General features: G+C 39.9%; 34 protein-coding genes and 3 pseudogenes (1 of these 37 cut by a window edge). 13 read left to right on the plus strand and 24 right to left on the minus strand.

Annotated elements, in window-relative coordinates:
- The 12 genes and pseudogenes from HWQ40_RS24130 to HWQ40_RS24185 form a co-directional block, all read right to left on the minus strand.
- Window positions 1–1,639, minus strand: partial view of a non-ribosomal peptide synthetase gene (locus tag HWQ40_RS24130; protein WP_292782799.1) — the 5' end (the start) only. It extends 5,087 nt beyond the left edge of the window; the window shows 1,639 of its 6,726 coding nt (coding positions 1–1,639); it begins with the start codon at window positions 1,637–1,639; its stop codon lies beyond the left edge, outside the window.
- A 38-nt stretch (window positions 1,640–1,677) separates the two neighbouring features.
- A complete protein-coding gene (locus HWQ40_RS24135) occupies window positions 1,678–2,748 on the minus strand; it encodes an HAD family hydrolase (protein WP_292782801.1) in 1,071 nt (356 codons plus the stop codon).
- A complete protein-coding gene (locus tag HWQ40_RS24140) occupies window positions 2,745–3,941 on the minus strand; it encodes an acyl-CoA dehydrogenase family protein (protein WP_292782803.1) in 1,197 nt (398 codons plus the stop codon). Before HWQ40_RS24140 ends, HWQ40_RS24135 begins: the two co-directional genes overlap by 4 nt.
- Window positions 3,942–3,986: 45 nt before the next feature.
- A complete protein-coding gene (locus HWQ40_RS24145) occupies window positions 3,987–4,238 on the minus strand; it encodes an acyl carrier protein (RefSeq protein WP_292782806.1) in 252 nt (83 codons plus the stop codon).
- A gap of 57 nt (window positions 4,239–4,295) precedes the next feature.
- Window positions 4,296–5,159 carry a 3-hydroxyacyl-CoA dehydrogenase NAD-binding domain-containing protein gene (locus HWQ40_RS24150; RefSeq protein ID WP_292782809.1) on the minus strand — a complete coding sequence of 288 codons (864 nt, stop codon included), beginning with the start codon at window positions 5,157–5,159 and terminating at the stop codon, window positions 4,296–4,298.
- A 156-nt stretch (window positions 5,160–5,315) separates the two neighbouring features.
- Complete coding sequence (locus HWQ40_RS24155; RefSeq protein ID WP_292782811.1) at window positions 5,316–7,316, minus strand: carbamoyltransferase C-terminal domain-containing protein; 2,001 nt, start codon at window positions 7,314–7,316, stop codon at window positions 5,316–5,318.
- 201 nt (window positions 7,317–7,517) lie between these two features.
- Window positions 7,518–13,421 (minus strand): type I polyketide synthase, encoded by a 5,904-nt coding sequence (locus HWQ40_RS24160; protein ID WP_292782812.1) that lies wholly within the window; start codon window positions 13,419–13,421, stop codon window positions 7,518–7,520.
- Complete coding sequence (locus HWQ40_RS24165; protein ID WP_292782882.1) at window positions 13,418–16,015, minus strand: zinc-binding dehydrogenase; 2,598 nt, start codon at window positions 16,013–16,015, stop codon at window positions 13,418–13,420. The genes HWQ40_RS24160 and HWQ40_RS24165 overlap by 4 nt, the downstream gene beginning before the upstream one ends.
- Window positions 16,010–20,080, minus strand: a pseudogene (locus tag HWQ40_RS24170) (type I polyketide synthase); the annotation flags it as partial. The gene HWQ40_RS24165 and the pseudogene HWQ40_RS24170, both read right to left, overlap by 6 nt.
- A 243-nt stretch (window positions 20,081–20,323) precedes the next feature.
- On the minus strand, window positions 20,324–21,421 hold the full coding sequence (locus HWQ40_RS24175) for a cupin-like domain-containing protein (protein WP_292782816.1): 1,098 nt from the start codon (window positions 21,419–21,421) through the stop codon (window positions 20,324–20,326).
- A 145-nt stretch (window positions 21,422–21,566) separates the two neighbouring features.
- Window positions 21,567–22,574 (minus strand): cupin-like domain-containing protein, encoded by a 1,008-nt coding sequence (locus HWQ40_RS24180; protein WP_292782819.1) that lies wholly within the window; start codon window positions 22,572–22,574, stop codon window positions 21,567–21,569.
- 24 nt (window positions 22,575–22,598) lie between these two features.
- Entirely contained in the window at window positions 22,599–28,046 is a 5,448-nt protein-coding gene (locus HWQ40_RS24185) for a non-ribosomal peptide synthetase (RefSeq protein ID WP_292782822.1), read from the minus strand.
- 853 nt (window positions 28,047–28,899) lie between these two features.
- Between HWQ40_RS24185 and HWQ40_RS24190 the strand changes: the two genes are divergently transcribed.
- The 7 genes and pseudogenes from HWQ40_RS24190 to HWQ40_RS24220 all read left to right on the plus strand — a co-directional run bounded on the left by HWQ40_RS24190 (window position 28,900) and on the right by HWQ40_RS24220 (window position 33,793).
- A complete protein-coding gene (locus HWQ40_RS24190; protein ID WP_292782825.1) occupies window positions 28,900–29,271 on the plus strand; it encodes a helix-turn-helix domain-containing protein in 372 nt (123 codons plus the stop codon).
- Window positions 29,272–29,486: 215 nt separating this feature from the next.
- Window positions 29,487–29,954 (plus strand): annotated as a pseudogene (locus HWQ40_RS24195) (AMIN domain-containing protein); the annotation flags it as partial.
- 308 nt (window positions 29,955–30,262) lie between these two features.
- Entirely contained in the window at window positions 30,263–31,369 is a 1,107-nt protein-coding gene (locus tag HWQ40_RS24200; RefSeq protein WP_292782828.1) for a PepSY domain-containing protein, read from the plus strand.
- An 89-nt stretch (window positions 31,370–31,458) separates the two neighbouring features.
- Window positions 31,459–31,794: a hypothetical protein gene (locus HWQ40_RS24205; protein WP_292782831.1), complete on the plus strand. Its 336-nt coding sequence runs from the start codon at window positions 31,459–31,461 to the stop codon at window positions 31,792–31,794.
- A 15-nt stretch (window positions 31,795–31,809) separates the two neighbouring features.
- On the plus strand, window positions 31,810–32,136 hold the full coding sequence (locus tag HWQ40_RS24210) for an MbtH domain protein (RefSeq protein WP_292782834.1): 327 nt from the start codon (window positions 31,810–31,812) through the stop codon (window positions 32,134–32,136).
- Between the two features lie 316 nt (window positions 32,137–32,452).
- Entirely contained in the window at window positions 32,453–32,680 is a 228-nt protein-coding gene (locus tag HWQ40_RS24215; RefSeq protein ID WP_196523452.1) for an MbtH family protein, read from the plus strand.
- A 294-nt stretch (window positions 32,681–32,974) separates the two neighbouring features.
- Window positions 32,975–33,793 carry a thioesterase II family protein gene (locus HWQ40_RS24220; RefSeq protein WP_292782839.1) on the plus strand — a complete coding sequence of 273 codons (819 nt, stop codon included), beginning with the start codon at window positions 32,975–32,977 and terminating at the stop codon, window positions 33,791–33,793.
- A gap of 915 nt (window positions 33,794–34,708) precedes the next feature.
- On the opposite strand, the gene HWQ40_RS24225 is transcribed toward HWQ40_RS24220, so the two are convergent.
- The 3 genes from HWQ40_RS24225 to HWQ40_RS24235 form a co-directional block, all read right to left on the minus strand.
- Window positions 34,709–35,044, minus strand: a complete 336-nt coding sequence (locus tag HWQ40_RS24225; protein WP_292782842.1) for a hypothetical protein — start codon at window positions 35,042–35,044, stop codon at window positions 34,709–34,711.
- Between the two features lie 48 nt (window positions 35,045–35,092).
- Window positions 35,093–35,761 carry a hypothetical protein gene (locus HWQ40_RS24230; protein ID WP_292782844.1) on the minus strand — a complete coding sequence of 223 codons (669 nt, stop codon included), beginning with the start codon at window positions 35,759–35,761 and terminating at the stop codon, window positions 35,093–35,095.
- A 273-nt stretch (window positions 35,762–36,034) separates the two neighbouring features.
- Window positions 36,035–36,343 carry a hypothetical protein gene (locus tag HWQ40_RS24235; RefSeq protein WP_292782846.1) on the minus strand — a complete coding sequence of 103 codons (309 nt, stop codon included), beginning with the start codon at window positions 36,341–36,343 and terminating at the stop codon, window positions 36,035–36,037.
- A gap of 163 nt (window positions 36,344–36,506) precedes the next feature.
- Here HWQ40_RS24235 and HWQ40_RS24240 point away from each other — a divergent pair, with 163 nt between their 5' ends.
- The 5 genes from HWQ40_RS24240 to HWQ40_RS24260 all read left to right on the plus strand — a co-directional run bounded on the left by HWQ40_RS24240 (window position 36,507) and on the right by HWQ40_RS24260 (window position 40,997).
- A complete protein-coding gene (locus HWQ40_RS24240) occupies window positions 36,507–37,034 on the plus strand; it encodes a hypothetical protein (RefSeq protein WP_292782848.1) in 528 nt (175 codons plus the stop codon).
- A gap of 245 nt (window positions 37,035–37,279) precedes the next feature.
- Entirely contained in the window at window positions 37,280–37,834 is a 555-nt protein-coding gene (locus HWQ40_RS24245) for a hypothetical protein (protein WP_292782851.1), read from the plus strand.
- A gap of 171 nt (window positions 37,835–38,005) precedes the next feature.
- Window positions 38,006–39,784 (plus strand): bifunctional 3'-5' exonuclease/DNA polymerase, encoded by a 1,779-nt coding sequence (locus tag HWQ40_RS24250; protein ID WP_292782854.1) that lies wholly within the window; start codon window positions 38,006–38,008, stop codon window positions 39,782–39,784.
- Between the two features lie 371 nt (window positions 39,785–40,155).
- The gene (locus HWQ40_RS24255; RefSeq protein ID WP_069069453.1) at window positions 40,156–40,458 is read left to right on the plus strand and encodes a hypothetical protein; all 303 of its coding nucleotides are present in this window, start codon (window positions 40,156–40,158) and stop codon (window positions 40,456–40,458) included.
- Window positions 40,459–40,736: 278 nt separating this feature from the next.
- Window positions 40,737–40,997: a hypothetical protein gene (locus HWQ40_RS24260; RefSeq protein ID WP_292782857.1), complete on the plus strand. Its 261-nt coding sequence runs from the start codon at window positions 40,737–40,739 to the stop codon at window positions 40,995–40,997.
- A 322-nt stretch (window positions 40,998–41,319) separates the two neighbouring features.
- On the opposite strand, the gene HWQ40_RS24265 is transcribed toward HWQ40_RS24260, so the two are convergent.
- The 8 genes from HWQ40_RS24265 to HWQ40_RS24300 all read right to left on the minus strand — a co-directional run bounded on the left by HWQ40_RS24265 (window position 41,320) and on the right by HWQ40_RS24300 (window position 45,416).
- Window positions 41,320–41,769: a hypothetical protein gene (locus tag HWQ40_RS24265; RefSeq protein ID WP_292782885.1), complete on the minus strand. Its 450-nt coding sequence runs from the start codon at window positions 41,767–41,769 to the stop codon at window positions 41,320–41,322.
- A complete protein-coding gene (locus tag HWQ40_RS24270; RefSeq protein ID WP_292782859.1) occupies window positions 41,672–42,640 on the minus strand; it encodes a DEAD/DEAH box helicase in 969 nt (322 codons plus the stop codon). The genes HWQ40_RS24265 and HWQ40_RS24270 overlap by 98 nt, the downstream gene beginning before the upstream one ends.
- Window positions 42,641–42,649: 9 nt before the next feature.
- Window positions 42,650–43,330 carry a phospholipase D-like domain-containing protein gene (locus HWQ40_RS24275; RefSeq protein WP_292782861.1) on the minus strand — a complete coding sequence of 227 codons (681 nt, stop codon included), beginning with the start codon at window positions 43,328–43,330 and terminating at the stop codon, window positions 42,650–42,652.
- Complete coding sequence (locus HWQ40_RS24280) at window positions 43,327–43,722, minus strand: type II toxin-antitoxin system VapC family toxin (RefSeq protein WP_292782864.1); 396 nt, start codon at window positions 43,720–43,722, stop codon at window positions 43,327–43,329. The genes HWQ40_RS24275 and HWQ40_RS24280 overlap by 4 nt, the downstream gene beginning before the upstream one ends.
- Window positions 43,722–44,009, minus strand: coding sequence for a hypothetical protein (locus HWQ40_RS24285; protein ID WP_292782867.1), 288 nt, complete (start codon window positions 44,007–44,009; stop codon window positions 43,722–43,724). Before HWQ40_RS24285 ends, HWQ40_RS24280 begins: the two co-directional genes overlap by 1 nt.
- Before the next feature lie 266 nt (window positions 44,010–44,275).
- The gene (locus HWQ40_RS24290; RefSeq protein WP_292782870.1) at window positions 44,276–44,428 is read right to left on the minus strand and encodes a hypothetical protein; all 153 of its coding nucleotides are present in this window, start codon (window positions 44,426–44,428) and stop codon (window positions 44,276–44,278) included.
- Window positions 44,429–44,484: 56 nt separating this feature from the next.
- Window positions 44,485–44,685 (minus strand): hypothetical protein, encoded by a 201-nt coding sequence (locus HWQ40_RS24295; protein WP_292782873.1) that lies wholly within the window; start codon window positions 44,683–44,685, stop codon window positions 44,485–44,487.
- Window positions 44,686–44,846: 161 nt separating this feature from the next.
- On the minus strand, window positions 44,847–45,416 hold the full coding sequence (locus HWQ40_RS24300) for a hypothetical protein (RefSeq protein WP_292782875.1): 570 nt from the start codon (window positions 45,414–45,416) through the stop codon (window positions 44,847–44,849).
- A 381-nt stretch (window positions 45,417–45,797) separates the two neighbouring features.
- Here HWQ40_RS24300 and HWQ40_RS24305 point away from each other — a divergent pair, with 381 nt between their 5' ends.
- Complete coding sequence (locus HWQ40_RS24305) at window positions 45,798–48,269, plus strand: hypothetical protein (RefSeq protein WP_292782877.1); 2,472 nt, start codon at window positions 45,798–45,800, stop codon at window positions 48,267–48,269.
- 140 nt (window positions 48,270–48,409) lie between these two features.
- Here HWQ40_RS24305 and HWQ40_RS24310 read toward each other — a convergent pair.
- Window positions 48,410–48,853 (minus strand): annotated as a pseudogene (locus HWQ40_RS24310) (transposase); the annotation flags it as partial.
- Between the last annotated feature and the right edge of the window lie 53 nt (window positions 48,854–48,906).

Raw genomic sequence — 48,906 nt, forward strand, 5'->3', positions numbered from 1 at the left:
TCAGATAGTGCGCTAGCTGATTTGCTCTAGCATTCAGTTCGTAGTAGGTTAGTTGTTTATCCTCAAATACTACTGCTACTGCATCAGGCGTGCGTTCTACTTGCGCTTCAAACAACTGATGAATACATTGTTGTTGAGGATATTCAACCTGAGTGTTATTCCACTCCACTAGCTGCTGATGTAAGTCATCTGCCGTTAATAGTGGTAAGTCAGATAATCTTGCTTGTGGATTTGCAACAATCCCTTCTAGCAAAGTACAAAAATGCTCTACTATCCGAGTAATAGTTTCAGCATCAAACAAGTCGATGTCGTATTCTAAGCAGCCCCTCAACTCTGGCTCTGCATTCACTATGTGCAGAGTTAAATCAAATTTGGCAGTCTGACCGTGCGTCGGGAGCCAATTTAGAGTCAAACCAGGTAGTGTCAGTTCCTTTTGAGTATCTTCCTGCCAGGCAAACATTACCTGAAACAAAGGCATATGACTGAGATTTCTATCTGGCTGAAGTTCTTCCACTAATTGCTCGAAAGGTATATCTGCATGAGCGTATGCACCCACACACACCTCGCGTACTCTATTCAACAATTCTAAAAAACTTGGATTATCAGAAAGATAAGTCCGCAGCACAAGGGTATTGACAAAAAAACCAATCAGCCCTTGAATCTCACTTTGGTTGCGGTTAGCAATTGGAGAGCCAACACAGATGTCTTCTTGCCCTGTGTAACGGTACAGTAAAGCTTGCAATGCTCCCAGTAGCGTCATAAACAGGGTTACCCCTTCTTGATTGCTCAGGGATCTGAGCATATTGGTTAGGCTTGCTGATAGCTCAAAAGAAGCAATTGCGCCTCGAAAGCTTTGGACTGGTGTCCGTGGGCGATCTGTGGGCAAAGCCAAGGTTGAAGTGCCTGCCAATTGTTGCTTCCAATAAGAAAGTTGCGTCTTTTGTAATTCGCCTTGTAGCCACTGACGCTGCCAAATAGCAAAGTCTGCGTATTGAATAGAGATATCAGGGAGAGGAGATATTTTGCTGGTGGAAAAGGCTTCATAGAGTACTGCTAATTCACGGATTAACACTCCTATAGACCAACCATCAACGGCAATGTGGTGAATCGTGAACAGCAGCAAGTATTCTTCGACACCTCTTTGTAGCAGCATGACTCGCAGCAACGGGCCAGTCACTAAATCAAAAGGTTTTTGAGCTATCTCTGTTGTTAGCCGCTCGACTTGTGTATGTCTTTCAGCTTCTGGCATCGAGAGCAAGTTCACCAGTGGCAGGGTCACAGTTACAGTAGGATGAATAACCTGAATTGCTTGTTCCTCAACCATCTCAAAAGTAGTACGTAACGCTTCATGGCGTCGCACAATCTCGTTGAGACTTCGCTCTAACGCATCCACGTTAAGCGCACCTACCAGCTGTACACATGCTAGTTCACTGTAGTAAGGATTATCGGGATCTAACTGTTGGAGAAACCACAGCCGTTGTTGGGCAAAGGATAGGGGAGCAGGACTTATTTGAGAACGTTTTGGAATAATCTCTACTTGAGAGTCAACTTCACCCCGCAATCGCTTTTTGAGAAGCTCCTGTTGACTGAGTGAAAGCTTTGATCGTCGTTTTAAAATTTCATCTTTTGTTATATCCATAATCTCCCCTGTCAAACTACGATAACTAGCAATGCTTTTTAATCTATAACTTGGACCTTGACATACTCAGGGATAGACTGTATTTGGGTTAGATCATTTTCTAAAATCTGCAAATCTCCATTTTTTTGAATTTCTTGAAAACCTGCAAACTTATAAGATATATACATCATTCGATTCCGATTATTTGAAACAAACTCAGCCCGCAAACGAACATTATTGTTCTTAGCCAATGTCATAATATGATTTAGCATAATTGTGCCGACACCTCTGGACATAACCCGACAAGACATCAGCAAAAGCTTCAGAGTCCACACAACCTCTGCACATTCCACAAGAGCTAGCCCAATTTTTCCATAACTGCCATATTTATCTTCTAAACTAGCAATCAGTATTTTATGCTGATCGGATTGTCGAAAATTATTCAGTTCGTTATATGAATATGTATAACCAGTTGTATTTAATTGATTAGTTCTTAATGTTAACTCTTCGGCTCTTTGTAAATCATCTTCTTGAGCATCAGAGATAGTAAAAGTCATATTAAGTGTAGCTAAAAACTCGTTTTGAGTACCAATAAATTCTTTTTCATAATTATTTCTTTCAATATCACTAATATACATTAGTCTTCTCAGTTTTGAATCCTCTGTAATAAAATGAGGATTCATTTCTGGTTTATTTAAGAAATGCGTCAGATCAGTTGCATTAATACAAAGGACTTCCGCAAGTGAAAATTTGACTTCTTCAAGTTCAAATAACTGGTCATCGATAAAAGCAAATGCATCGATGCCAAGATTGAGAAATTTAGCAATCTCTTGAATAGAACTCGATTTAGAGTTCCAATTTATTTGAGGATAGAGAAAATATTCGTGCAACCCAAATTCCTGGAGCTGCTCCATTGCTCTGGCATAGTCATTTTTACTGGCAACAGACTGCAAAATACCTCGGACATCTAATGCTTTGATAATATCGACTACCTCGTTTCGCAGGTAAACACAGTCATCCTCTAATAAAATACCATCCCAAAGCGTGTTATCTAAATCCCAAACTACACATTTGATAGCTTTTTTCTCTATTTGTTGATCGTTTGAAATTTCAGTGTTTGTGCTAATCATATTCTCACATCATTGCCAGTAAGTTTTGAGAATTGATGGTGAGTGAAAGCAGGTTTTGATATATACTCCTGATAACCGTAATCAGCGATGGCAATCTGTTGTATTTGTGTGCTTCCTTCAATGATTTCCATGATTTTTGCATCTCGCAAATATCTAGCAACTGAATATTCATTAGTACAACCATTAGCCCCATGAATTTGTACGGCATTATTTGCCACTTGAGTTGCTGTTGTAGATGCAAAATATTTGGCAATCGAAGTCTCTGTTATAGAATTCGGATCGCCAACTTCTTTGAGATAGCCAGCTTGATAGCACAGTAATCTTGCTGCTTTGACATTGACTATCATCTCGGTAATCATTTGCCGAATTAATTGGTGTTCTTTCAAATAAACACCGAACTGCTTTCGTTCGCTCGTGTACTGAATGCAGGCTTCTAGACAAGCTTGAGCAATACCTACAGAACCCCATGCCACACTATATCTTCCATAATCTAATGCAGAAGAAGCTATATAAGAGAAACCAAAACCCAATCTGCCTACCAGATTCTCTTGAGGAATTCGACAATCTTGAAAGTTTAATTGAGCGAGCATTGAAGCCCGAACACCCAATATCCCCGAAATAGGTTGTATTGAAAGTCCTGGACTATTTTTTTCAACTAAAAAAGCAGAGGGTTTTCCTGAACATTGGGCAAATACCAAAAAGACATCTGCAATTTGTCCGTAGGTAATCCATTTTTTCTGTCCATTCAAAACATAAGAGTCACCAGAAAGTGTTGCTGTGCTTTCTATACTTTTAGCATCGCTACCTACGTTAGGTTCACTTAAGGCGAAAGCAGCTATAACTTTACCAGATGCTAATTTTGGCAGCCAATACTCTTTTTGATACTTATTACCCCATCGACAAAGAGCAGAAGCAACCATGCTATGAACTGTGAGCAAACTCCGTAAAGAAGAACATCCTCGTCCAATTTCTTCATTCAGAAGACCATAGGTGATCATATCCATACTTTTGCCACCAAATTCTTCGGGTATTACAGCACCCAAATATCCTTGGTGAGCAAACTTTTCTATAAGTTTTGGGGAAGTACACTCTTCTTGGTCGGAGGAATTTGCGTGAGGTACAACTTCTTTGTTGACGAAACCTCTAAATTTAGATGTATCATCTTTTTGTTGAGATGTAAACTCAATTTTCATGATGATTACTTGGTTGTTGAAAATAGGTTTGAATTTTATATTTGTTCATTTTTCTACAACGAAAGCTGTCTTGCGTTCAACTAAACGAGTCATAGAATTTATAGTTCTGAAGTTATCAAGCTCCAGGTCTTCATTGTCAATATTAATTTGAAATGCTTGTTCGATAAATAAGACGAGTTGCATAGCAAACATGGAATTGACAAAACCAAGTGCAAAAATATCTTCATCTGACTGCAAATCATGATTGCGGAAAAATCGGGACAAAAAATCTAGAATTTTTGCTTGTATTTCTGACATATTTTCAATTCACCTTGATTTTAGGTATGGCTAGAGAGTTTGTTTTAATATCCAATTTCAAATTGCTCCATTGTAAGTATAAAAACCTTGCCCACTCTTGCGACCATACAACCCAGCATCCACCATCTTTTTCAGCAATTGACAAGGTCTGTATTTGCTGTCGTTGAAACTTTCATACAAAACTTCGATGGAAAAAAGAATCGTATCCAATCCAATTAAGTCAGCAGTTTCTAGGGGTCCCATTTTATGACCGAAACAGGTTTTGAAAATTCTATCCACTTCTTCCACTGAAGCAACTTGGTCTTGTAGCAAGAAAATTGCTTCATTAATTGTCAACATGAGAACTCGGTTAGAAACAAAACCTGGCGAATCATTGACAAGGATGCTTTCCTTACCCATCTGAGCCAGTAATTCTTTAGCTGTTGAGATTGTTTCATCGGATGTGTGATACCCACGAATCATTTCAACCATCGGCTTCATTGGAACCGGGTTCATGAAATGCATACCAATCACTTTATCAGCACGCTTAGTTAATGAACCAATGCGAGTAATGGGAATAGCAGATGTATTAGCCGCAAATATAGCTTTATCTTGGCAAATTGCATCAAGCTGTGCGTATACCCCCTTTTTAATATCCCACTTTTCGGTGACATTTTCAATCACAAATTCTGCATCTTCAAGAAATTTATAGTTTGGAGAAAACTTAATTCGCTGCAGAATATTGTCAGGACTCTCTGCTTTCTCATTTTTCTGGAAAAACCCTTGGAAACGCACATTATTCCTGATTTCCTGTTTTGCTTTATCCAGAATCTCTTCGGAAATATCTACTATAATCACTTGATGACCAGTTTGAGCGAGGTTTTGTGCAACCCCAACACCCATAACCCCAGATCCAACTACACCTACTACTTGAATATTCATGATTAAAACTGACTAATCTCTGCTACGTTCAAGACACAATACAGTTAAACACGTTTACACGCTCCTGAAAAGGAATACCATTTTTTCTTTAAGAGTAGACGTTAGGGTAAAGGCATCTTATCCGACCAGTACCTTGACTACAGGGGTGGCGATTGCTTATGGTTGCAACAAAATTAAACGCTGCGACCATAATTCTATAAGCTCATTAACAATTCCTTGCGCTTTTCCTTCTTCAGTCTCGCCATTTTCCTGGAGGAGATCCCCCACAGTCTTCTCACTGTTTGCCAACGTCAAAACACGAAAGACTTCGGCTGACACTCCTATTTGAAACTTTGTATCGTAGCTATTCCCAATATAAAAGAGATTGTCGAACTTGCTGTCTAGACAAACTTTTTTAACCTGATGCAACGAAATATATCGGGGAAGTGAAAGTTTAAGAGATAGATGATTCTGCCAAGATACCTCCTTTTTCTTAATCAAATACTCTCCCACAACAAGGTAGTCTAGTCCCGTAGTTAAAAAACAAACTACTGCATCTTCAATAGAATCTACAATTGGTTCAACATTGTTGTTGAACGACGTGTTAAGCAAAATCGGAACGCCTGTCAACTTTTTAAACCAGTGAATCAAGTCCCAATATTTTTCATTTGTTTTGCGTGATACAGTTTGTACTCTTGCTGTTCCATCAACATGAGTCACTGCCCCCAAAAGATTGCGTTTCTCTTTTCTAACGTTAACCACAAATATCATGAAGGGGAGTTGTTTTTGATTAGACGGAACCTCAAAAAATTCATCAACATCCTCTTCTAAAACCGACGGGGCAAACGGTCTATATCCTTCCCGCTTTTTGATCATTTTGTTGATACGAGCTTTATTTTCATCAGGTCGAGGATCTGCAAGAATACTTCGGTTCCCTAAAGCCCTAGGTCCAAATTCCGAGCGATCTTGAACCCATCCCACAACGTAACCACTTGCCAGTAACTTTGCCGTCTGTTCAGAAACATTTATCAATTTATCAAAGCTAATAAAATCTTGCCATTGCATCAATTGGTTTAAAACAGAGGGAGAACCTCCGATATTTGTTCCCCAGTAAACATGCTCAAGCTGAGAAGACTTCTTAGCCATTGGATTGGCATTATAGTACGCATATAAAGCTGCGCCTAACGCGCAACCACCATCGTGAGCCGCAGGCTGAACAAATACATTTTCAAACATTCCAGAGCGTAAGATTTTTCCGTTAAGAGTACAATTATGAGCCACTCCCCCAGCCATACAAAGGTTTTTCTGTTTGGTTTCCTGTTTATAGTATTGAAGAACATGAAAAACTATAATTTCTAAGGTTTCCTGGAGTGATGCAGCAATATCTTTATGAATTTGGGTGAAGGGTTCCCCTTTCCTGCGCGGTATTCCTAAATCAAAGAGGGAAATTATTTCATCTTGATGAATAACATAATCTCCATTGGGAAGTAATGTATAAAGTGTTTGGAAGACATTTCTATATCTTTTCGGATTTCCATAAGGAGCTAGTCCCATCACTTTGTATTCATCGAACATGGTGTAACCTAAAAAACCTATTACGTTCTCATAAAAATTACCAAGAGATTTCGATTCAGGAATGCCGGCTATTTGCTTAAGTCTTGTGCCCTCACCCTCAAAAACCATACCAGAAATACCCTCTCCCATTCCGTCAAATGTGGTAACAAGACTACTTTCATAACCAGAAAGTGCCAGTGCGCTCATTGCATGTGTATAATGATGAGTAACAAAGCAGAATTTATCTGGATTTATTTCAGAGTTTAATTCTCTGCGAAAAAGCTGCTGAAAAAAGATTGTCGGGTCAATTATTGGTACCGAGACATTGGTATTATCGAAAAAAAGTAGTTTAAGCATTATCTCCAGGTATTCCTTTGATGCGTAATAGGCAATTAGGTCTACTTCCTCCAGTTGTATGCCACTGCTTTTCAAGCATAAACGCAATGATTCACCGGGAAACTTGTTTGTATGCTTTATTCGATTGAGCCTTTCTTCCTCGATTGCAAAAATAACTTCTCCATCCTCAACTAAAACAATTGCTGAGTCGTGAACTGCTCCTAACGTACGCTCATATAGATTCTCATGAATAAGCTCTGGTCCCCCAGAAAATCCTAAAACTAGCATTTTTACACCTCAGTATTCTCTAGCTGTTGATAAACGGTAGAAATATTTGTTACAGTAATTCTATTTGATTTGTGAGATGTTGCGTCAGGATTGTCTTTGGTCATTTGTCATTAGTCCTTTGTGATTACAAATGACCAAGGACAAAGCACAAAAGACGAGCCTCACAAGTCTTCTTACAACTCATTTAGAATTGCTATAGTTTTACAATTGCATGTCGGCGGTTGTATTCTTTTCCCAAGTTGCATTAACTTCGTCTTCAGATAATTGTTCTAACTCTTCTATGAGAATTTCTTCAATAACCAAAGCTAACTCAGCTACAGTAGGTGTTTCAAAGAGAGAACGAACAGGTAGTTCTACCTGAAAATTTTTGCGAACCTGGGAAATAAGTACAGTTCCCGTTAGAGAGTCCCCACCTAATGCAAAGAAGTTGTCATGAATACCGATTGGCTCAATACCTAGTAACTCTTGAAAAGTATCAGCAAGCTTGCGTTCTACATCATTACTAGGAGCAACATAGGCATTCTTTAAATTCGGTCTCGAGTGACGAGAAGATAAATTGTCTTTTTTGGCAGCAGTTTTTTCTTGTCTTGACTCCAGCTTAATCCATTGGTCAATTCTGGATTGTAAATTACCAGTCGAGACAACTATTTGATGATATTGACTCCACAAAAGAATACGTTCAAAGGCATTGGTACCTTCTTGCGGTTCAATGGCAAATTCTGCCAAACTTGTACCAGCAGGTATTTGTTGATTGTCTGTTCCAAATTGCCATGCATCCCAGTTGACGCTCATCCAAGGAACAGGATTTGTTTGATTATGCTGGTAAGCAAAAGCGTCCACTAAAAGACTCGCTGCTGAGTAGCCAACAGAGCCTAATCCTCCTAAAACAGAGGTTAACGAAGACATCAATAGACAAAAATCAAGCTTCTGCGACTGCAAAACCTCTTCCAAGACTAACAGTCCCTGCACTTTTGCTTGAAATTGCTGCTCAGACTCCGTATAGTCTATCTCTACAATAGGAGTAAATAACTTCTCTACAGGTATTTTAGCTGTGTGGAATACCCCATTGAGTTGACCAAACTGCTTTTGTGCTTGAACAATCGCATTTTGCATCTGTTCTAAATTTACCACATCGGCGCTCTTGATTAAAACTTCTGCGCCCAGCTTTTCCACCAGTTCCTGCACTTTCCGAATCTTGCGGCTGATGTTATCTTGCTCATCGTGAATTACCAGCCACTCTTCCCACTCCTCTCGGTTGGGAAAATCTTCACGCTCCAAAAGCAGCAGTTTTGCCTGTACTGTTTTTGCTAGATGTTCGGCTACCACCAGTCCTATGTCTTCAAGTCCACCAGTTATCAGGTAAACTCCTTTTTCCCTTAACCTTGGTGTCTTGGGGACGCTTGCATCCAATTGGACAGACTCAAAAGTTTGCACCCAGCGTTCCAAACCACGGTAAGCAATCACTGACTCAGAGGAATGGGCTTTGAGTTCCGTTAGCAATTGCTCTACAAATTTCTCTTCTTGCCAACTTTCTGGTGAGGGAATAGTAACATCAATGCTACGACATTTAATATTTGAATATTCTTGTGGGATGACCTTAACAAGTCCAAGTAGTGTTGCTTTTTCAGGGCAGAGATTTTCAACTCCAGTTACTGCTTGCATATTATTGGAGATAACTGTAATTTGTAACTCATCAGTGAAATTCTGTTTTCCCAGCGCCTTTGCTAAAAACAGCAAAGTTTGGAATCCTTGTGTTTGGACTGTATCAAAGTCTGCAAGTCCTGACTGTGTTACATTCCACAGATGAATAATTCTTTTTGGTGTTAAGTCTTGGGTGCGAAATTCTTTGAGTAGGGTATTGTAATCATCCTGTTCTTGAGGCGCTATTGTATATGCAGACTTGCCCAGATGCTTCTCTGAAGATTCGCTTTTGCTGCCAAATTGCTCCCCAACTCTAACGGTAATCACATCATGACCTTCAAGTTCGAGTCGCTTTACGATTTGAGCGCCTAACCCATACTCATCGACAAATATTAACCAGCATTCTGCTTGTTTGACCTGACCATTTAACTGTGGTGGTAGCGAACGTTTCCATGAAGGGATGTAGAACCAGTCAGCAATGTTGGGCTTTTTGCCAAATGAAACTTCATGCGTCTTGTCTGCTTCTTGTTCATGAAGTAATGCTGTAAATGCGAATGGTACTTTTGGCGTTGCTGGCGTAGTCGCTTGAGCTACAATCACATGTTCTCTAAAAGGTGCAAATTCTGAGAAAGCTGCCACCTGCACAAAACCATGAGATTTGAGTTCTGCTTGCCACTGTTTTTCAGATATAAAAGGATTACCCATGTTGCGTCCTGATTCTGAATCTTCTATCGGATTCATAATCAGGGCGTCAATAACCTCCGTTTCCAATCTCGCTTGAGTTGTCTCCCAAAGTAGCAGTAAGCCGCCAGGAGCAAGTAAAGAGCGAACATGTTCCAGAGTTTGTCCAATGTTTCGAGCTACATGCAATACCTTAAAAGCTACGATCACATCAAAACTGTGTTCTTTGTAGCCCTGTTCTGCTGGTGGTCGTTCCATGTCTAGCAACCGATAGTCGATAAACGGATAATCGCTAAACTTCTTTTTAGCTGCGGTGAGGAAAAATCCACCCACATCAGTAAAGGTGTAGTTCGTTTGTTCTGAGGGCAATATAGGTAATAATTCTGCCGTGGCTGTACCAGTTCCAGCACCAAGTTCGAGAATTCTCAAGTTGACTTGAGGTGATAATGACTTCACTACCTGTTCTACACATGCCCGCATAATCGAGTTGTAGTATTTATTTTCAGGCAATTGTTGGACTGAAAATTCTCCTTCCTTGACTAAGGTTGAAACATGAAACTCTAAAGGTTCTTTTTCACCAGTCAGTATGGCTACCATATTTTCGCCATATAGTTGCAGCAAATCTATTTGTTGAAGTATGTTTGTGTATCTGACTCTGACCTCTGGTAAAAGTTTATCAACATAGTCTGTTGAAAGTGGCAACAGGTCAATAAACAGCCCTTGTTCTTGATGTAAATGACCTTGCTCTACCAATATTTCCAGCCATCGACTCAACAATTCTTGATAGCGAGGAATAATCTGACATTGCTCAAAGAATTCTTGCAAAGAATACTTTTTGGAGGGATTGTTAAAAGCTCCTAAACGTCTTAAGGCAAGGTTAATATAAGCAGTGCATAAACGATCTAACCACTCTATTTTCTCTTGATAAGTTTGCTCATCAAATTCCAAAGCACCGACATGAGCTTGGAGTTGACCAGCTTCTACAAGAGATTTCCAAAGTTCTGGTGCTGTTAACTTGGGCTGGAAATTTCTTTGTGCAGGTGAGAGTTTTTGCGGTTCAATCCAATACCTCTGTCGCTCAAAGGGATATGTTGGCAAGGGAAGGCGATGTCGGCGCTCATGGGCATAAAATCCCGACCAATCTATCTTGATTCCCTCAAGCCATAGTTGTCCTAATGTGTTGAGGATGAAAGCAACGTCAGGCTGTCGCTCATATGCATAGCGCAGCGAGGATAATATTACCTTGTTATGATTAGGAACATTATCTAAACATTGCATTGCTAAACTGCTTAATGCTTGTCCTGGCCCGATCTCCAACAAAATTGGACTATGTTGTGTCCACAACTGATGTACTCCATCGGCAAAACGCACAGGTTGGCACATATGCTGTGTCCAGTAGCTGGGATTTGTGGCTTGCTCTGCTGTGATCCAAGTTCCCGTAACATTTGACAGATAAGGAATTTGCGGTGGTTTGAGACTGATAGTTTGTACCAGTTCGGTGAAAGAGTCAGCGATCGCTTCCATCATGTAAGAATGAAAGGCATGGGAAGTCTGCAATCGCCGACAGGCTAATCCCTTGGTAGTCAGCTGTTGTTCTAATTCTATTACCGCCTCAGTAGTTCCAGCCAGCACGCACTGAGATGATCCATTGACTGCTGATAATGAGAGATTTTTACTCAGGAAGGGTTGCGCTTCTTGCTCTGTTAGGGGAACCGCCAGCATTGCTCCCTCTGGCAACTTTTGAATCATTTGTGCTCTTTTGGCAACAAGAGCGATCGCATCTTCCAGAGACATAACCCCCGCAAGTGTTGCTGCAACATATTCACCAATACTGTAGCCAATCATTGCTACTGGACGAATACCCCATGATATCCACAACTGGGCAAGAGCATACTCAATGACAAAGATAGCTGGCTGGGTGAGATGGGTTTGATTCAGTTTTTGCGTGGCGGGATCTGGTGGTTGGGTATCACGACCAAGCATCTGGCGTAAATCTATACCCGATTTTTCTTTTGTTGCTTCGGTTGTTGAATGGGAAGTAGAATAAATAACTTCTTTAAGATTAAGACCCAACAGAGGTTGAAACAGGGAACAACAGCGATCAATCTGTTCGCGAAAAGTTGGTTCTACTTGATAAAGTTCCCCAGCCATGTTGATGTACTGAGTCCCTAAACCAGTAAACATAAAAGCTACAGGGCGTTCTTTTGTCTCCTCAGTGCTAGTCAGAACTCGTTTGGGGTTCAAAAAAGCAGCGATCGCATCTTGAATATCTTGGCAAACAACTGTGCGCCGATGGCTCAAAGCATGACGACCAACTTGCAATGTATAAGCTACATCTGCAAGGTTAAGTTCAGGGTGTTGTTGCAGGTGATTAACCAAATTTGCTGTTGCTGTCTCTAAAGCTGAGTCAGTTTTGGCAGACAACATCAGCAATTGATAGTTTCTCCCCTGCTCCCCTGCTCCCCTGCTCCCCTGCTTCCCTTCAGGTGCTTCTTCTAAAACAACATGGGCATTAGTCCCCCCAAGACCAAAAGAACTTACCCCAGCGCGGCGTGGTGTTCCGTTTGTTTGCCATGCAGACAGTTGGGTATTAACGTAAAAAGGGCTGTTGGCAAAGTCTATCTCAGGATTAGGTTGTTCAAAATATAAACTGGGTGGTAATTGTTGATGCTTCAGAGCCAAGACAGTTTTAATTAAGCCCGTCACCCCAGCAGCTGTATTCAAATGGCTGACATTAGGTTTGACCGAACCGATCGCACAAAAACCTTTCTTACTGGTTCTGGCACGAAACACCTTTTCTAGCGCCCGAATTTCAATCGGATCGCCCAAGGCTGTACCTGTGCCATGAGTTTCAATGTAGGTAATGGTATCAGGATCAAAGGAGGCGATCGCCTGAGCTTCAGCAATCACCTTTGCTTGACCTGAAACACTCGGTGCCGTGTAGCTGACTTTCAGTGCACCATCATTATTGATCGCTGAACCTTTAATCACGCCATAAATATAGTCGCCATCTGCTAAGGCATCCTCCAATCTCTTCAAGACAACAAGACCCACACCTCTGCCAAAAGGACCACCAGTAGCTTTGGCATCAAAGGTGCGAGTGTGAGCATCAGCAGAAGCCATCCCACCTGCTTGATAGAAATAACCCTCTACTTGCGGAGTTTGGATCGCAATACCACCAGCCAGCGCCATATCACATTGGTAACTCAGCAATCCTCGACACGCCAAATGAACCGCCACAAGGGAAGTAGAACAAGCTGTACCAACGCTAACACTTGGTCCTTTTAGATTTAATTTGTATGAAGTTCGTGTAGATATTGAATCCTTATCATTGCCAAGAACAATTTGCGTACTCAGCGAGTTGAGTAACTCAGGGTGTGAGGCGAGATTATTGAGTAAGTATGTACTTAAGTTACCCCCAGCATAAATACCAGTCAGGTTGTTATCAGCTTTTGGATTATGACCAGCATTTTCCAATGCTTCCCAAGCACACTCTAAAAAAATTCGCTGTTGAGGGTCGAGAATTTCAGCTTCTCTGGGAGAGTAGCCAAAGAATGAAGCATCAAACATCTCAATGTCTTCTAGCACAAACCCTGCTTTTACATATTCAGGGTCATGCAACCAAGCGGGGTCTACACCTTGTGCCACTAAATCTTGATCGCTGAAGAATGAAATAGACTCCACACCATTACATAGATTCTGCCAAAATTGAGTTACATTTTTGGCTCCGGGAAACCGACCAGCCATGCCAATGACAGCTATGCCTTTCAACCCACTATTCATACACCCCTCCTTCTTTGCTTCATCAGTTGCATTTCTTCTTCCATAGCCGCTTCTTGCCTGTTGGCACGCTCTTGCGCTTGCTCAAAGGCTGGTTGTTCCTTGTTTTCCCGACTAAAATATGTTGCTAAAGTATTTATAGTGGGATATTCAAATAAGTCACCTGTTGAGATATCACAGTTCAATGCCGCTTGCAGTTTGCTGCGTACCTGCACCAATAGAAGTGAATCGCCACCAAGTTCAAAAAAGTTATCATTAACACCTACTTCTTCTCTTCCAAGGAGTTCTTGCCAGATAAGAGAGATTTTTTGCTCGATTTCATTTCTGGGAGGAACATAGGCACTGCTCAGTTGTGGTCTTGGATGTGTTGGTTTCGAGAAGTTGTCTTTCTTTGTAGCTTCTGGGAAATTGGGTGAGCTATCTAGCAAATCTGGCTTGACTTGAACCCGAAAATCATAAGTTGATACCAAAACCTGGGAAAGAGTATTCCCGATAATCCGACTAAACGCCTCTACTCCTTCTTTTGGTGATAACCCTTGCTGAAGTAGCTGTCTTTGATACGCATTAACAGGTGTAGTGGTTTTTTTATTCAGTCCATCTGAAGCAGAACCCCATGAGTCAGAAGAAGTTGCGATCGCTTTTTGTTGAGAGCTAACTCCGTTTGACGCAACAACTTGGGTACTTAGAAAATCTTGATTTTCCAGAGATACGACAATCTTACCAATATGCTTGGCTTTAGCCATATATTCAAAGGCATGAGTCAGCGAATCAATGGCAAAGACCCGATGAGGTAGGGGACTAAAATTTCCGTTATGGAAATGTTGTACCACCTCATGCCACAGGTCACTATAGTTAGGAACTTGTGGATCTATGTTGATCGCAAAGAATGATAAGCATTTTGCAAAGACTCCTAGACCTAGTTGGCTATTGTTGAGAATATCACGCTTACCAATTTCGAGGAAGCGTCCGTAAGGTGCTAATACATCTAGACTTTTGGTCAAGAATTCGCCTGCAAGTGAATTCAAAACTACATCCACACCCTTACCATTGGTGCATTGCATCACTTGATCAGCAAAAGCAACAGACCGAGAATCAAAGACGTGCTCAACACCCATCGAATGCAGAAACGCTCGTTTCTCTGGGTTCCCGGCAGTGGCGAAGATTTCTGCTCCTACCCACTGGGCAATTTGCACCGCAGCCAAGCCAACTCCACCAGCAGCAGCATGAATGAGAACGCGATCGCCCTGACTGAGCCTGCCCAATTTGATCAAGGAGTAGTAAGCTGTCGTAAAAGCTACCGGAATTGTTGCTGCTTGTTCCAAGCTCAGATGTTTGGGTTTGAGTGCAACTGACAAAGCAGAAGTTGTGAGAAATCGGCTAAAACATCTCTCACCAAGAGCAATCACTTCATCTCCAATTTCAAACCCCTCAACCCCTTCTCCCAACGCAACTATCTTTCCAGCAGACTCCAAACCGAACTTGAGATCATCAGATGGTACGGGAAGCATTCCGAGAGCCAGGAGTACATCTTTGAAGTTAAGACCAGTTGCACTAACCTCTATTTCTACCTCACCTCGACCTGGTTGCTGGCGTGGTACTGATTTAAATTTCAGAGTCTCTAAAGTGCCAGGAGAGGAAATTTGCAAACAGAAGTTTTGGCTAAGAGAAACGGCAGATTTTTGTTGAGCGGGGCTTGTTGTATGATCCTCTACCTTCCTCAAAGTATACTCTTCTATCTCGACCAATCCTCTCCCTTGGTCATCCATAATAGTGATGTCAAATTTCAGAGAATTGTGATGGTTTTGATTATTTTTACTGTATCTAATGTAACTGTATACTTTTTCAGGTAGAGATTCTCTAAACTTCAATCTTTTATAAGAAAACGGTAAGTAATTGTCTTCGTCCTTGAGGCTCAAAAAACCAGTGGCATTGTCTAATAAGGCAGGATGCAATTTATAGGAATTGAGGTCGGCGGCAAACTCTGTAGACAATTCCAGAATAGCAAACCCTTGATTTGTGCCAAATTGTATCTGCTTGAAGTTATTCCATCTGGAACCGAATTCTATGTATTTTACTTGAGGTTTCCCCTCATTTTCCCTAAGGATGATTTCTTCGTTACACCGAGCAGCAATTTCTTCGATTTCATATTTTTCCAGGGATTCTTCTATGCAGGCTATTTCACCCCTAGCATGTTCCTGCCAATTATCTTCCCCAGAGTTCGATTGGCTAATGATTGAAAATTCAAACTTATCTCCCTGCTTTTTCAGAAGTGTACGAACTTCTTTTTCTTCATCTGCTTCCACCGCTAAAGGAGTCAGGAAATAGACTTCACGGATTTCAATTGTCCTATTTTCAGCATGGTTTTCAAAAGCAGCTCTAGCCATTTCTAAGTAGGCTGTTCCTGGAAGTGTCGCCTTTCCCATCACCTTGTGTTCATTGAGAACCCAATGTTTGATGACACTAAACTTAGAAATATATATTTCTTGCTCTCTTCCCTCTACTATGCATTGCTCAAATAAGGGATGCTTCACTGCTTGAAATTGAGGTTTGGGAATATCTTGGGTTTGGGCAGATTGCTTGATTGCTTTTGCAGCCATACCCACTTCTTGCCAAGCAGACCAGTTGATCGCTACGGTGAATATACCATCTCGATTGGTCTTATAGTGAGCAAAAGCGTCAAGAAAAGCATTGGCACTAACATAATCAACCTGTCCAAATTCCGCTTGGATGGCAGTCATTGAAGAACACAGGACAAAGAAATCTAGCTGAACACCCTGGAGAATACTATTGAGAACCAGTGTTCCTTTGACCTTAGGTGCTAGAATACTTGCTGTCATTTGCGGCGTTTTTAGTTGAATCACACCACCTGCGGGAACTCCAGCGGCATGGATCACACCATTGAAGTTACCAAAGTGTGACTGTGCTTTTTGAATCGCCCAATGCATTTGTTCAAGATTTGTGACATCAGCACTCACAACCAAAACTTTTGCGCCCAGTTGTTCGAGTTCCTGCACTTTGAGAATCTTACGGCTGGTGCTGTCTTGCTCGTCGTGATCAGTTAGCCACTCACTCCACTTGTCTGGCTGTGGAAATTCTGAACGTCCTACAAGCAGTAGTTTTGCTTGTATTGTCTTTGCCAAATGCTCTGCCAGCGTCAGTCCAATTCCTCCAAGTCCACCTGTGATTAAATAGACTCCTTCTTTCCTTAATCTTAGTGTTTTTTCGGTAGTTTGATTCAAGCAGACAGGTTCAAACTGTTGTACCCAGCGATGATTTCCTCGATAGGCGATCGCTGAATCAGAAGATGGAGCTTCTAACTCTTTAATCAAGTGGTCTATGAGTTTCTCAGTTTCCCAACTTCTTACTTCTGAGGGAATTACAACATCAATGCTACGACAACTGATGTCAGGGTATTCTTGTGGAATGACTTTAACAGGCCCAATAACGGTTGCTTTTTCTGGACACAGCACCTCTTCACCCGTTACTTCCTGCATATTGTTGGAGATGACTGCTATGTGCATTTGCTTGGTAAGGTTTTGTTTTCCAAGTGCCTGAGCGAGAAATAACAGACTAGAAAATCCTAAATCCTCAGCTTTGTCAACTGCTGCTAGGTTTAATTCTGTGTTATCAACAGGCGTGACATTCCATAAATGCACAATCGTATTTGGGAACTTGTCTTCTGCTAGAAGTTCCTTGAGCAAAGCGTCGTAGTCATCCCTTTGTTGAGGATTTAGGGTATATTTAGAGTCGCTCAGTTTTGTCAACTCTGATCCTACACTGACGGCGATCGCATCCTGACCTTGCAGTTCGAGTCGTTTTATAAGTTCTTCACCTAAGCCGCACTCATCAATAAACACAAGAATGCAAGACAAAACTGATTTTTCACTCTTGTGCTTTTCGGGTAGCACAGACCGTTTCCATGATGGAACGTAGAACCAGTTGGCAATATCTTGTTTTTTACTTGGTAAAGAGGTGATAGACAACGCCTCTACACTTGTCTTGACAGTTGCTGTCTCTTTTTGGGCTTCAATCCAGTAACGCTGGCGCTCGAAGGGATATGTTGGTAGAGAAAGACGATGACGGCGCTCGTGGGCATAAAATCCTGACCATTCTATCTGTACTCCAGATAACCACAGCTTACCGAATGTGTTCATTAAGAATGCTATGTCTGAGTGTTTTTCCTGAGGATGTCGTAATGAACACAGTCCTACGGCATCTGAATGTTTTTGAGCAAATGTACACAAGGTACGTCCTGGTCCCACTTCTAACAGGATGCGATTTGGCTCTTGCAGCAACGCAGAGATTCCTTTTGAAAAACGGACACAGGAGCGTAGATGTGTTGCCCAGTAATTGGGATCTGTAGCTTGCTCTGCTGTTATCCAGGTTCCTGTGACATTGGAGATAAAGGGAATTTTTGGGGGATGTAGTTTGAGTTTACTGATTTCTTTCTGGAATGGCTCCAAGATGGGTTGCATCATCTCTGAATGAAAAGCGTGGGAAGTATGGAGACACCGACACTCTATATCTTGGAGCTTGTTGTGAAATGCGTCTATGGCATCATAAGTTCCCGAAACCACACATAAAGCCGATGCATTACAAGCAGCTAGGGATAATTTTTCATCCAGTAGAGCTACAACTTCTTCCTCTGACAATGGTACAGAGAGCATAGCACCAGCTGGTAGTTGTTGCATCAGCCGTCCACGCACCGCTACTAGCGCCAAAGCATCTTCAAGTGACATGACACCAGCAAGGCAAGCTGCTACATATTCGCCGATGCTATGACCAATCATTGCACCTGGAGAAATTCCCCATGACATCCACAACTGAGCCAGAGCATATTCAATCACAAACAATGCAGGCTGAGTAATGTCAGTTTGTTGCAGTTTCTTTGCTGCGGCTTCTGACTCAGACTCGCCCGGATAGATGAGCGATCGCAGATCCAATCCTATATGAGGTTGGAGCAATTGACAGCACAAATCCACTTGTTCCCTAAAGATGATCTCAGTTTGGTAAAGTTCTTTGCCCATGTCCACATACTGAGCGCCCTGTCCAGGAAACATAAACGCGATGGGGCGATTGCCACTTTCAACTAAGCGAGTGAAAACTCTTTGAGGATCTCGCACCTGCAAGGCGCTGACTGCATCTTCAATATCTTGACACACCAATACGCGACGATGATTGAATTCCCTGCGTCCGACTTGCAACGTATGCGCCACATCCGCCAGAGTAATATCGCTGTGTTGCTTGAGGTATTGAACCAGATTCTCTGTGGCAGTTTGCAAAGCGGAGTCTGTTTGGGCAGAAAGTACCAATAACTGCCAAGGGCGAGAGGGACTAGAAGCTCCTAAAGCTGGCGCTTCTTCCAGAATTACATGAGCATTAGTCCCACCAATACCTAAGGAACTGACTCCAGCCCGACGAGGGGTAAGTCCGGTTTTCCATTCCGTCAGCGTTGTATTAACGTAAAAAGGACTATTGGCGAAATCTATTTGAGGATTGGGTTGCTCAAAATTCAAGCTGGGTGGTATTTGCTTGTGTTTCAGGGCTAGAACAGTTTTAATCAGTCCTGCAATCCCAGCGGCTGCATCTAGATGACCAATGTTTGTTTTAACTGAACCGATCGCACAGAAGCCTTTTTTATCGGTACTTTCACGAAACACGTTTGTTAAAGCAGAAATTTCAATGGGATCGCCTAAGACAGTTCCTGTACCGTGAGCTTCTACATAGCTAATTGTTTCAGGTTCTAGCCCAGCCAAAGCAAGTGCTTCTGCGATCACATCTGCTTGTCCGTTTACACTGGGTGCTGTGTAACCAACTTTACCAGAACCATCGTTATTGATCGCACTACCTTTAATCACACCATAAATATTATCACCATCAGCGATCGCCTCAGATAACCGCTTCAAAACTACAATCCCCAGTCCATTACCAATAATTGTTCCCTTGGCTTTGGCATCAAAGGCACGACAGTGGCCATCAGGTGATAAAATACCCCCTTCTTCATACAAATACCCTGTTTTTTGGGGAATGTGAATAGATACTCCACCTGCTAAAGCCATATCACATTGGTAATTTAATAGACTTTGACAAGCTAAAGAAATAGCTACTAAGGAAGTAGAACAAGCGGTTTGTACCGTTAGACTTGGACCTGTGAGATTTAATTTATAGGAAACGCGAGTCGCCAGGAAATCTCTATCGTTGCCAATTCCCTTTTGGAAAATGCTAGCCAATCCAACTTGATCGCTATTTAAATCCAATGATAAATAATTATTTGAACTAGAACCAGCATAAACTCCAATCCGACTTTCGCAACGTTGGGAGTCATAACCAGCATTTTCTAATGCTTCCCATGCATATTCTAAAAATAAACGATGCTGCGGATCTGTAATTTCTGCTTCTTTAGGATTAACGCCAAAGAATGAAGCATCAAATAAATCTATATCTTCTAGTATTGCTCTAGATTTTACATATTTTGGGTCATTGATTACTGTCGGGTTTATACCTTCTGATAGTAATTTTTCATCTGAAAAAACAGCAATAGATTCTACACTATCTCGAATATTTTGCCAAAATTTCTCGATACTTTTAGCCCCAGGAAAACTCCCTGCCATGCCGATAATAGCTATTCCTTCGATAGAATTTGGCGTTTCTGAAATACTCATAATTTTGCCCTGAATACCGATTTATTTAGTCTGCTGATAGCCAATTTTTGCTGTTAATTTCGTGACTAATTATCTGATAAATTCAATTTCTTTCAACAAAATCAATACAAAATAGTGAGGAAGTATGGATATCTATAAACAATTATTAGAGTAACTGCTTATACCAATTCGTTGTGAAGCTGCACAAATTCAAACTTGGTGAGACAAGGGGCTTAAGCCCCTTCTTCAGGAGCAACCTTATAGTTAATCGATATTAGCGAATATAACTCTACCCAGCCAAGGAAATTCCAGCAAAAACCCTAAAAGATTAGCTATTATTGGATTTACCTCACTTGCCGCATGTACAACCATCTCGAAATTCAACTCATTGACTGTGTTGACACCCCAGGCAATAGTGTTTTCAAGGTTTTCTGCTTGATGCCACCACATACAGGGAATATATAAAAGTTCTCCTGGACTTAGGATAAATTCCACTGGTTTTGCATTGGCATACAATGGAAATTTTTCTAAATCTGGGTTAAAAGCATCAACTTCCCCATCGTATACAAATTCTTGTTTATCTGGTGGTATTAAGATGAATCGCTTCCGTCCATAAATTGCTGCTAGCCATCCTTGTGTAAAAAACGCATCTGTGTGAAGACCTATTGATGACTCTTTACGACCTATAATCAGATACAAATATTGTCGAAAATATTTAGCAAACAGTTTTTCTGGCAAAATTTCTAATAAATTTTTCTGGCAGTAAACGGGAATTTCAAAATCTTCGTAAAGTTCTGGATGCTCAAACATATAGAAGTCGAACAGGTAGAGTGATTGCTCGCTATCACCTGTCTCTAAATAATCCATATAATCCGCAACAGTCATTGATATATTAGTTCCATTGTTTCTATCTCTCACACCATCAGTCTTTACTGGGCCATATTTCTCTCTGAAAAAATCTAAAGTCCACTTGGTTGAAGCTTTCCAATTTTTAACTACATCGGTAATAATGACTGGCTTGCCAATAGATGCATACTCTTTAATAAATTCATCGGATGAGAGATTGCTGCGACGCTCAATAGAAGAAATTGGTGTCCAGATTAACTTACGTTTCTTCTTGAGCAATATTCTCTTAAGGAAATATGAACTCATCATTGTTATTAAAATCAACGCGAATATCGCTAAAATTGAGCCAATAACAATAATAATCGGATTAACGCCAAACAATGAAACAGTAATAGACTCTACACCATCTCGAATATTTTGCCAAAATTTCTCGATACTTTTAGCCCCAGGAAAACCTCCCGCCATGCCGATAATAGCTATTCCTTCTAGAGAATTTGGCGTTTCTGAAATACTCATAATTTTGTCCTTAATAACGATTTTTTCTGCTGATAGCCAATTTTTGCTGTTGATATCGTGACTAATTGTCTGAACAATAATTTCAATTTTGCTTTTAAAAAATTTCTACCAAATAGTGAGTAAGTGCGGATACTATAACCAATTATTAGAGTAACGGCTTACCGAATAGAACTCTACCTAGCCAAGGAAATTCCAACAAAAACCCTAAAAGATTAGCTATTATTGGATTTACCTCACTTGCCGCATGTATAACCATCTCAAAATTCTCCTCATTGACTGTGTTGAAGGTCAAGGCAATAGTGTTTTCAAGGTTTTCCGCTTGATGCCACCACATAGACGGAATATATAAAAGTTCTCCTGGACTTAGGATAAATTCCACTGGTTTTACATTGACATACAATGGAAATTTTTTTAAATCTGGGTTAAAAGTATCAACTTCCCCATCGTATACAAATTTTTGTTGATCTGGTGGTATTAAGATGAATCGCTTCCGTCCATAAATTGCTGCTAACCATCCTTGTGTACATAAGGCATCAATATGAAGACCTACTGATGACTTTTTAGAACCTATAAGCAGATAGAAATATTGCATAAAATATTTAGCAAACAGTTTTTCTGGCAAAACTTCTAATTTATTACGACAGTAAACCGGAACTTCAAAATCTTCGTAAAGCTCTGGATGCTCAAACATATGGAAGTCGAACAAGTAGAGTGATTGCTCGCTATCACCTGTCTCTAGATAATCCATATAATCTGCAATATTCATTGATATGTTCATGTCAGTTCCATTCTTTCTCTCTCTCACATCTCTCACACCATCAGTTTTTACTGGGCCATATTTCTCTCTGAAGAAATCTAAAGTCCACTTGGTTGAAGCTTTCCAATTTTTAACTACATCGGTAATAATGACTGGCTTGCCAATAGATGCATACTCTTTAATAAATTCATCGGATGAGAGATTGCTGCGACGCTCAATAGAAGAAATTGGTGTCCAGATTAACTTACGTTTCTTCTTGAGCAATATTCTCTTAAGGAAATATGAACTCATCAGTGTTATTAAAATCAACGCGAATATCGCCAAAATTGAGCCAATAACAATTGGAAAGAAAAAAAGCAATGAGTGCAACGTGGTAGCCAAGTTCGCTGTTTGCATAGTTTTGCTAAGAGTCCTTTCTACTTATTTACGTGACTTATGAGTTTGCTTTTGTCGGTTTAGAGCCAATTTCTGTTTTTCAGATCGGTTATGAATCTCTTGAAAGGAATGTTGTTCTTGCTTTTGACTAAGATGTTTTGCCAACAAACTGATACTAGGATATTGAAACATTTCTACCACTGAGATATCGCGTTGCAGTTGTTCTCGCAGTTGCGTGTTTACCTGAGAGATGAGTAAAGAATGACCGCCTAGATCGAAAAAGTTATCGTTAATACTAACTTTCTCAAGACCCAGTAATGTTTGCCAAGTACTAGCAATAATCTGCTCTAGCTCTGTTTGAGGTGCTACATATAAGTCGTTGTCAGTAGAGTCAGCTTTTGGTGGTGGTAAGACGCGATGATTGACTTTGCCATTGAGGGTTAAAGCGAGCGTATCCAAAAACATAAAAACCGTTGGCACCATGTATTTGGGTAGCTTTTCTCTAAGAAAGTCCCGAAGTTGAGGTGCGAGTTCGTGTGCTTTTGCTGTCTCCAGGTGACCTTGCCCAACGATATAAGCAACTAGGCGCTTATGGTCTGAGCCATCATCATGAGCAATGACTACCGCTTGTCGAACTATTGGATGTTGATTAAGTAAGGCTTCTACTTCTCCTAATTCAATACGAAAACCTCGAATTTTAACTTGATGATCAATGCGTTCTAAAAATTCGAGGTTGCCATTAGGGAGGTAGCGAACTAAGTCGCCTGTCTGATAAAGACGCTCCCCAGGTTTTGAACTGTAGGGGTTAGGAATAAACTTTCCTGCTGTTAAGTCTGGTCGGTTGAAATAGCCACGAGCGACACCAACACCTCCAATGTAAAGTTCTCCAGGAGTTCCTATGGGTACGAGTTGTAGATAGGGGTCAAGTACATAAGTTTGGATGTTGGCAATGGCTCTTCCAATGGGCACTTCGCAAGCTGTCGATGCTGATAACTCACACAGCGTCGCTACAATTGTTGTTTCTGTAGGACCATAGCTGTTGATGAGGTGTACTTGCTGATCAACCTGCTGTAGCCAAGTTTCGAGATGCTTTGTTTTGGCTGTTTCGCCCCCAATTATCACTAGCCGTAGGGAATCTGGAAGTGTCAAATTTGCTGTTGCTAATTCAGTAACTACTTGATGCCAAAAGGCAGTAGGCAAATCGAGGACAGTAATCCCCCAATTGTGGCATTGCAGCAAGAACTCAGAGGTTGAACTTAACATGTCATCTGTACGCAGCACAAGTGTACCACCACAAACAAGACATGGGAAAATTTCTTCGGCAGCGGCATCAAAGCTGATAGAAGCAAATTGGAGGACACGATCGCTCGCTTTGAGTCCAAACTCTAAACAGGCAATTTCGGTGTAGTTGACCAAAGATTGATGTTGGATCATCACACCTTTGGGGGTTCCAGTCGAGCCAGAAGTATAAATCAGATAAGCCAGGTTTTCAGTTTTGGTCTGATGAATCGGGTTTTCCTGGCTTTCTTGGGCAATGAGCATCCAGTCTGCATCCAGGCACACAACTTGTGACTCATGTTTGGGGAGTATATCCAGCTGTACTGAAGAGGTTAGTATAACTGGTACTTTAGCATCCATTAACATCGAAGCCAGACGTTGCTGAGGATAAGTGGGATCTAGAGGAACATAAGCTCCACCCGCTTTCAGGATGGCTAAGAGTCCTACCACCATTAAGAGCGATCGCTCCACACAAATACCGACAAGTACCTCTGGTCCTACACCTAGTTTTTGCAAGTGATGCGCTAGTTGATTCGCACGTTGGTTCAGTTCTTGATAGGTTAGATGCTGCTGATTTGGAAAAATTACTGCGATCGCATCCGGTGTCCGCTCTACCTGTGCCTCAAACAATTGATGAATGCACTGCTCTATTTGAGATTTGGGATTTTGGAGCCACTGTGTTTCAGAGTTTTCCCCCAACCCCACTGTCGTGAAGGTTTCAAAATCCCCCCTTGCACGTGGCATAGTTTTAGATTGGTTGTTAAACTCTACAACCAATTGATGTTGTTGTGCTTCTGTCAGGAGTGGTAAGTCCGAAACTCTAGCTTGAGGATTAGCAACAATACCAAAGAGTAAGTTTTGAAAATGCTCTAGCATCTGAGTAATTGTAGTGCCATTAAACAGGTCTGTATTGTACTCAAATGACATGATCATTCCTGGCTCTGTAATCTCTACAGACAGGCTCAAATCAAACTGCGCCGTTTCATTTTCTACTTTCAACTGGCTCACAGTTAGATTGGGCATTTCTGGCAAAGGTGGAGCATTCCGGAAATCGAACATCACTTGAAATACAGGTGTATAGCTGACGTTTCGTTCTGGCTGCAATGCCTTTACTAGCTGATCAAAAGGTATCTCTTGGTGTGTGTAGGCTTCTAAGGCTACCTTTCGCACACGATTTAGTAACTGTTGAAAACTTGGGTTGCCGGAAAGGCTAGTGCGTAATACTAAGGTATTGACAAAAAAGCCAATTAACCCTTTAATTTCGTTGTGGTTACGGTTGGCAACTGGTGAGCCGACAAGAATATCATCCTGTCCTGTGTAGCGGTAGAGAAAAGTCTGGAATGCTGCTAACAGCAACATATATTGGGTCACGCCCTCTTGCCGAGCGATCGCTTTCAGTTGCTCACTTAAGGTTTTGGATAGCTGGATAGATTGATGGGAACCTCGCGAGGTTTGAATAGCTGGTCGTGGTCGATCTGTGGGTAATTGTAAAACAGTCGGAGCACCTTCAAGTTGTTGTTTCCAGTAAGAAAGTTGGGCTTGGAGTCTTTCTCCTTGAAGTCCTTGCCGCTGCCAGTACGCAAAGTCTTTGTATTGAATAGATAAATCGGGTAGAGGCAAGAAACTTTCAGTTAAAAATGCTTTATATGTTGATGCCATCTCCTGCATCAATATCTCGACAGACCAAGCATCCGAGATAATATGGTGCATCACAAGCAAAAGTATATGTTCTTGTGGCGATAGACACAGAAGTTTAGCACGTAAAAGTGGTCCTTGTGCCAAGTCAAAAGATTGTTGACTCTGCTGAGTTACTAATTGCCGAACCTCTGTTTCACGTTTTGATCTAGGAATTTTTTGACAATCAACCACTGATATGGATAATTTCAAACAGGGGGCTATGACTTGAACAGGTTGACCATCAACTGTGGTAAAAGTAGTTCGTAATGATTCATGTCGTCGCACAATTTCATTGAGGCTGTGCTCTAGCAGCGTGACTTCTAGCTGGCCCTTGAGGTTAATTGCCAAAGAAATATTGTATGCCAGATTGCCTGGTTCCAACTGATTAATGAACCACAGTCGCTGCTGTGCAAAAGATAGAGGCTGAACTTCCTCCGTAATTTTTTGAATTGGATTGAGTGACACTGACAATTGAGAAGCCGCTGATGTCATTTCAGCCAGTATCTTAGTTGCTAGTGCTTGCAAGCTCATACCTTCAAAGAAATCTGCTACAGATACTTCTATTTCTAAGTCAAGCTCAATTCGATTTTTTAATTCAAATACTTTTAAAGAATCAAGTCCCAGCGTGCTTAATGGTTCTTGTGGATTGATATCATCTGCTGCAATTGAAAGTACTCCCGCCAACAGTTCAATCAAATATGATTCTAAAAGCGGTTGACATTCTCTTGGGGAAAGCGCCAACAGTTCAGAACGCTCTAATCGAGTTTCTTTTCTGACAATATCACTAATTTTGAGAATATTGCTTGCAACTACATTTAGTTGACCATTCTCAAACTGAGCGCGAGTTGTACGTCTTTGAATCTTACCGCTAGAAGTTTTGGGAATGCTACCTGGTTTAATTAAAACTACGCCAGAAACTTGTACTTCATGTTCTTCACTAATAGCTTGCCGAATTGCGCTAGCTACTTCTGCTAAATTTGGCTTGGCGCGAAACTCTAATTCTTGTACAACAAAGAGTCTTTCTTCGTTATTAACTTCTACTGTAAATGCTGCATTAGCACCAGAACGCAATGATAGATGACTGCGTTCTGCGGTTAATTCTATATCTTGTGGGTAAATATTTTTACCACGAATAATAATTAAATCTTTTGCTCTACCTGTAATAAAGAGTTCTTCATCATGCAAAAAGCCTAAGTCACCAGTCCGTAAAAACGGCCCCTCTTTTGTGTCTTTTAGATAGGCGTGGAATGTTTGCTCTGTTTCTTGTGTTCGATTCCAATAACCCTGACCAACACTCGGCCCAAATACCCAGATTTCGCCAACTTCATCTGATGAACAGCGAGTTAATGTTTCAGGATTGACAATAACAATCTGCTGTTGAGGAATTGTTTTACCGCAACTGACAAAGCTTTGGATATCTTGACTCTGGGTAATTGCTTCGACTATCTGGTTCTGTGAAAGTGCAAATTTCTCTACAGTTCTGACTTGGGGTAAGCCTGTTTTGACCCCACCAGAAACTATCAAAGTTGCTTCTGCCATGCCATAACAGGGGTAGAATCCTTCTGGACGAAAGCCACACTCAGCAAAGGTAGTTGCAAATTGTTCAAGAGTATCTTGCCGGACTGGTTCCGCACCGTTAAACGCCACACTCCAACTACTTAAGTCGAGAGTTTCTTTCTGTTGTTGAGTAATCCTTTGAACACAGTGTTCATAAGCAAAGTTGGGACCACCACTCGTGGTGCCTTTGTAGCGGGAAATTGCTTGTAACCAGCGGTAAGGTCGTTGCAGAAAAGATGCTGGCGACATTAAGATGCAACCAAACCCGCCATACAAAGGTTGCAAAATACCACCAATCAACCCCATATCATGGTAGATAGGTAGCCAGGATACAAACTTACTCTTAGGCGAATGTTCCATAAGTTGGTAAGTCACGGCGGCGTTGTGTAGCAGATTGCCATGACTAAGCATGACTCCCTTTGGTGTCCCTGTAGAACCCGATGTGTATTGCAAAAAGGCTAAAGCATCCGCATTAATTAAAGGTTGTTGCCAAGAATCTTCTAGACCCTGTGCTATGTTGTCAGTTGTCAACCAGCGAAAATTTCCCTCTTTTGTTTCTTGTATGAGTATTGATTGTAATGTGGGGAGCATTGCTGTTGTCGTGAGAGCAACGCTTGCCTGTGCATCTATGCTAATAGCCTCTATTCTAGGCGTCTTACGTTGATTGGCAGGCGGATAAGCTGGAATCGCCACTACCCCTGCATATAGACAACCGAAAAATGCTGTTAGGTAATCCAGTCCAGGAGGATAGAGCAATATGGCACGTTCCCCACTTAAACCAAGAGCTTGGAGTTGAGCTGCTACAGCCCGACTGCGCTGATCCAACTCATGGTAAGTCAGTGTTGATTCCTGAGTCTCTCCATCTTCAAGAAAGGTAAATGCTTGTGCATGTGGTGTTTTTAAGCTGCGATAACGCAGAATATCAACTATTGTTTTATATTGATGAGATATTTCTTGAAAGTTATTGAGAATTAAAGTCATTTTATACCTCAGCCAATTTAGATACACACAAACAACTCTTAAATAGGGCTAACCAAATGAGACATTCAGCTACTGGTGGCTTACGGTAAGATTTTTAATATTCAGAATTTTTTTGGATAGTCAGTGCTACTGCCTGGTCAGTGGCAGAGATTTTTTCAAATTATGTTGCAAATATTTTTCAGAGAATGCTTGAAAAGTCAAAGCATATACTAAAAACCTCACTTCCATTTCTATCTCCTACAAGGAGATAGGCTTTGAAACCCTTATTCCCTTGTAGGAAAGGGGGTTAGAGGGGATAATTCTGAGGCTTTTGGTGTTTCATACAATACTTTTAAAATACTTTTTCACTCAATGTTTTCTAATATAGAAGGAATTTATTGCATTTAGCAACCCCTAAACTATAAAGAATTATTATCAATAACTATTAAATTATATTTGCAATCAGGCTTGACTAATTTACTACTTTTAGTATATGCAAGTTTGGGAGTTGCAAAATATAAGTATGAATTTAAGCGTAGGCTTAGCCCGTCGTAGATATCCCTTGCAAGGTTTAAAATATACATCAGATTATATTCAGATAAAAGGGAAAAAATAGCGATTTTAGACCTTATTTAAAAGACTAAATGGCAAAATGTTTTGTTATTAAAAGCCCGAATATATACTTAAAATTTGCTTGATTATATAGTCTATTGTATAAAACATAGTTCAGTAGTAGTTTTGGACGCTACGCCCTTAAAAGCTTGAGGCGAGCGAATATATTGAGTTCTGCTTAGGTCAATAGTTAGGAATAAATTGTGGTAAGATTGTTGAAAATTAATATTATCAAGCTATAACCATCTACCAATCGCCAGCTATGACCATTACCCTAACGCTGGAACAGGAAAGAGACCTTTGGGCAGAAGCTAGACAAAATAGCCAACAAAACTTGTCAGAGCCATTTGAATCCTATTGTCAAGTACCTAAACAACTGGGCAAAGGATATACGCGAAGCATAGAAGTGCATACCCAAGTGCATCTGGGGATTAGTAACTACGAATACTACGATGATGTACTGGAAGCAGGCTGTGAATGCCTTCACCCTTTGCAATTTGCTATGGAAGAAGCAAAACGCTGGCTCAGAGAAGGAAATCGCACAGTACTAGAAGTGGCAATTATGACTGGTTACTCCAATCTTATACACTTTAGTGTTGCTTTTAAACGTAAGTTTGGTATTTTTCCCAGTTAGTGTTTGTTGCCAGAAAAGTTTGTTTGGCGATGATTAGTTCTGTATTGGGGTTGACACAACTCATCCAATTCCTCTAATCTCAATTTTAAGCTTATTCAGAAAGCTTCTCAACAAAGGGGGTTTTGGTTACTGGAGTGTGGGGAATTATTGTGAGGATTCAAGAGTTGTCGTCTAATATTTGGCTGTGGTTGGTGATGAGTTTTCTGCCATTGTTGATGGCACAATCTGTACGGGCACAAGAGCAAGAGCAGCAAAATGAGCCAACAGTAATTACAACAATTAAGCGACTGAGCGAGATTGAACACCCAGCCACCAATGTTAGCGAGTTGTTTTCTCAATCGTCAACACCTTCAAGTCAAGTTGTGCAAGTGACGGCAGTGAAGGCAAATCCTACCGCCAAAGGTGTGGAGGTGATTCTACAAACTACCAAAGGGGAACAATTACAAATTACGAATCGCAGTGCTGGTAATAGTTTTATTGCTGATATTCCCAATGCCCAGCTGCGTTTACCCAATGGTGATGGGTTTACATTCCGTTCCGAAAAACCACTTGCGGGAGTTACTGAAATAACAGTCAATAACTTTGATGCCAATACTATCGGGGTGACGGTGATCGGTGAGGGAAGCTCACCAACAGTCGAGTTATTTGACAGCGATGAAGGTCTGATTTTTGGGTTGACAACTGCCAGGGGGATCTGGCTAATGACTTTAAAATATCTAGCTACTTGCGTACTGATGCCAGCATTTTTTATCGGCGAAATAGCTGGAAGCTTGGACTCAACTTCAATAATCTTTTTAATGTTAACTACATTGATGTTGGCCAGAATAGAACCTCTATTACCCCTGGTGAACCGTTTACAGTTGTAGGATCGCTCTCAGTGGAGTTTTGACGAATTCAAGAGCGACAAGACTTATCAAGTAGGCGCATCTTAAGCAGGGAATATCTATGATGAAATCCAAACAAATACGCAATCTAACATTAGGTGAGTTCGATGAACCTTTCCCTCCCAACCGCCAAACAAATAGTATTTATCTTACACCGCTATATTGGTTTAGCTATAGGCCTGCTATTAGTTATAGCTGGCTTAACAGGTAGCTTGTTGGTATTTGCGGATGAGATCGACCACTTCTTGTTGGCTCGCCAAATCGGACATATCATCCCTCAAGGACAACAAGTTTCCATTGAGTCGGTGCTGAATACCGTTAAGACAGCTTACAGCAACCACCCAGAACTTAAAGTTGAGCGGATCTATACACTACCAGAACCAGATATTCCTTACCAAATCTGGCTCCGTTCTTCTGAAGGTGAACGAACAGAAATCAACGTTAATCCCTACACAGGTGCAATCATGGGTAGCCGTGTGTGGGATAATACGCTGAAGTCACTCACGCTTAAATTACACTACCAACTCTTTGCTGGCGATGTTGGAATTCAAATAATGGGGGTAGTGGCGCTGTTACTATTTATCCTTTGCATTACAGGAATTATTCTCTGGCCTGGATGGAAAAGGCTGATTTCTGGCTTCAAAATTAAATGGAATGCACATCCACGACGAATCAACTTTGACATCCATAAAGTCTCAGGGATTATAGTAGCTGTTTTCTTGGGATTAATTAGCTTCACCGGTTTCTGTTGGAATTTTTATGATTTCACACAATCTATAATTTATGCACTCACCTCTACTCCCAATCCATCTAACCTTGTTTCCCAAAACATTACTGGTAAATCGCCGCTTAATGTAACACAACTGCTGCAAAAAGCAGATGCGGCATTACCAGATGAAGTTACAACTTACGTTTTGCTACCAATAAAACCGGAAGATGCGATCGCAGTGGGCAAAAAACTACCCCAGGAAAGCTGGAAGTACGGCTACAGCCAGATTTATCTGGATCAGTATACAGGTGAGGTTTTGCGATTGAAGCATGGGTTAAAAGCACCTCTAGGTGAGAAAATTTTGGATTCCTTTGTAGCACTGCATTATGGCACTTTTGGCGGATTACCAACACGTATTCTCTATGTGTTTGTCGGACTTGCACCGCTCATTCTATCTATTACCGGTTTTGTGATGTGGCGGTATCGTTATCGAAAAAAATCTTGATGCACGACCAATTCTGCCAATTTTATTGAAAGATTAAAACATAACCTGATAACATCACTAGCCAAAAGAATGTGAACTGAGGTATTACTATGGCAACAATGGGAAAGTATTGCAAAGCTTACTCTTTGAAAAAATTACGTGAGTTCAGTCAGTGGACTGAGTGTGCTAAAAATACAAGGAGAGAAAACAAATCAGTTGAGGGTAAGGAAGTCGAAAGTAATAGACAGTTAACTGATGATCACTTTCTTTACCTACAAGAAAATTACCTAGTGACTGATGGGATTTTCAAGGATGAGAATATCATTTTTGACAATATAACTCCCGAATGGAAGGAGTTTTGCCACAAGACCTTAGCATTTGAGATTCCAGTCTACGAGCCTGTACTTGTACAAGCATCAACAAATCAAAACAAAAGTGATTCTTAAGAGGAAGACATCTGTATGAATGAATTAGTGCAACGTTTATCAAAAGGTGAACATTCTGTTGAAGCAAGCTTAAGACCCGAAAAAACAGCTACAGCACTAAAAGAAAATATTGATCGAGGGTACGTACATATCAAATTCACAAATACTAGCGGAGGTACTGATTTAGGTATCAGACTCGACCCAGAAGCATCTAATTTGCAAGAAGCTGACTTTGAGCATCAAACAGGGAGGGTTCATCTGGTTGGGAACTTGACACTGAATTACGTGAAAGTTCGATGTATTGCAGATATTGAACTGGCAAGTTTAGAAGGTAAGGGACATCTTGAACCAGTGGAATCGTGAGATTTCCCCGTGCAAATTATTAAGGTTTATGGACTAGTAGACATCGGGGTAAATAAGCCACCCATTTAAAATGCCTGAAACCCTTGCCCAAACTTAATTACCTAGTTTCCTTCTCGCCTTCACGCCAGTCTTAGGAATTACAGGCAGTTAGTACTAGTAGTCTGCCAAGTGTAATTATGACAGGTTAAACGAGTTAGTAGTAAGCACTTTATTGCTTAAATGACGGCTAGAGCAACCCACTACTAACTTATTGTAGTGAAGTACTGGATTATCAAATCTTAGAAAGCATAGCCAATTAAATAGCAGGAGATAAATTATGTACCAAGACGACAAAGAAGACACAACAATTTACAAAGTTGTAGTCAATCATGAAGAACAGTATTCCATTTGGCCTGCTGACCGAGAAAACGCACTCGGCTGGAAAGATGCTGGCAAAAGTGGTTTGAAACAAGAATGTCTAGATTACATCAAAGAAGTTTGGACTGATATGAGACCACTTAGTCTTCGCAAGAAAATGGAAGAAGTTGCTGGGGGTAAATCATAACGCATTTGATTTTTCGTAAAGGTTGTCCAAGGTCAAGAGTCAAAGATCAAAAAACTCTGGACTCTTGACCAGAGCAACGGAAACGTCTCCCGCTCCGCACGAGAATATCAAGTTCGCATAATCACTTATTATTCAAAACTCTCCGCGTAAGAGCATCTCCGTGTCTCCATGTCAGTCCTAATGATAAGTCTTCAACCGAACTTGATATGACAGTCTTCTCCTGTGGTCGCTGCTGTGCGTAGCTTGCTTCCCCCGAGGGGTACACGGAAAAAAGTGCAATTTCGACATGAAAATATGACAACCACACGAACATTTAACTCTTGGCTAACATATACCAAACCTAATCCTCAAGCTTCAGTGCGTTTATTCTGCTTCCCGTATGCAGGTGGTAGTTCTGTAATTTTTCGCAGATGGGCTGAGAGTCTACCTAAAACTGTGGAAGTTTGCTCTATTGAACTTCCTGGACGAGGAACCCAGATGAAGTCAGCCCCATTTTCGCGGCTAAAACCTCTTGTGGATGCGATCGCCCAAGTGCTGACAATGAATCAGTTTGCTCCCGCCTTGCTTCCACATTTAAACAAGCCATTCGCCTTCTTTGGTCACAGCATGGGAGCAGTTGTTAGTTTTGAGCTAGCCCGTTTACTCCGCAAACAGTACGGTCTTGAACCAGTACATATGTTTGTTTCTGGCCGCCGCGCTCCACAAATTCCCGATCCAGATCCACCTATCCATGCTCTAAGTGAGCCTGAGTTCATAGAAGAACTACGCCGTCTCAATGGTACTCCCGAAGCACTGCTGGAAAATGCCGAATTAATGCAACTTCTTGTCCCGATTCTACGAGCAGACTTTGAAGTTCTAGAAACCTATGTATATACTACCGAGCCACCACTTGATTGTCCTATTACTGCTTTTGGTGGCTTACAGGATCGAGAGGTCAATTATGATGAACTTCAAGCTTGGCGCGAACAGACAAATGCTGCATTCTCACTACAGATGTTCAGGGGCGATCATTTCTTTTTACACTCAGCCCAATCACTCCTGCTACAGTCACTTTCTCAAGAACTACAGCAAATTACCAGTAAAATAGACCGTTTACAGGAGAATTATGATTGACTTATCCAGCTTTTTATTTACATTTTGGTTTGCAAAAAGACTTAGAATTAGAACTGGGACATGTGGTCAACAGTGAATTTTTATATTCATTGTCAACAAAAACTAAGCAAATAAACCGTGTCTACCTTGAAAACCGTAGTTTTTTGGAATTAGGTTAAAGCTCAGAACTCAAGCCACAACCGAATAATACACTCTCCTTAAAAACTCCAGGTTTCAAAATGGACGGGGTTTAAATAAATATTACTTGGAGGGGGTATATGTAAAAGAAATAGCTAGCGGTAGTTTTGAATTAGCATTAATTGGTTCTCCAGAATTTCCAGTTTTGAGTGATAATTGGCTGGAGTATCCGACTGAAGCACTTTCTGTAAAAATTCCTTTAATTAATCCAGATATAACGCATTGGAGAAGCTTTAGACTGGGAGATAATAGATATTTCTGCCTCTCATAAGAAAGACATATTTAATTATCTAGAGGAGAATAATTTACTTGATAAAATTGATGTTGATTTTAATATAGAATTATTGAGCGATTTTTTATTCTATGAATTTGAAGAATTTCATGATAACAAGTGTCATAAATTTATAGTAAAAATTTTAAAATTAGTTATCAATGCTATATTTATAAGCAAATTTTGGAGATTAGGAATATGTTTGAGCTAGGAGTTGCTACTATTAGTGAGATTGGTAATCTTTATAAACTGCCGGAAGAGATTATTGAGCGAATTATAGTTAAGAGGCAACAATAAAAATACTAAACATCAACATGATTGACTAAATAAAATTTTATTATCTAAAACATGCTCTTGAAGTTTTAAACTTGTTTCTTATACCAATTCTCTATGAAGTTGCACTTAATAAAGCAGAGGTGATGTAATCCCATCCACAAATCGATGCGATCGCTTCGGCAGAGATCGAATCAAGAACCTGTTTTGGGGTTCAGCCACGTATTTGATATAAAATAAGGTGTACAACCCATTCGCCAAGCACAGAACCGAAAGAACAAAGCCGTATCTACCGTATCAGTAGTTTCATCCGGCTCCATTACCACCACCTTAAAAGCTTTACCAAACGGTAGCCGTCCTGTTGGTTCCCGACCGTTATTCACTGCTTTCAGGATACCCCGCCCGCCCTCAACTTCTTGGTATTTCCCGGAAATCCACTGCTTTCCTTCTAACTTACTGCGATCGCTATGACCTGCATTTTCCAAATCGTCCAGTTCTAAGTAAGCGCAGTCTTTTACAGTACAAGGCACAGAAAACCCTTGCACGTCTGAACCAGAAATCGTATTGTTACGGCGGTTTTATGCTGGTCCATGAACTACATCAATCCGCATTACTAAGCTACCAATTTCAGTGATGGGATTAGGCATTAATCCTAAAGGTACTTGTCCCAAACCAGGAATATCCGAAACATTGCTATTCATCCAACCTGTAAATTGTTGTAGCTGTACTGCATCTAAGTTAGGAATTGAAGAAATAGAAAACTCTGACAAGTCGATTTGTCCCAGCTTCATTTGCCCAACTTCATACTGTGTTAGTACCTGAGCTAGTGTTAAATTAGATGCAGCAATTAAGAGAGATTTTAGTAAAGTTGCAACAGGTGTAATATTGTTTACTTGTGTATTAACCAATTCTGGAACAACCTGAGCTAAATGGCTCAATGTCTGCTCCCCAATCAGGGGAAATTCACTCAAGGCAATTTTGTTTAAATCTATACTGTTAATGTCTGTGTTCGCCTCTGGTACTGTGCGTAGAGCGATCGTCTGGATCGCCTGCAAAGAAAACTCCTCTGCCTGTAATGCTTCACTGATATCTCCTAACTTCAAATATTGGTCAGGAGTCATACCCACATTCCAAGTGCGACTCAGGTCATAACCCAGTGTTTGACTGTAGGGACTGCCATCAATTGCACCGGATTGACTGATACCTGGTAGCTGGCCCAGAGAAATGCGGCTCCAGTCTGGCAGCAAAACTTTAGTAGCAGGTAGTCGAGACTGAGGATTTGCAACTTCTACAATTCGAGTCGGTAAATTGCCATCACCAATTGTGTTGATTGTAGCTTGTGCGGCGATACTATAAATAATACAAGCAATGACAACCAGAAGAGATATTCATGCTTTTGGTGTCTTCATAATTTCAGGTTTAAAAATGACAGCAACTATACCCCAATAAGCAAAGTAATTTATTTAATAGAAACCATTCTTTTGTTACTTATGGGGTATAGTTATCAGTAAAAATATGACTTATAACTCTAGCTCTGGCGATGCTGACTGTTGACTTTTATTAGACTTGTAACCGGAGCCAGAGCCATATCCTGATAATTGAGGATTGGGATTAGCAGCCGATTCAGTGTAAGGTGTATCCCCAAGATTGATTTCAAAAATATTCTCTTGATAACCATCCCTAAATTGGTCTGCTTGCAAGGGATTACTACTATCTCCAGAACTTAATTGCTCAACACCGTAACCTTCAGATTGATAGCCACTGCCAGATTGATAATTACTACTGTTGTCAGTATCAAGATTTTGGTTAATAGTGGGTTCGTTATTCATTGGCATTACCTAAAAAACCTGCATCAATGCCAGCATAAAAAGATTTATCTAATATCAACCTTCACCTATTGGACATTAATTTTTTAGCCGATTGGCTATTTTTGATGATGCGCTCATATCGAGATGACAAATGGAGCAAATGAATTTAATTTTACCATAAACAATGGCAAAAATCAGTAATGCTAATAGTACCAAACTGCCAGACAACACCCGAAAAATACTGCAAATTCTGGCAAGTTTAAATACACCAAAAGAATTATTAGCAAGTCTTTTAGAAATAGCTGAATTTTCCCTACACCATGTTCGCTACCTTGCAGGGCCATTAGTAATTCATCGCAGTCCTTGGAGTGATACGATTCCCCAATGGCTGAAGTTTGCTTGTATTCAGGATCGATTGGAACTTATCTTCACTGAATACGAACAGGATCAGGTTGGTGTTTCCAGCACAGCCACAGAAGTTCTTACCTACATGATGCCAGCAACTTACGAAGCTCCTCTACATAGGGACTACGCTGACCTTTATCTTTGGGTAGGTAATGAAGTTTTAACCAAATACGATAAATTACCAAAGGGTTGCAAGAGTTTTTATGAATTTCTAGGTGATGGTGATACGAGCAATGCCAGCAATAATCGCATCATTCATTTTAATCAGGTAAAAAATGAATTCAACTACCTTAGCAGGTCAATTTGACGCAGCATAGTTAAACAAGCAGCACAAGAGGGATGGGGTAAGCGTCATGTCAATACCAAGTCTAGCTTAGACTCGACCCAAAGCACTCCAACTCCTAAACATTCATCAAATTCAACTGTGCAAATTAGCTTGTTCTAAATTTTCACTCTTATCCTCAGTCTATTCAAATTTTCATCTGAGAATTTTTCTGTTAAATGGAAGCGATCGCTTCTTTAATTATGAACATAAATTTTCAGTTAGTCATCATGAATACTCAAGAAATTCAAGAAATTTTAAATCATCTCATCATTGGAATTGCAGCCTTATATACAATTGTGATACTCGTTGATTTCGTTGTGGGAATAGTCCATCTGTGGCAGAAATTTACACTCAATATCGAATACCATACCAACAACACAACATCGGAACAATCACACATTGAATCTATTAATATTAATAAATCTCTCAAGTTGGAAAATCAAAATCAATCAACTAACCGTATTACATCAAAACCAGAACCTCAACCAGACAATTTTGTTAGCATTGATGTAGACAAAATTGATTTACGGACAGCCAGAAAAATTGCCACTGCCATAAAAAAAGCTTCAAAATCCAATCCTGACTTAATTATCAAACAAAAAGTCAACAGTAAAAGTGTTCCTTTAGCCTGGTTGCAAGCACAGATTAAGCATCGTTTAGAACTGGCACCAGAAATTGTCACACCCATTATTAGAGAATTAGCTCCTACTGCTTTTACATCTGCTCAAGAGAATATTCAGCATTCTAACATTGCAAAAACAGGTAACCGTAAAGTCAGTTAATCATATAAAGAGAGGAATATCGATAGGATTACCTCTCTTTAATAGTTTTTAAAATTATTAAGATTACCTCTCTTTAATAGTTTTTAAAATCATTGTATAAAACTAAATATTTTGAAGTTATTAGACATACAAGCTATCGCTTCTAGGTGAGAAGTTCAAATTAAATTCATTATGGCTACAAGCTTAATAAATACAAATAATATTAGTATTTCTACCCCACAATATACTCTTGTTTCCAATGTTTCAACTCTTAATTCGGCTCTCCAACCTCTGTTTCAGGCAGAAATTTTAGCCATAGATTGTGAAACAACAGGACTTGACCCTCTAACTGATTCTATTAGATTGATTCAAATAGCTGCACCAAACCATCCGGTAGTGCTAATTGATTTACCAGCTATTCCCAAAAGCGATCGCCAACTGCTCAAAAAACTACTCTGTAACTCTGCTATCAAAATTGCACATAATGCCAAGTTCGACTGGCAATTTCTCACACTCGCAGGACTTCAACCCTCTGGTCAATTCTTTGATACCCAACTTGCTTATAAAGTTCTAACCGCAGGATTAAAAACAAGCTCATCCTTACAAAATATAGTTAAAAAGCTACTACACCTTCAACTAAATAAAACTCAACAAATCAGTGATTGGTGTAAACCTCTTACCAAGGTTCAATTGCACTATGCTGCCGTAGATGCTGCCATATTACTTGACCTTTACCCAATTCTCCTCAACAAGTTAAAGCAGGCAAAGTTACTCAAAATTGCCCGACTGGAATTTCAGTGTATGCCTGTTGTAGCTCAAATGGAACTTAACGGAATGCTATTTGACTTGTCTCAATGGCAGATACTGGGTGCAAAACTAGAAGCTGAAAAAACAGATGCTTTAAGCCAACTCAAGCAACTCCGTATTGCTAGTTCTCAGATGTCATTGCTGCCAGAACTGACAGATGCAGTAAACCCGAATTCACCTCAGCAAGTTTTGGCTGCTCTCCAAGCTATTGGTATCAAAATCAACTCAACTAATCAAAGTAAATTAGTTTCTTTGGCTGCACAGTATCCCATAATTCAAGCATTGCTAGATTACCGCCGTCTATCCAAAATTATCGGCACTTTTACCGAGAAACTACCCCAGCATATCCACCCCAAAACTGGGAGAATTCATCCTAACTATTATCAATTAGGGGCAAAATCCGGTAGATTTTCTTGCCGCAAACCACCTCTACAAAATATTCCCCGTGATGAAGCAGCTACGAGCTGCTTCATTGCTGCCCCTGGCTATAAAATTATCAAAGCCGATTACTCCCAAATAGAACTACGAATTATGGCTCGGCTTAGTGGTGATACAAAGATGTGCCAAGTCTATCGCCAGGGGGCTGACTTACATCGATTAACAGCATCTCTAGTAACTGGAAAATATATCAATGAAGTGACTGAGGAAGACCGCAGACTAGCAAAAGCAATAAACTTTGGATTGATTTTCGGTATGGGCGCTGCCAAACTCCAAATTTACGCCCAAGTAAAATATGGGGTGGCAATGACATTAGAACAAGCAAAAGCTTTCAGAAAACGATTCTTTGAAGCTTATCCTGGAATAGCTAGGTGGCATGAAAACATCAAAGGTAAATACATCCAAGGCATTAAGGAAAGTCGTACACTAGCAAATAGACGACGGAGATGGGTAAACAAGCCCCGACTATCAGAGCTATTTAATCATCCAGTACAAGGTTTAAATGCCGACATCAACAAATTAGCTATGGTAAAACTTTCAACGACCTTAGCTAAATTCAGAACAAAACTTATCTGTGTAAGACATGATGAAATTGTACTGGAATGTCCAGAGACTGAAGTTGAGCAAGTTAGCAATATATTACACAATTGTATGGTTGCTGCTGCCCAAAAGTTTCTCAGCCCTATTCCAGTTGTTATAGATATTAAAATATCAAATAGCTGGTGAACTATCCCAACTTGCCGAGTCCGACTGAAGTTGGATTTGCAGTCAAGCTATTCTGAGAAGATTAGTCAAAAACTCAATTGCCCTCCTCACAGTATAGTTCGTGCAAAAATGTGGTTATAGGGCGTTTTTTTTGAACCGAAGCACCGCACCATCCCTACCCTATCCACTATTTATGGCTATTCCTGAATCGGTATTTTAGCCATTATAAATAACGGAACTATTTTAACTATATCTGCTTACGCAGATTGAGAGTGAATCCAGAGTTTAAAACCCACTTAATTGGGTTTTATTGGTGTGTCTATAAACTCTGTGACTGACAAATACCTGATGTAAAAAATAAGTTCCAATATTTACCTATTTGAGGTGTATTAATGTCTAACCCCCGGATTTTAGGGGCAAGAGAAATTCATCTAATTTCACTCTACAGTCACTGGGAATTTGGTATGAAACCAGAAGAATTTTATGCCAAATGGGATGTGAGTTATGAACAAATTGCGTTAATATGCTGTCGTTCCGATTCTACGGTCAGAGGTTGGTTTAAGCAAGGTAAATTTAGACGCTATCCTCAGCCTAATGATTTACGACATTTGGCATTCATGGACTTTTTACTGGAACATTTTGAAGAAGTTCCCGAACAACTTTGGCAATTGCTATGTCTGACTCATTCGCCTTGATCTCAATAACATTTCTCTTCTACATATAGCAATCCGGTTTGATTCATGAAAGGTTTTTAAAACAAAAGCTTTGCCCTGCAAGGTTTTCAGACTCAGTACACAATATTTCATTCCAGTCGTAACGCTATATATCTGTCAAATCAATCTAATACACACATAATTAAAATTGTCAATATCAATTTGACCTGTCTTTGAGTATACCTCCTCGTTTAAGGTAAATATTGGCGATTTAAAAGTACATAGCATGGTTATTTTACAGCATTTTTAAGGGGTAAAATATGACTTATTGTGAGCAATTAAAACCGTGGTGTATTGTCCGTGATATTCCCAATAAAGAAAATATTGTTGTGAAAAGATTCCGCCGACGTGATGATGCTGTTGCTTATCTGCAAGTGTTGAGGCAGTCAGGCAGAGATATTGCTTTTAAAATCATTTTTAATGCTCAAAACGTCAATATGCCACGGGAGAATGAAGCCTTGAACGGTTCGTTTTTAGAAGATTTGAAAATCATAAAAATACTAACTTATGGGATGATATAATCCCGTTTTTTCGTTAAATTTCCACCCCATACGCCAGTAATATAAGTGTTAAAACTGTAATCTCAAAAATTAATGGTTTGTAGCATTTTTTTAAACAAGGGGTCGCCAAAATTCATTAATCGTAGGGAAGGCATTTCATCAAAAACACTAAGGTAAAAAGTAACTGTGTAATTCTGCGCTTTATAAGTCAGTTGCCAAGTACGTTCGCTCCTTCTCTCAAACTGCACGCCACTGGCTTTTAAAATTGCTGAGTCGGTGCTGGAGTTTAGACTAAAAGCGATATGAGAGAACGCAAATCAAATGGAATTAGAGATTAAAAATATTATCTTGTCAGCCTCAAAGCATCCGCGACCTTTAACAATTCTGTAGTATATCTGCTCCAGATAATAATACAATAATGATAATCAGATGGGGAATGATCAAGAAATAAATCGTCGTCACTTAAAACGCTTCCCCGTTGAGTTAACAAATAATCCAAACGACGTTGCAGAGATGACTTGATAGCATAAAATGAACTGGTCAAACGTTTACGGTAAAGGGTCATCAAAAAACCCAAACAAGAACGCTGATCTATTTGTGCCAGTCGGTAAAAGTGACGTACATAGTCGCTGACAGCTACATAAAGCGGTACTTCCCGTTGGGGTTCCAGCGTAATAGCATTATCCTGCACAACTCTAGTAGGAATATCCCGCTCTAACAGTCCCCTCTGATAGTATTGTCGGAGAGTGTCGCGGGTGTGGCGGAACATCAAGTCTTTTAGGGGCGTGTTCACTGACCGCACCTTGTAGCGAGGCGAAATAATAGCAGAAGTTATCGCCATAACTCCAATGCCCCTGCAATCCCAGCAGGTTTAACAAGTCGAAAACTTCTATAGCATCAATTTGCATGGGAGTTGCTGACAAAAGAATCAGGGATTTAGTCTTCTCCTTCAACTGTGCCATTAACTGTAACAAGCGATTGGGCGTTTCCTTGCGGTCTTGGGGACTTTTACGGCGTGCATGGTGTGCTTCGTCTAAGATTACTAAATCCCAAGGTTCTGCTGATAGTAGCTGCTGCATTCTGTCAGTTCTCCGCACCAAATGAGAAGAAGCCAGGATTAAATCTTGAGTATTCCAGGGATTAGCTGCTGCGGGGATAGTCCGCTTGTAGGGGTCTTTAAATTCTGTAGATGTGTAACTCCAAAAATGCAGATTGAATTTTTCCCGTAGTTCTTCTTGCCATTGGGGTTGGACACTAGCAGGTGCTAAAATCAGTACCCGCTTCACTTTTTTGGACAACAGCAGATAACGCAGAATTAAACCAGTTTCAATAGTCTTTCCTAAACCAACTTCGTCAGCGATGAGAAAACTTTGGGGAAATTTTTGAGCAACGCGGCGCAGTATTTTAATTTGGTGTGGCCAGGGGTAAATGGGAATTGATTTTAAACAAAAGTCCAAGCAGCCAGGATGTTCATGAATATTGGCAAGTTGAGTAAATGCCAACCGTTCTTCTTCCCTTACTTCTGTAGAAATAGCTGAAGGGTCTGGTTTTAGTTCCGCTTCTGGTTGTGCTTCTGGTTCAGTTAATTCTATTTTTGTTAGAGGTCTAGAGTCAAATTCAGCTTGGGCATTCCAATCAGGTTTAGTAGATTTTGCGTAACGCAACAGCTTTTTCTATACCGCTTCTGGAACTTCAAAGACTCGCACGTTAGGCGATACGTCATACCAAAGTTGCTCAAACCTCGCTACTTCTTCTTCAACTCTATCTAGTTCCCTTCCTCCCTCCCAAGAACAATAAACGTGAAAGGATTCTACATTCCTCTCCCAGCTACCGATAGATTCGTTATTGGAACCGTTAAATGCTAATTTTTCGCCCTTGCTATCAGTAAAAATGCCAACTTTTTCGTGAAATATATGCTGTGGGTCTAGTTGCTGTGTACTATCTTCTGGTAGTCCATTCTCTTTGAGAGGAATAGCAATTTTAATATCGAGATACTGGTTTTGAATCAACCAACTGAGAATTTCTAAGTGTTTGAGTTGGGCAAAACTTTCTGGTGGTTTTAAGTCTGCGTCTAGACGAGATAGCAATGCGTCTCGCAGTTCGTATCCCTGTTGAATTGCTTGTAAATCTTGGGGGCTAAACTGACAACCCATGATTAACCGCATTCGCCCCTTGTTATGCAGCATTGCACCTAAACCTCGTGCAACTTTACTTAAAATCGCACTGCTAAAAAAACCTGCTTTCCGGTCATATTGAATGGCACACTCTAAAGCAGGAATGTAGAAATCAGTGATGGTATTATGGGTGTTGCTGGTGTAACTAATTTTCCAGGGATATTCACGCAGGTTTTTCAACTTTCTAACCAGTTATCTAATTTTAAGTTGGGAATATTGATAAAATCTTTGATATTGTTAGTAACAAGAATATCGTCACGAGAACGAGCTACAGCAGCAATCAAAGCATCAAATTCTCCGGTTGGTTTCCTGATTTTTCTGAGTTCGCTTTGAATTTTACCAAATTCGATAGCTGCTTCTATTTCAAAAGGTTCTACTGGTAGGAGTTCAGTAAACTGTGCTAATATCTCTAGATTCTTGGCTACCTGTTGGGAACAATACACGCCTTTATATAGTTCTGAAACTACAATTATAGAGAGATAGCATTGGCTGAAAAAGCGATTAAATTTAGTAACAGCTTGGGGATTTTCGTTCAGCAGTGCAATGCAAATATTGGTATCTAGTAGATACATTAGCCGTTATCCCGATTATCAAGTGAGTCTAATGTTCTGCCTTGATAAGTATGGCGCTGTTGGTCAATTTCTGTAAATATTTCTGTTAATTCAGGTTGGTTCTTCCAAGCCCCAAATAATTGATTTAGTCTAGCTAGTCTCTCCTCGTCTGTTAATAGTGGTTGTGGTTCTGTAATTGGATTGGTAATAAATTCTACGTCTATGATTATTTCTGTCCCATCTGGAATATTATTAAGTTGTTCTAATATTTCAATATTTTGACCACGTTTTATGCCTCTAACCTTCATGTTTGATTATCTCCTATAATTATTAGTTGACTGATGATTGATGATTGTTGGCAAAGAAAGTCATGATATAGCTTTTGTTAAGATTGGATAATTAATTTAGAAACTTTATCCGATAAATTTTGCTGACAAGCATCAAACCATTCTTGAATCAATTTATCTTTGCCATCTGGAACTTTATAAAATCTGAAAGACATACCGCTACTTCTAGATATTCTGACAACTCCTGACAGGTCTAATATCTCCTGATTGATTTTAGCGGATATTTTCTAATGGGATAGATACAGATTCGATTTCTTTGTTAGATGGGTGTTCTGATGGAATTGCTCTGCTTTCTGCTGTTTTTTCGCCAGTTCTAAATCTTTTAACGCCTCAGCTTGACCTGTAGATTTTAGCTCTACACTAAAATCATATTGATTCATTTTTTATTTCCTCCATTAATTAATTATGACAGTTGTATGTTAACGGTCAACAGCCCTCAATCATCAGTCTCTTCAGTCTCTAAATTCAAACTCATTTGTCCATAATTTAAGGATAGCTCAGGTTGCACATAAGACACTTTGGCTTTGATTTCATCCATAGCCAACCACAAATCCAATAACGCTTTTTCTTCAGTCAGGCGTTTCTTTTCATCACCAATGCGCGGAATTACTTTCAAGGCTACTTCAAATGTCCGCATAAATAAATCGTTGCTAACTAAGCCTGTATTTTTGAGAAATCTGCGGACTGGTTCTGTATTGTCTTCTTCTTTTTTCCTGGAGTTTAGACTAAGCCGTACAAAATGACCCAGCAGGGCTGAGTTAATCAGAGACTTAGCAAAAGTATGAATAATCTAAGGTATTAAACAGCAACAGATGCTTCTTTACGTGGTAGTGTTACTGTTTTTTTAACAATCGGGCACCGGTTTTTACGGTGACGCTTTTTTCCTGCTTCCCAACCAGGGGACTTTCCGCGAGGTTTGGGTGGAAGGGCTGGAGTACCAATCACCGCAAAAACTCTACCCATAGCTTGAGCGACTCGTCCAAGAGTCAAATTATCGAGTGACTTCTGCCAAGGTAAAGGATTATCAGTCACAATATCACGAGCTAACCACAACTCCCAACTCATAAAAGGCATTAAGTCACTCCAGCGCTCACACTCCTTAGGAGTTGCTAACAAGGGTCGTCCCTCTACTGGTATCTGTTTGATATATAGCTGCATCAATTTCTGTCGCTGCGGTCTACTGTCTTGTAGCGCTTCATAAATACTTGACCACTTGCGTCTAAATACTGGTGATAAGGATAAATCTGCTAAGGAATAAACATTGCGAGTCAGCAATATGGCATATGTTAATTCAAACGTCGCATCTTTAGCTCTACCTAAATATTTGTAAGCTACTTGACGAAACTCTTCAAGTCTGGCATTTTTCATGTTGGCAGGTGAGTAATGGTAGTTCTTTTCTCACTTTCTGCCAAAAGGGGGGGCTGTATTCAATCAGACACCCCTTTTTTCTTGATCATTCCCCATCTGATAATGATAATCACGAAAAGGGTGGGAGAGGTGATTTGTGTGGATAAATTTTTTGTGAGACTTGACGATTATTTTGACTCAGTGATGTGGCAGTTTTAGCTATAATTTTGCTACGTTGCTCTACTAAATTCAGGGAAACTTTCACATCTAGTTCTGACGAATTGGTATTCAAAGTTTTTTGAGAATACGATCTGCTAGCAAAGACTTGAGTTGAGGTTCTAAACGCTTTGCTAGAAATAACCTCTAAACCAATCTGTTAAAAACATTTACATCGACTTCCTTATGGCTAATAGCATTGATTTCACAATAATTCCCTTACCTAATGCTATCAAATTAAAACTTGAATTTTTGGATGATGTAAATTTAGTCTCGTCCAGTTCAGGAATTTATTTAGATTTTGACCATGATTTGCAGTTAAATTTAGACAAAATTTTTAGCATTCATAGTACAGTTACATACATAAATGTGGCGCTTGATAGAATCATTGTTGAAATATTTGGCAAACCTGAAATTAGAATATCTGCACCAAAATATAAAATTTATAAAAGTTATCAAGAAGTTGAACTTAGCTTTAAAGGATTACTAAATAACCAAGGTATTGAATTATTTTTTGGCAAGCAGACCACATTAAAATATAAATTAAATGAAGATTTTATTTTTAGCAACCTAGCGAGTAAACTTCCTATTATCAACGATTTAAAATTAAGCAACCCAGAGCTAATTATCACTGATACGGAACATTCTTTTATACATTCAAAATTAGGTTGCATTAACTTAAGCAGAGGATTCAACTTTATTGGAAATATTGATTTCAATAATCTCCAGACAAATTTCAGCAGTTTTATTCATCGAAGCTTAGGAATTGGGTGCTTAGGAGCGATAATTAACTTTAATCCGGCAGGACAGGTTAGCTTAACAGGTAATATTGCAGGCGATATTCAGCTATTTTCCCAGCAACAATTTAAGGCTACTTTTAATAATTTGCTCATAGGGTTAAATATTGGGGCTGATTTAGAGCCAAACTTCGGATTAACTGGAAATTTGATTCTTCAAGGCTACGATCCCACCCAAGAAAAAGAACCTAAGCTATTTCTCTCTGGTAGTCTCTCTCTCGAACCCGAATCTTTAACAGCATACTTTTGTCAACAAGGTGAAAAATCTTGGTTTAATCCCTATGGATTGGTAGGAACTGAACTTCGCAATATCAGGTTTCAAGGAGGCGGAACGTATTTACCTCCTTACTTCGATAACTTTGGTTTCATTGGTGATTTGAAATGGGAAAAAACAGACCTTGAGGTAGCTTTTCTCATGGACACTAATGATCCTGAAAGATTAGCTTTAATTTTAAATCCCAAACAAGCGGTTAGCTTAATAGATTTGTGGCGGGGGCCAGTCGCTTCCTTTCTTAGCAAACAAGTAGGTTATTCAACCGATTTAGTTAAGAAAGCACTAGGGCTTTTAGAAAGCTTAGTAAACTTAAACATCGAATCAATTGATGGGGATGGAGACGGAAAAATCAATCCTTTAATTAAGTATGTTCCTTTTCCAACAATAATTGCGGCTCAAACGATATCAGAAGGTTTAGAAATTAATGGCAAAATTAATGCTTGGGGACATGAGGCAATCTTAATCCTTCAAGGAGATAAAACTTTTAATAATATCTGTGGTTCATTAAAAGTTCTGGAAATTGATTTAGGATTTCTGAAAATTAAGGGAACGGATGACGATAGTTTAGATTTATCTTTAAAGGTAACGCCTAGTGAGCAGTATCTTCAGGGAGATGGTTATCTAGAAATTATTGACAACAAAATTGCGAATGTTGAATTTAAAATTACCCCTACCAAGACTACCTTTAAAAACTTTGATCTGAGTTTAGGCAATCTATTGAGTATTGATATTGATGCCCTGAGTATCGATATAAAATCTGGTAGCGGTAGTGGTTTAGGAACAATTTCAGTTTTTGGGAATACCCTAGCAGGCATTATGTTTGATGTTACTCAAAATAGTGTCAATCTGAGGAATGTTCGGCTGAGTTTAGCAGGTTTCTTGACTTTCACTATTCCGAACCTCACAGTTAATTTGAAGAATGAAAGTGCAACAGGAACAGCAAATATTATTGCTTTTAATCAATCCTTGGGTAGTGGCACTTTATCATTTAACACTCAGAACGTTTCAATTAATGATGTAGCTATTAATTTAGGCAATGTTATAAAGCTCAATGTTCCTAGTTTTAAACTTGATTTAACTAATAAAAAGGTTTTTGGTTTAGGCGATGTTACTCTCTTAGGCAAACAATTTACGGCGTTAGGCATCAGCCTGAACGAGAACGGATTTCAAGCTACAAGTAATTTCAATTTTGGCATTTTAGCTTTCAACGGCGCTACAGTAACTCTCAGCAAAGGAACTAATGGTAATATCAATAATTCTGCCAGTATTGCAGGAAGCCTCAAGTTTTTAGGCTACACCTTTGCCAATATCACGGCTAGCATTAATAGCAGCAAATTAATTGCATCGGGTAGTTTTAATTTTGGTGGTATTTTAATACTTAAAGGAGCAAATAATCGAAGGAATGCGACAATAACGCTTAACAGACCAAAAAACGGACTGTACAATTGGGTTAGTATTATGGGTAGCTTTTATGTATTGGGTCAAGAGTTAACATCACTCACTATCCGTCATAATAATAGTACTTTAAAAATTTTAGGTATGCACATTATCAGAAAGCCCAACCATTCAAAAGGAATACATAAGTAAGGTAAAAACAAGTTAAATTCAAGTTATAGTTAGTCTTAGTGGCACTAAACTAGGTTAGCACAATAAATTTTGCAAGCTCTAAGATTTTCTAAGCTCTCTATGTATAAGATTAATATTATTCATATTAATATTGTAAATTAATTTCGGTTCTTCAGTACCTGTTATGCTAAACAATTAAATCTAAAGATGAAAAAGCGAAACTCGGTTTTCGCCTCTAAATCACAAAAATTAATTACTCTAGAGGCTTGAGCATCATCAGATGCACCAACTTTGACCAACCCATTTGAGCTATAAAATTCTAGTTTCCAATTGTTTTTTATCCGCAAAACAAAATATTTTTTTTCTTGTACTAATTCTTGGATAAATTTTAATCCAGCAAAACCCCTATCCATTACCCCAAGAGCATTTATTGGTAGACTAGACATCATTTTAGAACCAAATTTATAGTCATGGTCATGTCCAAAGTTTATGAAGTTATCTGATGGACTTCCAGTAGCTAGATTTAGAGAACTGAAAAGTTTTACTTGATGGTGTCCTAGTACCCATAACAATTTACTGGTGAGAGTAATAGTTGTTGAATCTAAATGAAGATAAGTTAAATGAAGAGCAAGTTCAAAAACTCATACAAGTTAAAAGT

Origin of the sequence: Nostoc sp. NMS9 (genome assembly GCF_017114995.1) — a bacterium.
GTDB lineage: Bacteria > Cyanobacteriota > Cyanobacteriia > Cyanobacteriales > Nostocaceae > Nostoc.

Bases quoted from the DNA above. Each gene is read 5' to 3' on its own strand.
- HWQ40_RS24135 (WP_292782801.1), bottom strand. From the start codon at position 2,748: ATGATTAGCACAAACACTGAAATTTCAAACGATCAACAAATAGAGAAA.
- HWQ40_RS24140 (WP_292782803.1), bottom strand. From the start codon at position 3,941: ATGAAAATTGAGTTTACATCTCAACAAAAAGATGATACATCTAAATTT.
- HWQ40_RS24145 (WP_292782806.1), bottom strand. From the start codon at position 4,238: ATGTCAGAAATACAAGCAAAAATTCTAGATTTTTTGTCCCGATTTTTC.
- HWQ40_RS24150 (WP_292782809.1), bottom strand. From the start codon at position 5,159: ATGAATATTCAAGTAGTAGGTGTAGTTGGATCTGGGGTTATGGGTGTT.
- HWQ40_RS24155 (WP_292782811.1), bottom strand. From the start codon at position 7,316: ATGCTAGTTTTAGGATTTTCTGGGGGACCAGAGCTTATTCATGAGAAT.
- HWQ40_RS24160 (WP_292782812.1), bottom strand. From the start codon at position 13,421: ATGAATAGTGGGTTGAAAGGCATAGCTGTCATTGGCATGGCTGGTCGG.
- HWQ40_RS24165 (WP_292782882.1), bottom strand. From the start codon at position 16,015: ATGGCTGCAAAAGCAATCAAGCAATCTGCCCAAACCCAAGATATTCCC.
- HWQ40_RS24175 (WP_292782816.1), bottom strand. From the start codon at position 21,421: ATGAGTATTTCAGAAACGCCAAATTCTCTAGAAGGAATAGCTATTATC.
- HWQ40_RS24180 (WP_292782819.1), bottom strand. From the start codon at position 22,574: ATGCAAACAGCGAACTTGGCTACCACGTTGCACTCATTGCTTTTTTTC.
- HWQ40_RS24185 (WP_292782822.1), bottom strand. From the start codon at position 28,046: ATGACTTTAATTCTCAATAACTTTCAAGAAATATCTCATCAATATAAA.
- HWQ40_RS24190 (WP_292782825.1), top strand. From the start codon at position 28,900: ATGACCATTACCCTAACGCTGGAACAGGAAAGAGACCTTTGGGCAGAA.
- HWQ40_RS24200 (WP_292782828.1), top strand. From the start codon at position 30,263: ATGAACCTTTCCCTCCCAACCGCCAAACAAATAGTATTTATCTTACAC.
- HWQ40_RS24205 (WP_292782831.1), top strand. From the start codon at position 31,459: ATGGCAACAATGGGAAAGTATTGCAAAGCTTACTCTTTGAAAAAATTA.
- HWQ40_RS24210 (WP_292782834.1), top strand. From the start codon at position 31,810: ATGAATGAATTAGTGCAACGTTTATCAAAAGGTGAACATTCTGTTGAA.
- HWQ40_RS24215 (WP_196523452.1), top strand. From the start codon at position 32,453: ATGTACCAAGACGACAAAGAAGACACAACAATTTACAAAGTTGTAGTC.
- HWQ40_RS24220 (WP_292782839.1), top strand. From the start codon at position 32,975: ATGACAACCACACGAACATTTAACTCTTGGCTAACATATACCAAACCT.
- HWQ40_RS24235 (WP_292782846.1), bottom strand. From the start codon at position 36,343: ATGAATAACGAACCCACTATTAACCAAAATCTTGATACTGACAACAGT.
- HWQ40_RS24240 (WP_292782848.1), top strand. From the start codon at position 36,507: ATGGCAAAAATCAGTAATGCTAATAGTACCAAACTGCCAGACAACACC.
- HWQ40_RS24245 (WP_292782851.1), top strand. From the start codon at position 37,280: ATGAATACTCAAGAAATTCAAGAAATTTTAAATCATCTCATCATTGGA.
- HWQ40_RS24250 (WP_292782854.1), top strand. From the start codon at position 38,006: ATGGCTACAAGCTTAATAAATACAAATAATATTAGTATTTCTACCCCA.
- HWQ40_RS24255 (WP_069069453.1), top strand. From the start codon at position 40,156: ATGTCTAACCCCCGGATTTTAGGGGCAAGAGAAATTCATCTAATTTCA.
- HWQ40_RS24260 (WP_292782857.1), top strand. From the start codon at position 40,737: ATGACTTATTGTGAGCAATTAAAACCGTGGTGTATTGTCCGTGATATT.
- HWQ40_RS24280 (WP_292782864.1), bottom strand. From the start codon at position 43,722: ATGTATCTACTAGATACCAATATTTGCATTGCACTGCTGAACGAAAAT.
- HWQ40_RS24285 (WP_292782867.1), bottom strand. From the start codon at position 44,009: ATGAAGGTTAGAGGCATAAAACGTGGTCAAAATATTGAAATATTAGAA.
- HWQ40_RS24290 (WP_292782870.1), bottom strand. From the start codon at position 44,428: ATGAATCAATATGATTTTAGTGTAGAGCTAAAATCTACAGGTCAAGCT.
- HWQ40_RS24295 (WP_292782873.1), bottom strand. From the start codon at position 44,685: ATGCGGACATTTGAAGTAGCCTTGAAAGTAATTCCGCGCATTGGTGAT.
- HWQ40_RS24300 (WP_292782875.1), bottom strand. From the start codon at position 45,416: ATGAAAAATGCCAGACTTGAAGAGTTTCGTCAAGTAGCTTACAAATAT.
- HWQ40_RS24305 (WP_292782877.1), top strand. From the start codon at position 45,798: ATGGCTAATAGCATTGATTTCACAATAATTCCCTTACCTAATGCTATC.